Consider the following 52,313-nt stretch of genomic DNA (forward strand, 5'->3'; position numbering starts at 1 on the left):
TTCAGCACTCCTCGGGCCTGGATGAACAAGCTGCGATAGATCGTCTCGTGGGACACGCGCATGCTCTCGTTGTTGGGATATCGCCTCTTCAACCAGCCGGAGATCTGCTCCGGCGACCAGTCTCGAATCAGTTTACCGGCCACGATCAAGCGCAGCTTCCTGTGCCTGGCAAGCCGACAGGCCTTAGGCCGCAGCGCCGATCTCCAGGCCCGCTGATCCGCCTCACTCGCTCTATAGACTGAGCGGCCACCGTTTCGGACCACCTCCCGGCTCACCGTAGACGCCGGCCGTTCGAGACCCTTGGCTATCTCGCGGATCGACGAACCGGAGGCAATGCCTCGCGAGATCTCTTCTCGTTCGCCTAGCGTGAGCGTTCGCTGCGACCGCTGACGAACTGCAGGAGCGATCCCACCGTTCTTCGAGAGCATGAACTGAATCGAGCCATGATTCTTGTCGAAGGCACGACCAATCTCTTGGAGAGACTCGCCCAACTTCCAACGCCTCCAGATGTCAGCCTTCTGCTCAGCAGAAAGCCCATGCTGCCTTCCTTGTCCCATACACACCACCTCTGAGAATGATCTAAATCAGATGATGTTGCATCGACCGGTTGAGACCGCCGCATTAGAGTGGCAGAAGTCGTCCATTCAGGCACTGGGATTCAATCAGACGATTGAATACAACCAGATCCTCTTCCATGTGAGTCAACGCTCCGTCATTGCTGACCTCGCGCCGCTTGCTTACCTCGACCTTGTTGAGGAGATTGAGGATGGCATGGTCCAGATCGCCGTCGCCAGTTTGTACGAGCGGTTGCGTCCTTTGCTCCAATGCAAGCACCGTTGGTCCCCCTTGAGCGCCGGCGGGCAGAGCGAGATTACTTGCCTAGGCTTCTCACTGTCGCCCCACAGCTGTATCCATGTGTGTGCTGAGTGCACCGGCTATTGCATAAAGTCCTCCCTATTCCCGCTTCCTCAGTGTGGGAAGGGGTGACCGCAGAGCAGATCGCTGATTTGGCCAAGAAGAAGGCCCGAAAGAAGATCCCGCAATTTGTGGCTTCCGTTGCCGATCATCGCTTGACCGACCATCAACGGTTCCTCATCCGGCATGCTCTTCGTCATCTTGAGTCCTGGACCAAGAGGTCGAGGCTCTCAACAAAGAGATCCGACGGCGCCTGCAAGACCCCGCACTTGACGAAGCGTTCCATCTGCCGCAGAGCATTCCGGGTATCAAGGAAGAATCTGCCGCCAGCATCCTGGCCGAGATAGGCGCGGATATATAACAGTTTCCGACAGCAGCGCAACTCAGTTCCTGGGCTGGCCTGTGCCCAGCGAACCACGAAAGGGCTGGGGTCAGGAAGAGCGTTCGTACGAACCGGGGAAACGTCTGGCTCAAAACAACGCTGACGCAGAGAGCATGGGCAGCCACCAACCGAAAGGGATCAAGGCTGCAGTCGCGTTACCACGCACTGAGATCGCGCTGCGGAAACAAACGTGCCATCGTGGCGCTCGGACACACGCTGCTTAAGACAATCCACGCAGTTCTCTCAGCGAAGATGCCCTACCGAGAAGAACCTCTGATCACTTTGGACGACAGGAATGTCGAGCGCGTCCAGCACCACATACGCTGCTTGAAGAAGCTCGGATACAACACGTTTGCGGTCGAGTAGGAGCTGTCTATTCTCAGAACAATGTGCTTTAGCGTGCGCGATAAACATCAATGGATAGGCACGACTCTCGGTCGAGTGGAAGTGAGCTCGCGTTCCGGGATTTTGCCCATAACAGCGGCGTCGAAGTCAGTCCAAGTCATCTCTATCGTCACGAACATCGCGAGTTCCCAAGCTCCGTCGCGAAACAGACTACGCGCATAAGCCTCATCGTTGTGCATCTTGGGATACATGGCACCCAGAGCTTCCCAAAGGCTGATCTGAAGAGCATCGCGGGGTTGTGAATAAAGTAGTGGCCCAATGTCCAGCATCCGCCGGCCGGCCCTTGTCGTGGTTTGACTATATGGAGCGGTAAAGTATTCCAGAGTCTCCTCGATCAAGATCGACTGGAGCACCTCTACAGCCTTCTGCGTTGCTGCAATCCCATCCTCAAGAGTGTCCATAAGTCATCCTCCTGCTCAGAATTTGATGCCTGCATTCTTGAACAAAACCCTTCTTCTCGTCTCAATCAATCCAGTGGCTTTCATTCCAATCAGGTGCCGTTCCATTGGCTGTGCCGTCTTTGCGCTCAAAGGGAGATTTCGGTCTTTTAGGTTGCTTAGCCTTCGTCAAAGGAGCTTCGGGAGTAACCGGCGGAGGGTCTGGTGCGACTCCTTGCGGATCTGCCACCTCATGTGTTGACGCAGCATCTGGCTGTGGGGACTTGAGAGGTATTTCTGGGACCGGCGGTGGAACTGACCGTGGCTCCGGCACCGTCATCTTCCGCGCAATAAACTCCGCCTGCAGCTTCCTCAATGGCGTGAGCGCAAACCTCACCGGCATGACTCCATTGCCCAGCTTGATGTATCCATTCAGAGGCTCAAGGCCTGCGATCTCGGAAGCCATGACGAGTGGCTTGGTGGCGATCTCCACCGCAAAGGTCTTCTTCGACCGGAACAGTTGTGGTGTCCTAGACTCCTTCAACCGCTCGACTTCTATCTCGCCCAAAGTCTCCGAGATCCACTTGGCCGCGCGTGGTTCCGAAGTTTTGAAGAAGATCTTCGTCGCCGGCTGCGAGAGCATCGCCTCGGCGTCCTGACCGTACCGTTTTTCAAGCTGACTGCGTCCCTGGAAGCCAAGCACAATGGGGATTCCGTACTTACGGTTTTCGGTCACAGCGGTATGGAGCTGGGGTAATTTGTTGAGGCTGGCAAGCTCGTCTAGAACGAACCAGACGGGCTTGGAAGGGTTGGCGCACGGCTCCATCATGCGAAGGATCAGAAGATCGAGCCATGCAGAATGGAGCGGCAGGACCCTGTCACGCATGGTCGGTTTTGAGGTCAGAAAGACCCACTGGGTTCTCTTGAAACCCCACTGCGTTGTCTCGAAGAAGCCACGTTTTTCGTCCTGTTCGGGAAGCAGGGCGAGGCTGTCAGCGATCATGTTGAGGCTGGCCAGAACGCCGCCCCGCTGCGGTCCGGCATTGCGGTCAAGATAGGCCGCCTGGGGTGTGCCTTCCAGCCGGCGCTCGATCTCAGTGGGATCTGCCATCCACTCCAAAAGCTCCTGAACGGACGGACGGCTTTTGAGCAGACGTGACAGAACCCGGCGGGGCGCATCCGTAAAGAATGCCTTCTCATGCTCCTTCTCGGGAAGCATCGCGGCGGCGATCGCATCCGAAGTCCCGTAGTCATAGACCTCGTTCGGTAGGTTCCAGGAGGGGCAGCGTTCGTCGAGTGGGTTCAGCACAAAGTCCCCACGCTCGGGATTGTAAAACTCTTGAACGAACTCCCCAGCCGGATCATTTACGATGGCTGCCTCACCGCGCTTCTGGATCTCGCGAAGTATCTGACGGATGGCGTTCGACTTGCCGCTTCCGGTGTCCCCCATGAGCAGGATGTGACTCGATTCAAGCCTGCGCGGTATGGCGAAGCTCGATGGCAGGATGCCGAACGTTGGCTTCAACCGAAGCTTAATCCCGCCGTCTCTTTCTGCCTTGTTCGACCCCAAATCCGAGATCAACTCCGGCCCCTTGGTTCGCCGGCCGTGGCGATCTTCATGGCTCGACCTGGACCGAATACGGTTACGGATGAGGAGCACCGTCACGAACAGAGCCGCTCCGAAGAGGACCGGGGTAAGCAACAACCGACTAAGACTTTCGTCGCCGAAAAAGCCTTCTCGCAGGACCTTCTCCAGCCCGTCAGCCGATACGACCTGTCTGGCCAAAATCAGTCCCGTCCACCCCGCTGCCTGCGCTTTGGGAGAGGGGTTGAGTGGCAACGCCGGGTTCTTGGAAACCGGATCGGCAACGACATCGCTCTCGACCGCGATCTCAGGTTTACGCTTCGGAGCGGTCTTCGAAACCCACCAAACCTGAGCCTTGGCCCGCCGTCCTGCCCCTGTGCTATGGCCTCTCGGGATCATGAGATAGGAGTTGAAATATTGCTTCTGCAGTGGAGTCAGGGCGAACGAAAACCAAAGCGCGTATGGGACGAAGAAACAGATCAACCCAACCGCAATCCAGATGGGAAAAAACATCCTGGACCGGCTCCGGAACTGAAGCGGCCGGCCCACTATTTCTCTCCCGCGTCGGGCTTGGACTGGTCCTCGAGCCGACGCAGGATCTCCTCAGCCTTCCCCTGCTTCACCGAGTCTGCCTGGGTCACGATGCGCTGAATCGTCTCCTTTGGAAGGTCGACTGCGACCGCAGCGAGCAGGTTCACGACGATGCTTCTGAGTCCGACAATCTCGGCTAGCAGGGTCGGATCGGGAGTCGATTTCTTCGTCCGTACAGGCCGGTTCAGATGCGCGATCGCGGCATCACGAAGCCACTCGGAGCAGGTCTTGTTGGCGGCCGAGGCCGCGGCTTCGACCGCCTCCATCTCAGCTTTCGGGAGACGGGTTGCGAGGGTTTTCGCGCGGAAAGAAGGCTCTTCGATCTTCGCAGGCGGCTCGGAAAATAGCGGGGGAGGAACGCGATGATTGCTCATGAATAAGGGGAACGGCTCTATAGTTTCCACCCTACGGGCGAAGCTCAATGAGGTCAAATTTAACACGTTTCCGGGCGTAAACAATTGTCTACTTAGGTTTACCGACGTAAACGAAGGTGCGGAAATGGCTGATTTTGGCAAGGCGCAGATACTGGTCGAGCCTGCGAGTGGCCCGGATTCCTGTTTACGCAGGTTTACCGTTGGTTCCGCCTGGACTCCGAAGTGAGCTAAGCCATTGATTTAGCGAACGTAGACAGTTGTATACGCGCGTTCACAGGCAGCAACCCTTTGGGGATGACGTGTCAGCTTTACTTCCGATGCGAAGCAGCGTTCCTTTGCACTTTGCAGTGCGGGCCAACTACACCCCCGCCGCCGTGCCTGTGGGTTTGTGGGACGCGTGCAACGCGATCCACGCGCAGCAGCAAATCCATCAGGCAATGCACCGGACATCGCGACAATAGATCACCCTGGAGTCGATATCAAATGCGAACAGATCCTTGCGTGTGAGACGATGCCGGCTGAAGACTGCGCTACTGCCAGTTTTGCAGCGCCGGAAATTTGAGGTTGAGTGTTGAAGTTTCTGGGTCGATCGAGACTGCAATTTGATCGATGGAAGCGATGATCCAATCCGCTTCCTGCAGCTCACTCGGGCAATGCGAAGAAGCGACGGCGAGTACCTGACAACCTGCCGCCTTGCCCGCCCGAACTCCGGCTGGCGCATCTTCGATCACCAGACATTCCTGGGGCTGGCGAGTAAGAATTCCAGCGCCTCGAAGATAGCCTTCCGGATGCGGTTTCCCCATGCTCAGGGTGTCGCCGCCAACCGCGTGAGTGGGTGTCGGAATACCAGCCGCTGCCAGCCGACTACGCATCATCTTCTCAGAAGCTGAAGTGACGACAGCCCATCGGTAGGACTGAAGCGATGCCAGCAACCCCACGACACCGGGATAAGCAGTGACGTCGGATTGCTCCTCTTCCGCAAATGAATCCAGTTGTGCGAGATGATCGGCGATCGAGTCGACGGTGAGGTCGGGGAGATGTTCCCGGATGGTGTCGACGGCACGGCGGCCATGCGTTCGACGCAGGTCAAAGGTGTCGCTCAAACCGTGATGCGCTGCCCACCGTGTCCAACACCGCTCGTCACCATGAGTGGACCTTACGAGTACGCCATCCATGTCGAATAGCAGGCCGCCGACTGCGATCTCAACCGGGGTAGTCAAAACGCTCTCGATTGCAATCTCAATGGCGGGCATAGGGTGAGACTATCAGCCCTCAATCCCCTACTCCGGGTGATCGTCGGCCCAGAGTTTGGCCTGCCTCGCCTCGATGCCTTCGCGGTCAAGTTCTGCGAGTTTGAGCTTCCATTTTTCGAGCAGCTTCAGCGCCTGCCGGTGCCGTCGCCAAGCGCGGGCCAACATACGCTCTGCATGGGCGCGTCTGCGGTCTGAAGGAAGATCTGCCACGGGTGAATTGATTCTAAGGCCGCGGCTTGGCAGAGAGTTGGCGTCCAGTCTTCCTCCTCAAGCCGCTCTATACTACGGCGGAGGATACCCATGCCGTCCCAAACCGACCAATCGCTCGTCTGTCCCAAGTGCGGCGAAGCAATCAAACTCACCGAATCCCTGGCTGCACCACTGGTAGCAGCGACCCGCGCAGAGTACGAACGGCAGCTCGCGAACCAGGCGAAGACGTTCGAAGCTGAAAAGCTGACATTGAACGCGCAAAAGGAAGCGAATGACCGACGAGCAGCCGAGCTGGAGGCAGCTGCCTCCAAGCAGCACCAGGAAGTCGCTCAAGCTGTCCGGGATCAAGTCGCGAAGCAACTTGTCACCGAGCGGAAGACAATCGCCGATCAGGAATCGGCACGTGCTCGACAGCAAATGGAAGATGAGCTCAAGGCAGAGCGAGACGCGAGTACGCTCCAGAAGGAGCGTATCGAGATGCTCACCAAGAAACTGACCGACGCTCAAGCGGCAGAGGCGGAGCTTCTCAAAAAGAAACAGCAACTCGAGGATAAAGAGCGCGAACTAGCGTTAGATCTGCAGAAAGGAATTGCTGCAGGGCTGGCTGATGTGCGAGCCAAAGCGCTCGCCGAGGCACAATCTACACTCGATTTGAAAGTGCAGGATCGGGACAACAAGATAGCGGATCTCTTAACCCAAATTGACAGCCTAAAGCGTAAGGCAGAACAGAGTTCACAGCAATCTCAGGGTGAATCGCTGGAGCTTGCGCTGGAGCACCAACTGCGTGCCCAGTTCCCTTTCGACCTCATAGAAGCCGTCGCCAAGGGCGAGTTTGGGGGCGACGTGCTGCAGCATGTCCGTGATCAGAGTGGCCAGCTCTGCGGAAAGATCCTTTGGGAGTCCAAACGAACAAAAGCCTGGTCGGATTCATGGCTCACAAAACTCAAGGGCGATCAGCGGGCCGCACATGCGGACCTGGCAGTGATCGTGTCGCAGACGATGCCGAAGGACGTTACGCACTTCGACCACATAGAAGGCATCTGGGTATCGAGCCTCGGCTGCATCCTGCCGGTTGCCAATGCTCTTCGGGTGAGCGTAATTGAACTCGCGGGCGTCCGCCGGTCCAGCGAAGGACAGGAGACCAAAGCACAGCAGATCTACGCTTACCTGACCGGTCCGCGATTCAAGCACCGGATCGAATGCATCGCCGAGAAGTTCACCGAACTGCGCGGCGATCTCGATAAGGAACGCAAATGGATGAACAAGCAGTGGGCGAAGAGAGACAGTGAGCTTCTGGCAGTTCTCGAGGCCACGTCCGGCATGTACGGGGATCTCCAAGGGATCGCAGGACAGAACCTCAAGGAGATCGACGCCCTGGAAGGTCCCATGCGGCTCGAATTGAGCAGCTAGAGTCGATGGGTGCTCTTGGTTGCCGTCCTAGTTTGCGAAGAGCTCACACGGAAGAAGCACTTCGAAGGAAACTCTGCTTGATTTGTCCGGCCAATGGCCGTACATTGTCTTAGGAGGGCCAAACCATGCCAGCAGTCGCAGAACCAGTTACACGTCAGCGCGCCGAACGTTTGGAAGCTCGTACGACACGCGAGAATAAGGAACTTTGTGTCCGAGCTGCGGAGATCGAGGGACGGACTCTCAGCGACTTCGTCGTGAGCAGTGCTGTCGAAGCGGCCAAGCGGTCCATTCGCGAGACTGAATTCATGGCATTGACGGCGCGGGATAGAACCGCTTTTGTCACGTCCCTGTTGAACGCCGCTCCGTCACCAAATGCTCGTTTGCGGAAGGCGGCTGAACGCCACCAGCAAACAATCGGGTGAGTTCGTCAGCTACTAATTTCCGAATTGAGCCATTAGGCGATCACGATCGAAGCGGTTTCGCTTGCGAGGCGGCCCCACTGGAGCGCTACCTCAAGGAACAAGCAGGTCAGGAGGGCCGCAAAGGTGTCGCCGCTACCTTCCTGCTGCTGACTGACGATGACCTTATCGCCGGCTTCTATACCTTGTCGTCAACGAATATCCGGACCGATGATCTGTCGGCCGAGCTCGTAAAAAAGCTCAAGCTGCCGCGTTATCAGCATCTGCCGGCAACATTGCTTGGTCGCCTGGCGCGGGATACATCATTCCGGGGCCAGGGGATCGGCGAGCTTTTGCTCCTCGATGCTCTCAAACGAGCCCACAGACATAGCAAGGAGATCGCTTCGATCGCGGTTATCGTAGATGCAAAGGATCAGCGGGCGGTTCGCTTCTACAAGGATTTCGGGTTCGAGGAATTTGCCGATTCAAAGGACCGTCTGTTCATCCGCATGGATACGATCGGCAAGTTAGGTTTGCCCCTTCAAGGCGATGCTCGTTGAGTTGGCCTCCGAGGAGCAACGGAACAGTGAACCAACTCAAGGCCCCAGGAGACGGTTTTGATCATCGTTCATTTTGCTGGCTCCGAGTTCGGAAACGCTATCAGTGAAAACCACACCGTATAAAGAGCATCGGAGCAGTGATGACCCGATTTGACCTTGTCGAGAAACTTGTTTTGCTCAGTGATCTCACCCGGCGCGACTGTGAAGTGATCGTGGACACCATGTTCGAAGCGATGATTGCCAGCTTGCAGGCAGATGACAAGGTGGAGATTCGAGGATTTGGGAGCTTTCGCACGCGCAAACGGAATTCCCGGGTTGGTCGTAACCCGACGACGGGAGCGCGTGTCGATGTTCCAGCCAAGCGCATTGTTTTCTTCAAGCCAAGCCAAGACCTTCGCAACCTGGTGAACTCGAAGGAAAGCGGGAACGGCAGCGAGAAAGCTGATTGAGATCGGTCATCTTGGGGTGACCCAACAACACTGCCACCGGGGGCGCCCTTGTCTCTCTGAAGCATGTATCTTCAGCGGTACAAAACGGGCGCATCCTCAAGCATTCCGTCGTCATATTCCGTCAGGTTGGACAGGTGGTTTTTCACGACGAGATAGCACTCACAGGCGGCATCCCGCAGCCCCTCGAGGTCAAGCAGCTGAATCTTGCCGCGCGTGTACTGGATCAGCCTGCGCTGCTGAAACTGCCCGGCGATGACGGTCAGTGTTGTCCTGTTCACGCCGAGCATGTCGGCCATGTACTCCTGCGAGAGAGGCAGAATACGGCCGCCATTCCGGTCGGCGCACAACAGGAGCCATCGTGCCAGGCGTTGTTCTATGGAGTGACGAGCATTGCAGCCGGCCGTCTGCGCCGACTGAATGAACTGTGCTTGCAGGTAGCGAAGCGTCAGATCCTGGAAGAGGCCGCCGCGTTTGAACTCGCAAGTGGCCCGTGCTGTTAGGGTGGTGAAACCATGTCCGCCAACCTGCATGTAAACGCGATTAAGGCTGCGTTTCGTGCCCATCAGCACCGACGCGCCGAGGACGGCTTCTGTCCCCGCAAGCGCGATCTCGACCTGAAACCCGTCTTCAAATGTCGCCGTCATCGAGGAGATGCCTTCTTCGATGAAAAAGAGATGATCGATGGAATTGCCGGGAAATTCGATCTCGTGGTTTACCGGCAATTCGACGGGCCGAAGATCGAGGCGGCGGATGATCTCCCCGTCGAACCTGCGCAGTAACCCGTTTTTGAATGCACCGTCGTTCATGACTGTCCCGCCTTCTTAACGACCCGCGAGGTCATCCGGCAGACACCAGAGACGGCTGTAACTGGTAGCTTTCCGCGCAGTTGGCTTAGGCCCAATGCAATACTACGCTCTTATGTCGGATAAGCCACATAGATCAGCGACTGGCTGCGGCAGCCTGCGCAATGAGTTTTTCGGGAGTGATCAGGGTTTCGATCTGATAGACCGGAATAGCGGCGGTCGGCGCGGTGTGACAGACGATTAGGAGCCCATATCCCCTTCGCCTGCTGCTTTTGATGCCATACAACTTATTCGCCTCTGTGGGACTGCTAAAGCAACAGGGTTCCGGAGGTCAGAACAAGTTGTAGATGGGAAGACATTCGTTGGATAGCCACTCGCGCCCCCAATGGTCCATGCTTCGAATTACTTGCCTGGCGGTGAGGGAATCGACTCATCATGAAGCATTGGAGAAACAACCCGAGGCTTCAGAGCGTAACACTGACTCTCAGCGCCACACTATTCGGAATTAGTGTTGCTCTATGCTTTCCGCCGGAGATGGTTCGCCAACTTCACACCGGCCGTAGTGGTCTGATCCCAATGGCCAGCATCGTCTTCTTCCTTCTTATTGTTAGGATGGTTGTGCTCAGGTCCAAGCAGGACAGCCGACATCAGATAGATCACGACCTCCTCGAGGCCTTCCTCAGGCACATCCCCGACAATGTGTTTTTTAAAGATCGCGACAGCCGGTTCTTGCGTATCAGCCGAGCAATGGCCGAATACATTGGGCTCCCTGATCCGAAACTGGCAGTGGGGAAACTTGATTCCGATATATTCAGTCCGGAGCACGCCGGCCAGGCTCTCGCGGATGAACGTGAAATTATTCGGACGGGTCAGCCTCAGATTGGTGTCGAAGAGAGAGAGACTTGGCCGGATGGCCGAGAGAGTTGGGTGCTAACAAACAAATTACCCCTGACCGACCGCGGCGGTCAGATCATTGGCACAATGGGAATCGCCCGTAACATTACTGACTGGAAGCTTGCAGAACAACGCCTTAAGCACATGGCGCTTCATGACGCGCTGACCGGGCTTCCAAATCGGGTTCTTCTGCAGGATCGCCTCTCGCAGGCAATAGCTTTAGCTCGTCGCACTAGAAACTCGGTCGCAGTCCTCATGGTGGATTTGGACCGCTTTAAGAATGTCAACGATTTCTTCGGCCATAATGTGGGCGACCGTCTACTAGAAGGTGTTGCGGGCCGCTTAAGGATCAGTTTACGGGAGAGCGACATCGTGGCGCGAATGGGCGGAGATGAATTTGTGATCGTGGTTCCTCTCGTCATTGCAGACGGCGATGTTGAGACGGTGGCAAGTAAGGTGATCGCTGCGATAATTGAACCGTTCCACATCGAGGGGCATACTCTTCAGATAGGCGCCAGCGTAGGAATCTCCCTGTTCCCGACCGACGGAGTCGATCCGACGAGCCTGTTGCAGTTTGCAGATGCTGCAATGTACGAGGCTAAAAAGGAGGGGGGCGGAACCTATTGCTTCTTTACGCCGGAACTCGCAAAGACACTGCGACGGCGTCAGACCTTGGAAAAGAACCTGCACGGGGCATGTTCTCGAGGCGAATTTGCCGTCCATTACCAGCCGCTCATATCGACCGCCTCAGGGAGGGTAACAGGCGTTGAGGCGCTGTTACGGTGGAATCATCCAGAAGAAGGGATGATCTCGCCGATCGAGTTTATTCCCAGACTGGAAGAGTTGGGTTTGATGGTAGATGTGGGAGATTGGGTCCTACAAACTGCTTGTCTCCAAATCATGATGTGGAGAAAGCAAGGAATTCAGATCCCTCGTGTCGCGGTCAATGTGTCCGCGCAGCAGTTTTATAGAGGGGACCTTGCTCGGAGCGTCGAACGAATCTTATGCGAGACGGGATTGCGCCCCGAGTGCCTGGAACTGGAATTGACAGAGAGCCTTACACTCGATGATTCTGCGATCACTCTCGAAATCATGCGGAATCTTAAAGAAATCGGGGTGAGTCTCTCGCTTGATGATTTCGGCACTGGCTGGTCGTCTCTTTCGTATCTAAGACAATTTCCCATCGATCGGCTCAAGATCGATAAGTCATTCCTGCGGGATATTTCATCTGATCCGGCCGCAGCTAGGATCGCTCGGAGCATTCTTGATCTGGGAAATAACCTCGGACTTAGTTGTATAGGCGAAGGAGTCGAAACCCGGTTGCAACGGGAGTATCTCCACGAGCAAGGATGCGAAGAAATGCAGGGATTTCTATTTAGCCGCGCATTGCCCCCAGACGATTGCGGTGAGCTGCTGCGTGCGTGGAAGCCATGGAGAGCAAATAGTCCAAAACTTCAGGAGACTTGCGTCGCGGTCGAAGAGATTTGTTTGCCTACGTAAAGATTGCTTCCAGAGACCGCTTGGCACTATTGTCCGCGCAATCAGTTTAACTTCGGCGGCTTGAGTGAGGCTTTGACGGCTTCTTCGGTTTTGGCGTTCTGTCCGCAAGGCCCGACTTGCAGATGTGGTCATCCTCATGCTCGACGAGTTGAGACTCGAAATTAACCTTCAGGTTGGTCACGGCGTTCTGGAAGCAAGCCAGGCAGATTGAATCCCACGATCCATCCACGTTTCTGCGGTGAAGGAAGCGTCTCCAGAAGTGCATCTACAGTCTCTCTTGAAGGGCTTTTGATACAGCAGCTTCTCTTAGGATTTAGGCCTTCAGCTCCGCAAGATCGCCATACTCCGAGTTGCGCTAACGCATGCAGCGACAACTCTGCTGCAAGTGATCCCGTCCCGAAGAGCTTACTTGATAAGGAAGCCGGCGTTCGTGGCCATCGGAAACACTCTTAGCCTCTCAATTCAGGCATTTCAAAGAGATTGTCCATTGCATTTGTTAAATCCTCCAGGTAGAACGGTTTGTTCAACAAGGTGACTCCACCCGGAAGTCTGCCCGTTTGTATGAGCTCCCCTTTTGTATACCCCGATGCGTAGAGTATTTTGATATCCGGTCTGATGAGAACAGCTTCAGCAGCAACAACAGATCCGGCCATACCCCCCGGGAGAACTACATCTGTGAGCAGGAGGTCGATGCGACCCTCGGAACGCAAATACTTCATTGCCGAAGGACCATCCGTGGCAGTCAAGACGCCATAACCCAGGGACTCCAGAAAGTATTTCTGAAGGACTAGAAGATCCGGCTCATCTTCTACGACCAGGACAACCCTGCATTCGCCGACTTCAGGTGCTGATGCCGCATCAGTTGAGGATGGAGCCGATTGACCAACGCTCTCACTGGTGTCGCGAGGGAGGTAAAGGAGCGCAACAGTACCCTTTGACGGTTCGCTTTTAAGCTGTAAATGTCCGCCGCTTTGACGAAGAAAGCCATAGACCATGCTCAGACCGAGTCCGGTTGCCTCCAGCATCGGCTTTGTGGTGAAGAACGGCTCGGTCGCCCGCGCCAGATCCTCCGGTGTCATTCCCTTACCAGTGTCCGCTACTGTAATGACTACGTACTCGCCGGGACTGATCTCTCCGAGGAGACTGTGAGACGCCTTTGAAAGAGTCATATCTCCGCAATGAATGCTAAACAGCCCACCGTCGCTCATTGCGTCACGCGCGTTTTGCGCCAGGTTGAGCATGGCTGTCTCGAGCTGACCGACGTCCACGAGAACGGGCCAAATTGACCCCTCGGAGTACAGATCGAATTGGATGCCCTTGCCCACGCAGTTACTAATCAAGGGCGTTAGTTCTTGAAGCACTTTAGCCATCTCCACCCGACGTGGCGCTAGGGGCAGCTCGCGAGCGTACGCAAGGAGGCTCCTTGTTAACTTCGCGCCGCGATCGACAGCGGAGCATGCCTTTTGCAACATTTCAGCCGCGTCGAGATGCTCGGAAACCTTCCCTGAAAGGAGTTCAAGACTCGCGCTGACTATAGCTAAGATGTTGTTGAAGTCGTGGGCAACACCTCCTGTGAGTCGTCCAAGAGACTCAAACTTAGAGCTGTGGCGAAGCACTTCTTCTGCAGCGTTACGCTCTGTAACGTCGAGCGCAACCACGATTCGTGCGGCCTTACCTTCGAACACAACTCCACTGCTGAATATGTCAACATCCAACGTGCGACCGTCTTTCCGACGGTGCTTCCAGTTTGAAGAATGGTTTGGCGGTCGATCTGGGTGTTGGTAGATTTTCTTCAAGCGGGCAATGGACTCCACAGGACGAATGTCCTCGATGGTCATACTGCCGAACTCTTCACGTGAATATCCATATTGTTGGACCGCAGCTGCATTCACGCGAAGAAAGCGTAAAGTCTCAATATCAAAGATCCACATCGGGAGCGGATTTGACTCGAAGGCAAAGTGATCGCTTTCGCGGAGACTGAATCTAACAGAAAAGCTCTCTTCGTAAGTCATAGATGCGGTCACTCCTCGAATCCGCAGTTACCAAAATAATTCATGCCAGGCACAGCTATACCGTCTGATCAAAACGCTTAGGCAGTTCACCGACAAATAGGAAGATTCGTAGGGCCAGTTCAGACGTATGTCTCTTGATCAATTCCGAAATCACGCGAACCGCTACACCGTTACATCCAGAAATGCCCACGATCTGCATGCTCTGGAGTGCATAATTGCTAAAGCAAAGTGCGATTCCACATTCTCAGATGGGATCAGCCGGTGGGCGTGTTGTCCGGCAAATCTTTGTCTGTATGCTCATTAACTGGAATGGCGAATCGCTGCGACGCCTGCCTGGGCCATCGAAGGGTGATCCTCAGGCCACCAGATCAAGAAGCGCGTTCCTGACGGCGAGCTGCTGGCGAGATTGATGCTCCCCCCGTGTTTGGTGATGATCTGTTTGACGCTCCATAGGCCTAGCCCGTTCCCCTGTTCGCCTTTACTCGTTTTGCCGAATTCAAACAGGCTAGAGACGATAGCTTTGCTCATCCCAGTTCCCTCGTCGACAATTTCCAGTTCAACGCCGCCAGGCGCTGAACTCAAGGAGAGTGACACGCTGCGACCGCGCTCTGAGATGGCCTCGCAGGCATTTCTCGCAAGGTTAAGAATCACCTGGCGGGTCTCGCCCGGAAACGCCTTTACCCAAAATGGCCCTTCCCCAAGGATCTTGAACTCGATCCCTTTTTTGACGATGACTGATTGCAGCAAGAAACATACGGACTCACAGACAGACCGCAGGTCGATCATTTCTGGCTCTTTGGACTCACGGTGAAACGACAGCGTCGATCGTGAGATGGTGATCACGCGCTCGACTTCCTGCTGCGCCTGCTCGGCCATTTCCACCGTGGCCGAAGATGCGTCGGGATCGGTGGCTATGACGTACATCATGTTCTGAATTGTCTCCAGAGGATTTCCGATTTCGTGTGCGATGACAGCGGAGAGGCGACTCCAGTCTTCCAGCTTCCTGGCCGAGAGCAGCTTCTCCTCGATCGCTCGTTTTTCCTCCTCGGCATTTGCCAGCCGATCGGAATAATCGCTAATCGCAAAGCCAATAGCCGAGGCCCTTTTGATCAACATGACGGCGACATATGCGGAGAGGAGTGCCGTGACGACATTGGTACCAGCGTCGATCCAGAACAACGGAATCCAAGTAGTAATGACCTCCAGCAGGTGAGTGGAACCGCAGGCGACGATAAAGAGGGCGAATCCTACAACGAAGTAGGCCCAATCGCGCGCGATCACTCGGCGCGTGCGGCTGACCAAATAGAGCAGGGTGATGCAAATGCTTACGTAGCTCAGGAACGTGACAAAGTTCGTGATAACCATGGTCCAGATCAACTTTGGGGCGGCAGCCCAGCACACGGCGTGGGGCATAAGATCAACAGTTTGAAACATCAGCAGACTCCTCAAAGGGAAATCACTCCATCTGAGCGCTCATTCTAGCCTTACGTTGGAACCCGCGGCTATACGATGGGACTGCCCCAGCTTCGCGGTGACCGTCAAGATCGATACTGGTCGGCAGCAATATGTGGTCGATATCGGGTCAGTGCTGCCTGAGATTGGCTACATCATCGACTAGCCGGATGAAGGCAGGCGGCGAGAGGGAATGCCAGGGGATGTGCGTCATGCTAGAAGCGGTCTCATAAACGTTTGAGCAGCATATGGCCGCAAGCGAGTTGGACGAAGCCGAGGAAGTTTTCGATGTGGAACTCCCAACGCGTGACGAGCCTGCGGAAGTTGTGCATCCAGGCGAATAGGCGTTCTACCTTCCAGCGTTTCTTGTAACGGCGAAGCTTGCGCCGATCCTGAGTTTTGCCTCGGTTGCGCGGTTCGGGGCGATCATCTCGATGCCGTATTCGTCTTTGAGTTTCTGGTAGAGCTTGTCGGAGTCGTATGCCTCGTCGCCGATCAATCGGGCAGGCAGGTCGTCGAGGAAGCTTCCGGCAAGAACTTCCTCAACAAGCTTGCACTCGGCAGGCGAAGCGCTCGCGACAGATACGGCGAGAGGAAGACTTTTGCCAGCGGCGAGAGCGACGATCTTCGTGCCCTTGCCCCGGCGCGTGGGGCCGACCGCGAAGCCCCCTTTTTCGCGCTCGCGAAGGTGGCATCGACGAACGCTTCTTCCAGGTTGAGCTTGCCCTGTTCGTAGAGCAGCCGCGCCAGCAGGCGCAGCGCCTCTTCGAGCTTGCCGGTGCGGATCCACTGCTGAAAGCGGCGATGAAAGGTCTGGAACGGAGGATACTTCTCGGGCAGCTCGCGCCACTGTGCCCCGGTACCGAGCACCCAAAGAACGCCATTCAACACAGCACGGGTCTCGTGCCACGGACGTCCGCGGTTATCTCGCGACGAGCCGGACGAAGCACAGCTCAACCAACACCCACTGTTCTTCGGTCAACTCCCAACGTCAGTCATGGCCGAACACGGAGCCGCTCAGAGCATTTCCAGAATGCAACAGATCACAGCCCTTGGGTATTTATGAGACTGGTTCTAGTCCGCTTTTTGCCGAAAACCAGCGGTTTCCCTTTCCAGCGAGGGCTCACAAGCGTTTCTACTAATCCCACTTTGACGAGTTCAATTCAGCCTGCGCATCGTCTTGGCTCTGTGAGCGAATCCACAGAAGATCATCGAGCGTTACTTCCACCGTCGAGCCATCCGAAAGGTAGACGGAGAGGCTTGCCTCGGCTAGTTTATCCACTTGGACGATCCGCAATGTCATCACACTTCCGCCCCGCTTAAACTCTATGAACTTCAATGGGAACGTCACAGTCGTTAGGTCCGAATGTCCGGTTATTAGGCAGTGATTGGTAAGGCGTCGATCTTTGACTGAGCCACATAGCTTGTCATCGCTTGGGCCAGCTGAGAATCGACTTCGTCGGCTATCTCCATGACGCCAACCAAAACTAAACTGAAGTTCACCCGGTTCAGGTTGTTCTGTAGGGTCTGGAAGATGCTGACCTGCAACATCCGCGATTCTTCGACCATCATGGCAGCGGTGTATCCCTGGACCCTTCGCGCCAGTCCGTGTTCGGCAGCAGACGGCGAAATCAATGCACGACTGCCCAAAGGTTGAGGATGCCTGAGCCGGAACACAAGATCGCGAAAGAGTTGGGGCAGATGCGCAGCACGCACTGGATCGTCCAACCACACCGTAAGCACCTGATCATCGCGACGCACACGAGAGAGCCAATCATCTATCGTGCTTTTTGATCCCTCTTCAAGGATCGTAGCTACGCTGGCGAGAACTCTGGGCGCACTCTTCCCTTTCTGCAATTTTTCACGGATCAACCCCACCAAGTCTCCTATTGCACCGGGCTTCACAATGATATCGTCCGTCTGGGCCAAGATCGCTGCCACCGCTTCCTTCATCTCTGGGTAGGCGCTGAAGATGATCGTGACGGCCTTGGGATTGGAATGGCGCATGGCACTTACGACCGTCAAGCCATCTCCAGCCGAAGGCATGTGAAGATCGCTAACCAGGACATCGAAAGACTGACAGCCGATCAGTTGAAGAGCATCATTGACGTTCGACGCGGATTTGACATCAAAGCCTCCGCTTTCGAGAATCAGGGTCATCACTTCGCGGAGGTTGTCGTCGTCATCTACGACTAAGACTTTCGGTACAACTGTTTCGGTCATCGGATGCCCTCTTACTCAACTGGCGGTATGAGTATGTCATAGACACGACAGAACAGTATGATCCCTTTTGAACACTTAAGAGATTCGAATGGGCGCACGGCTAGGAGCGGTATGCCAGTCAAATTTGTAAATCTCGGCCTTATCGACGATGAGACTGTCATGGTTGAGTTTTCAGACGATAGCTATGCGGCGTTTACCGTCAAGGAGTTGCTCACTCTCCAACGTTCGAAGAAAACCCCGGGGTCTATAGTGCCAAAGGAGTTGCCCAATTAGGGTGGCTCAAACGTGACTGTTTTGGCTTGTGCAGGCCCGGCGCCCTAGATTGGCTTCTTTCGTTCTATCGCCCTGTCCTTCCTATGCAGTTGAAAGACTGCTGCGAGCTGTTCGGCTTGTTTCTTAGGTGAACCTGAATCTCGTCCAAGTTCCAGTTTCATCCCGCACGAACACTGGGCGTTTGTGATCCGCCCATCGATCCTGTCGGTAACTATTGGTTCATGGTGAATTTTCATGCATTAAAGGCTACGCGGCTCCTAAGCGTCTGGCAATGCAGACACTTCGGTCCACACCGAGACCTGCTTGCCGCTAAGCGCTCCGCTTCTAATTGATGAGCAGCAGAGGGGGGATCACATAGCATGAGAGGCAGGTTTGTGGGATGCCGGAGGAGCTGGCTTTTCTCCAGCCTCACGAACGGATTCTGTTAGTCGTGGTTCCTTCATTTCCTTTTGAATGCTGGCAACTAGCTTGTTTTCGGACTTTGTCATCTTTCTCTTGTTATTCATCCTGAGAGAATGACAAAAATCGCGCCCACATTCTGTCCTAAAAAGCTCAACCCATGTTCTCCCTGAAAATTAGGTTTCAGTAGCTGGGGAAATTCGGTCGACGGTGACACCTCGGATATCAGAGAGTTCCGCTCTAGTTCGTCATTCTTTAGATTTGTCAGCCAGCCGCTGTCGATGATCTTTATCAAGCAAATACCCGGAAGGCCATGATTTTGATGTAGCCGACTGTACACCGAACGAGGCATCTCCAGATTGTCAGGAGTGCCGATAATAGATGTATCAGGGGCGAAGACCTCGTAAATCTGCGACTGCCCTGCTTGCGCCACTCTTTTCGGGTGGCTTTTTTTAGGGGGCGAAGTCCATTAAATCCTCTAAAACAGGAATACTCAGGCTGGCTGTCCCTTGAAAATTGGGTCTTGAGTGACTTTCATGCCAAATCAGAATTCCAATTCCTTCCTTCATAAGGGCGCAGTGGCGCGAGCTGCCTGAGAAGTATCCTCCCTTCCAGACCTGTCATCGCCGCTTTCAACAGTGGATTCGCAGCCGCAAGCTCGAAGAAGCCTTGCATCTGCTGGCGCGATTGCTCTATGCGCAAGGCAAGCTCAACCTGGAAGAAGCGATCGTCGATGCCACCTTAGCGAGCGTGAAAAAAGGGAGCTTTGCGGTCGGTCCCACGCGACGGAGCAAGAGCACCAAGATCGTCGCTATCGCCGCTGACATCCTACATTTTGCCTCGGTTGCGGCGGTTCGGGGCGATCATCTCGATGCCGTATTCGTCCTTGAGTCGTTGGTCGAGCTTGTCGGGGTCGTAAGCCTTGTCGCCCGTCAGTCAGGCAGGGAGTTCCTCGAGAAAGCTTCCGGCAAGAACTTCCTCAACAAGCTTGCACTCGGCAGGCGAAGCGCTCTGGACAGATGCGGCGAGAGGAAGACTGTTGTGGGAGGAAGCTCCGCCGCTACAAGAAACGCTGGAAGGTCGAACGACTCTTCGCCTGGATGCACAACTTCCGAAGACTCGTCACGCGATGGGAGTTCCGCATCGAAAACTTCCTCGGTCTCGTCCAACTCGCATGCATCCATATGCTCCTGAGACGTTTATGAGACCCCTTCTAGGGGATATCTCAGTGGATGGCGATGGTTAGTTCGAAGAACACACTTGCTCGTGCGGCCACGTCTGGTTGGTACTCTACTGCGTCCCAACGGAGCAATCCGAAAACCTTGTCTGTCGCTGCGGCACCATCTTTGCAAAGAGCAGCAATGGCTCGACCACGGCAGTCCTACTCAGACCCAAAGAATGGTTTGCTGCGCTTCGGATCATTTGCTACTTCGTCGGAGTTGGGATCCTGCAAGCTGCGAATCTCGTGAATATCGAGCTTGGACCGACGTCTTGGTTGCGTCCGCATCGGATCATGGCTTACCGCCATCCCAACGCCCCGGTTCGGTCATATGCTCGAATAACCAGAGGACATTGAAACTGCTGGGAACACTTTCCCTGTAGCCGTTTCACCAATTATTTCGAAGCGAACCATGCACGAGCAAAAGTCGCATTCAGCTTCGTTCTCCCCACTAGCTACCTCCGCGACGGGAAACGTTCGCAGACACTCTGAACACGTAACCGCGACCGTGCCTTTATTGTTCATCACCCAGACCGCGGCTTGATTTGGCTTTCCCGTCTTCGGTCGGCTGGGAAGCTCATGCACAAGATCGCAGATCCGCTCGAATAACTCAGGAATCTTGTACGCGTCCTTCGAGAAGAAAGCGTCCGCAAGGACGCTTTCAGGAATGGATACTCCTGAAAACTCACCCGAGATCACAATCACCGGAATGACGGGAAACCGACGGCGTACAACGGACAGAAACTCGAATCCATTCATGTTGGGCATGCGCAGATCCGAGATAATGAGGTCCGGAAGGGACTGCTTCAAGGCTGCCAATCCTTCAAACCCGTCCTCGGCACAAAGCACCTCATTAACCTTGGGCTTCAAGCAATAGCTTCCCGATATCTCGCAAGGGCGCTTCATCGTCAACAATCAGGATTCTGTATCGGAAAGAACTAGCGGGCATGGGACACGGCTCCTGTTTTGAGTTCAGCAATACACCCAACCATAGCCGTTAGTGGAGTCCTCTACAACGCACGTCAGAACCCGCCAGGGATCTCAGACCTCACTTCCCTGCTCTGTCTGCTCGTTGACGAAGAGTTTTGCCCGATCATCGTAAACATGCCCGTGCGCGTCTCATGCGTGATGGGATGCTCCTGGTCAACACAGAACACCACATGAGCACTGACGGCGCGCTTTAGGCATTGGCTATGTTCTAACGGGCTGCTGGAGCAGGGGAAAACGCGGTGAGCGCTCCATTGATGGGCGGCGCGAAGAAGAAACCTGTGGCCAAGAAATCGCAACTTATGTGAGCAAAATTGGGCAGTAAGTTGGGCTTGGAAGGCGGAGACTCCATAGTAGGATAGCTGCAGTTTCGGTTGCCCTGGACGGGACGAAATGCTCATTGCGGATGTAATACAGCTTGTCGCTGAAGAGAAGGTGCCGGCAAAGCCGCGCGTGCTGCTGGTCGACGATAACGATGCCGTGCGGATGTCGGTGGCAGGAGTTTTGGAGCACAGCGGTTTCGAGGTGGTGACGGCTGCCAACGCACACGGGGCTCTGGGTTTGATTGCGTCCCAGAAGTTCGATGTGCTGGTGAGCGATCTGCATATGCCGAATGCTGGGGACGGCCTGACGGTAGTGAGTGCGATGCGGCACTCAAACCCCAAGGCGGTGACGATCATCTTCAGCGGATATCCGAGGATGAAGGAGGCGGCGGCGGCGATCGTGCTACAGGCGGATGAGATTCTGGTGAAGCCGATGGACCCGCTAGCGCTGGTGGACGCAATCAAGGGGCGGTTGAAGGCAGGGGCGCCGAAGCGGCGGATTTCAGAAAATGTCGCCAGCATCCTGGAACGCGAGACGAGCGCTACGATCGCCGATTGGCTGATACGCATAGACGGCGAGCCGGAGGTGATCACGGTGCATATGGATGACAAGGCGCGGAGTTCCCATCTGCCTCAGCTGTTTCGCGACCTAGTCTCGCGGCTAAGGAATCCGCTTCCGCTGGGAACGCGAGCGTTGGTGTCGGACTCCGCGGCTGACCATGGGCTGCTTCGGCGAAAGCAAGGCTACACGGCGGCGATGCTGGTGGAGGAGTCGCGGATGCTGCAGGTGAGCATCTTCCAGACTCTGCAGAACAATCTGCATGTAGTGGATTTTAGCGTCCTGCTGGTGGGAGTGATGGCGATTGCAGACGAAGTGGATTCCCAATTGGCGCAGGCGATGTCGAGCTATGTTCGGAATTGAGACGGATGAAGGCTGAGCAGCAACACGCTCCTGATCCACTTTTCAAGGTCGTCCTTGAAATCAAGATGATTGCTCTCGAGATAGCAATCTCCATCGTTTTCTTCGTGTGGCTGTACCGTGAGCTGATCCACCAGTTGCGCAAATTGAAGCTTCAGGCATTTGCGATCACCAAAGCGGCAAGCCTCGTGGTCTAGCGCGGCGACACATATTCTGCCTTCGCGCTCCATCGACGCTTGGTGCCCAACACCTGCGGTCGGGTCACATCATCCCCCGTCCGAAGCGGCCATTGCATCATGCCCATCAACTTTACTGAGCGGAAGTAATCAGGGACTACCCTTCTGTGACCGGCTCGGCGACGGATTTCTTGGCGGCAGCGGCTGGCTTCTTGGTGACCTTTGCAGCGATCTTCTTCGCTGCCGGCTTGGTTGCAGGAACTGCCTTCTTGGCAGGCTTCGCGATGATCTTCTTTGCCGCTACCTTAGCTGGCTTGCTGGTCTTCTTCTGAGCTGCCCAACGCGCTTTCTGTGCAGCAGCGATCCGCGCCTTGCCTTCGGCACTCAGTGGAGTGCGAGTCTTCTTGACCACAACGGGCGCGGCAACTTCGGCTTTCTTGTTAACGGAGCCTTTCGGCCGGCCGCGACGCTTCCCTGTTGCGGACTTCGCCGCCGCCGACTTCGATGCCTGGATGGCAGGAGTATCGGCGAGCAGAGCGCGGGCCTGCTGTAACTTCAAAATCTCTTGATCGATGGCTTCAAGTATCTCGGATGTATTCATGTTCCCTCCCCCTCAGCATACCTGCTGAAATTGCGCGCATTGAGCGAATTGATGTAGCCAGAGCTAATCAACTAAGTACTTATGCTGTTCAAGACTTCGCGAGCGTCTTTGAGGGTCACGACCATGAGCCGCGGATCTCCAACACACTCCGAGGAACCGAGCTTGAAATAGAAGGCGCGTGCATCGTCCGAGATGGGATGGACGACGATTCCGCGTATCCCGATGGTGTCCGCGGCGTGCGCGACGCGCTGGACGGCATCCTTGAAGAGGCCTCGACCGACGCCTTTGCGCGCAAGGCTGAGATCGACGGCCAGCCGCCCCAGCATCACGACCGGAATGGGGTCTGGCATGTTGCGACGGAACTTGCCCGGCAACCCAGCCAGGCTAACCGAACCCGAGGCAAGAGCGTAATAGCCGAGGACGCGGTTCCCTTCACAGACGACAAAGGTCCTGCTTGCGCCATCTGCCTGATTGGCGCGAGCCCGCTTGATGAGCCAATCGTCGAGCGAAGCCTCGCCCGATCGGAACTGAGTCAGATCATGATGTTCGACCAGCACGGCTGGTGCAGACAACGCCACCGGCTATTCCCAGGGCGCGAGCGTCTCGAGGCTCTTGCGCAAACGCTGGTTCGGCTGCGGCGGCGCATCGAGACGCTGGACGAATGCCTTGAAGGCTGTAGGGCTCAACTTGAGATGGACCTGATCGAGCAAGGTAGTCTGCGCGGCCTTGCGTGCGGCATCGAGCACGAAGTCGGTGCGATTCTGGCCGGCTACCTCCGCTGCGCGGTCGATCAGGATGCGGAGATCGGGCTGAATGCGCATGTTCAGCGTGGCGCGCGTCTTCCCTGCCGGCTTCGCCGCAGGACGGGCTTTGCGGACAGGAACGTTGTTCGGGCGTGATTCAGCGACTGCCATGACAGACCTCCAACGGCTCCAGTGTAGCAAGACGTAAATACAATGTCATTACGAAACAGCGGCCTGAGCGCAAGTTTCGCACAGAGATCATGATGGTGACGTGTAGACGCGTTTTCTTTGAGTTTTTGGTGCCTGCGGCTGTCTGAGGCCTCAACGGGACGTTCTGGTGCCTCTCTGCTCGATTGCCGACGCCTTCAATCGTTAGCCCAAACCTTCAAGAACACCCCACTTTCAAAGGGAGCTTTTGTTGTTGTTGTTGTATCTCTGCGGGGTTTGCAAGACCTCGGTTCATTGCTGTTGGACACGGGAAATTCGGTCGACCCTGATGTTAGAGGGAACGGTGATATTAAAAATGATTGATAAGAGATTCAAAGCGATTTAAAGCGATTAGCAGTTTCAAAAGTGCTGGCAAGTGATTTGTAAGCAATAACTTAAGTAAAGAAGGATTGCGTGAAATGCTCTGTTGGGTGTGTCAAATGCTCGCGAGGGTGCGTGAAATGCTCTGTTTAGTGCGTCGGATGCTCGCCTTGCAGCGTCAAATGCTCGCCGTCCACAGGCTGTGGAAAAGTAGTCAATCGATCCGGTCACGCGGTGTGCGAGGTCAGGTGCGTCAAATGCTCACTTTGTGAAGCTCTAAATGCTCGGTAAACACAGGCGAAATGAGCAAACAACCCCCTGGAAACTCGCTTGCGAACCGCTAATTTACTGTGTCCTCAATTGGGCTGTAAATTACGCCGAAACTTGTGCTGCTGGTTGCACCCTAACAATGCATTTTCACGATTGTTTGGTGCGTCGAATGCTCGTGTGCTGGTGCGTCAAATGCTCTACTTTAGTGCGTCAAATGCTCGTAAGCATGTCGATAAACCTCGTGTTTAGAACTATCTAAAGAGGAGCCCGCGTTGTTTATTTGCCTCTATCACTGCCCTGCGCTTCTCTGCCCTTCCAATGTGCCTCTTCTGAGACTCTGTAGTAGCGTGAGTGATCTTTAGGCGATCATCGTCGGTCCATTCGATCTGCCAGTCTAATTGCACTTGCAGGACCTCGATAGCCTTCCGCAGAGTACGTAGAAAATCGGCCCGGCGAGAGGCTCCATGCCCTGACTTGTCTTGTATCCAATCAACGCTGATTGGGAAGGGTTTCGCGTGTGTCGAAAAGAAGCTGTGCAGCCATTGAGCTAATGGAGCGCGAATGAGCTTCTTTCGATCAGGCCATTGCAGATAGGTGAAGGTCGAAGGCTCGAATAGCACCTTTATCTTCGGAAAGAGGCTAACTTTGTACAGCTTGCTTTCCGTGTCGCGTTCTACCTCGGCAAGCAAGCTGCCGGTATACGCCATCGGGCGACTGCTGGGTGAACGCCACGCAACATCAACTGTTCCTCGTTTGAGGCGGCGTAGGCTCATGTCCAAGTCTTGATAATTTAGGTTGTTCCGCACACGCCCAATCGATTCGAGAAACTCAGCCCCAGTGAAGCAGACAACCGTCCCTAGCGGGCTTCGACGGCTGCGATGGAGGATCTCAAAAAATACATCTGCGTCATACTGGTTTAGTTGGGTCCCTGTGTACTTGATCGCAACGCCGTCCTGGGCAGCAATGAGGATGCCTTCGGGTTCCTCAGCAGCAGTCGTCCGGTTCTCGAAGATCTTCCGGTGCTTGCTAGCGACGGCTGCAAAAAAAGCAGAACGCAAAAGCGGGTTGGGGCCACCACGCACGTCATCAGGCCAAATGGGAAGCATCTGCTGAAGCTGGTCTATCGGCATATCTTCCTCTAAGCGCTCATCCGCTCTTGTTCCTCTACCCAATTCGTTAGAAGTTCGCCCAGAAGATCGGACATATCCCGTTTGTCGCTGGTCTCCAGCAAGCGCATGGAAGCTTTCCGCAAAGCTTCCTTTGGCAGAAAACCAGACCATGTGCGGTAGGAGTTGTCCGATCGCTTCCCACGTGGGCGTCCCGGCCCACGGAGCGTGTGTAACTCTTGCGGCGGCTGCTGGGTGATGGCTTCCACGCTCTTGAAGGCGTTAGCGGGCTTTCTTGTAGCTGCTGGCATGGCTTCCTTTACTACTTCAACGTAAGAATCCATCAAGGGAAACGGCTGTCTCGAATGTATTGAGCATGCAAAGACGTGGGCAGCGGTTGTTGTCTTGGCTACTCAAACTATTGATTGATCGGCGAAAATGCATCGCGTCGCTGTCCATTTCGTTTATGGAAATATAGCATGACGAAGAGACGAAATTACGTAATGCCGTCATTGCAATCTATAGACCTAGCAGGTTCGGCAACAGATCCACAGCTAAGGCCGGATGCGCGCGACAGTCTGCATCCATGCGGCTAACGGCTCCATAGCTACATCAATTGATTTTCACGGCATTATGCTCCGGTTTCCATGTCCGCTGGTGCTTCCCTTCTTTCCATTAAGCGGGAGAGGGCAGCTTACCTAAAGTGCAGTAACGCAATGTATAGCGTTCGGTAGCGTGCGAACGCTATACATTGCGTTGTGTAGCGTGCGCGTGCTATCGTTGTACTCGACGTGAGGATCTAGATGCCGATCATCGTTGTTGCCAGTTCCAAAGGCGGCGCAGGAAAGAGCACGCTGACCCTCGTGCTCGCCCAAGCGTTAGAAGCTATCGGCGCGACGGTGACCATCGTCGATGCCGATCCCAACAGGCCTATTGTTCGCTGGAAGAACGGGAAGTCAAAGTCTGCGGTAGAGGTTGTCGGTGACGTTACTGAGGCAACCATTATTCGTACGATCCGAGAGCACAGCGCGCATAGGCAATTCGTTATCGTTGACCTGGAGGGTACGGCAAACCGCTTGGTGTCTCGCGCGATCACGCAAGCCGACCTGGTGCTGATTCCGCTTCAGGCAAGTGGGTTGGACTCGAACGAAGCAGGCCGCGCCGTTCAGCTCATCCGCGAGGAAGAGGAAGCGCTCGACGGGCGCACAATTCCTTTTCGGATCGTAATGACGCGCACCAGCCCGCTCATCATGACGAAGATCGAGAAAGGAATCATACAGGCAGTTGCAGACGCGGAGATCCCGCGCTTGGAAGTGCGGCTGAACGAGCGCCAGCCTTATAAGGCGATCTTCGTGAACCGGCTTACGCTTGCCGAACTGCCAGCCGAGGTTACCGGCATCGAGGGTGCCATCGAAAACGCGGATCGGCTGGCTGCAGAAGTCATCGACATCATTGCGGATACCTCAACAAAGAAAGGGAAACAGCCATGAGCGATCAGGAAGAGACGTCGTTTGGGTTTTCGAAGCCTTCAACAACTCGAGATAAGCTCCTCGCGATCAAGCCATCCGTGCTGCCCCCACTGCCCGGAAACATGCAGCAGTTGGATCAGATCGCCGATGAGGCAGGGTTTGTGAGCAGGGAAGTGGCTAGCTACGACCGAATTCCACCCCAACGCGTATCGCCGCTTCCGGCCGTTGAGCCGCGCGTGCCGCTGAACATGCGGATACCTGTGCCATTGGGCAAAGCGTTCAAGCGCTTCTGTGAGGAAAATCGCTACAGCTACCCCGAGGCGATTGAAGAAATCATGCAACGTGCGGGAATTCCGACCCGTTGAGCACGGAACGAAAATGCTTAGACCAGTTGCTATCTTTTTCGATATGTCGCCGGAGAACCGATCACTTGCGACCTGATCTCAACTTCGGTAAGCGCGTTCCTTCTTCAATTCTTCCAGTTCCGCATACAGAGCATCCATCTCAGCTGCCTCCTCCGACACCTCTGGCGGCTTCTCCGGCTCGTAGGCCTGGGCGAAGGCATCGACATCGGTCTCGAGCACCCTGGCGAGCGCAAACATCGCCTCGGCGAGCTGCTCGACGGTCTCAAAGCTGACCTCCATCCGGCCCCGGCTGAGTGCGATCGACTCGGGCAGGGAAGTGAGCGTGGCGGGCTCCGTGTCGCGCGGAACCAACGCCCGCACCTTCTTCCTGGAGACGCCGGCCTTCTCAGTACGGACCTTATCGAACAACGCGGCTACGTCGTCGGCCTCGCGCACCCGGTCGAGGAACACTACCAAAGCCTCGCGCTCTACGAGCAGGGAAGTGCCAATCTTGACGGTGGGTAGCATCTCGACGAGTTTCTGGGCGGCGCGAGGTTGAAGCTCGAAAATCTGCTCGAATTCCCGGCGACCGTAGTGTGATCGGACGGAGTTGGCGACGGAACGGCGGATTTCGTGGAGACGCGGTAGCCAAGAGATTGGGCGCGGCATGGCGGGCGAGTCCTCCTAAACCAGCAACAGCGCTAGTTTAGGAGTCTTCTGGAGGGAAGGGAATAGCTGCGCGATCGCGCAGTAACCGGATAAACAACAGAGGTGGTGGTGTGGCGATTACTACAACATAAAGGACGTTATGTTGTAGTACTTTGGGTCGGTAAATGTTAATCTCGCTTCGTGGAATATCCCCTCTCCATTACCAGCCTTATAGAGACCCAGCGGGACGGTAAGGATCTTCGCAGCCGTGTGACTCACGTCATGGCTGAGACCGATCTCGGTCCCTTCACCGACTTCGGCACGCCAACCTTCTTCTTCGGCAAGCTGGTGGACGTCACCGAGGAGCAGATCCTCTATTTCAGGTACGCCCCGGGGGTCGAGGTTCTCTTTCGAGGCGGCCGTTACCGCTTCGAGTCTATCTCGCCAACTGGCACCTTCAAACTTGTGCGGACGAACTGAAAGGGAAACCGGCGTGGAGCTCGTCTCTGTCAACAATGACCCCACAACCTCACTGCCGGCCCTTGTGGGCAGAGAAGGGAAGCGCGCCTCGTGGCGGTTCCTCGAGTTCTTCACCGTCCACATCCGCAATGCCAACACCCGAGCGGCGTACAGTCATGCGGCGGGATTGTTCCTGGGCTGGTGTGAGGCGCGAGAGATCTCTGAGCTTGGAGCGATTCAGCCCATGCACGTGGCCGGCTACATCGAGCAGCTCCAGAAGGAGCGATCGGCACCGACCGTCAAGCAGCACCTGGCCTGTATTCGGATGCTCTTCGACTGGCTGGTCACCGGCCAGGTCATTCCGTCGAACCCGGCTCACTCCGTTCGAGGACCGCGGCACTCGGTCACCAAAGGATCGACACCGGTCATCTCGTCCGCAGAGGCACGCGAGTTGCTCGACAGCATGGACGAGACCTCGGTCGTCCGCCTGCGCGATCGGGCCCTGGTCGCGGTTATGGCCTTCACCTTCGCTCGCGTCTCGGCCGTCGTCGATCTCAAGGTCGAAGACTACTACCCGCAGAAGAAGCGTTGGTGGCTTCGCCTCCATGAGAAGAACGGCAAGGTCCACCAGATGCCTTGCCATCACAAGCTCGAGGCTTATCTCGATGCGTACCTCGCCGCTGCTGGGATCCGCCAGGATGCGAGGGGCTGGCTCTTTCGTTCCGCGATCGGGCGGACAGGAAAGCTATCCAACCGGCCGGTCTCTCGTACCGATGTCTGGTACATGGTCCAGAGGCGGGCAGCTGATGCTCAACTTGAGACTGCCATCGGATGTCACACTTTCCGTGCCACGGGCATCACCGACTACCTCACCAACGGAGGCGCGCTCGAAGTCGCCCAGCGCATGGCAGGGCACTCGAATGCTAAGACAACTGGGCTCTATGACAGAAGGAGCGATGACATCAGTCTCAGTGAAGTGGAGAAGATTGGGATCTAGATTGCACGTTTCATACTTGCGCTCGAGCGTTCGTGGTGACTTAGAGCCACTTCCGACAGGAGCTATTTATCAAAAGTACTCCGAATAAACTCGCCATAGAGGCGATTTCCGTGACCCTGTCGATCTGCTGCCAAATACCAGCTTCCTTGCAGCGAACTGCCGGATGTTGTACTTGAGCGCCAACACTTCGCCATCGAGGGGCGATCTGTCGTCCAGACGCTCAACCGGACCGTGCGTCGGAAAAGGCTTCAGGTGTTACGCGGCACTCAATTCGCGGAATTCACTTCGGGAGCTCAGGAACTGCAGTCGAATCCCGGAATTAGAGACGTGTTTGGTACTCAGATCGCAGACAAAGTGTAGGGGACCCGAGACCGCATGAAAGCATGTGTTTCAGGCCGGGGGTGCCAGGGCCGGTGGGCCGTTTTGCATCTAAACCGCGGACGAAGTTTGTCGGGAACTCCGTCCGCGATTTGACTACAAAGGTCCGTGATTTCAGCGCAATCAAAGTGCAGCAAAAACGCGGACCATATTGAAAAATAAGGGGCTCGAGTCCGCGATTTGAGTGCCGCGTGACAGCCAGCCTGACCCGCGCGATCGCGGCCATCGGCCGCCAGCATCGCGAGGCTGACTTCGAAAGTCCGACTCAGAGCGCCGCCTGCTTCCGTCGCTGCGCGCCGGCCGCGCTATCTCGGCCGCCGAGGCTGGACAAAATGAACACGAGATCATGAACCAGATCCGGCACAAGTCCGAGAAGATGGTCCGGCGTTACATCCGGAAGGGGTCGTTCTTCCAAGGTAATGTTGTGGGGGAACTGGGATTTTGCCCGGCCCCCGTTCACCGCCAGCCTTGAGCTAACTGACACAACCTAACAAACGTTGTTGTAGTTTGCTTGCGGCTGGTACATTCATTTGTGAATATTCCCTAGCCAACACCAACTCATAAGAGGCTGCAACGCACGTGGGAACGACCTCGAAGTCCAGGAACTGACGTCATGGCTGACTGCAATCACTGTACGGTTTTCCGACTTGGCACTCATCCCCTCTTCATCGGCAAGCTTCTGGATGCGACGGGGGAAAGCTCTTGTACTTGAGAAACGCTTTTGACCGTAGAGGTTCCTTTCAAGGCGAACGTTCCCCTATTCCTCATTACATCTTCGATCCCACGCGGCGTCTGCAATCCTTCCGCCATGGACAGACGTAGCTCACCTCGTCACCGCTAAAGATGCTCACGAATCGGGCGCATTCAAGTAAAGAAAGAAGGAGATTGGCATTGATTGGCGACTTAATCTACGACATCGGGATGTACAACGCCGCGGATACGGAATTTTATCTGCAGAAAGGATTTCGCGTCATAGCGCTAGAAGCCAACCCAACCCTTTGTAGAGAGGCCGAAATAAACTATGCGCGCTATGTTGATAGTGGTCAACTCACCATCCTTAATCGGGGGGTCTTTAGTTGTTCGGGACCTCAACACTTCGTTGTCAATTTAGCTCGCAGCGATCGCAGCTCATTCGATTCGACCTGGTGTCCTGCAGACCCTCGGTCGATCATCGAAGTTGATTGTGTGACATTAGATGAAGTTCTAGATAGATTCGGCACTCCTTATTACATGAAAATTGACATCGAGCACCTCGATTATGTTTGCATTGAAGCACTTGAGCGCCAGACCGATCTTCCTCGCTTCGTATCGGTTGAAACTGGTCGTATTGACTTCATTCAGCGCATGTCAACCTTGGGCTACAAGCGGTTCAAGATTATCAGCCAGGTGTGGAACCAAACCATCGCCCTCCCATTCCCGGCTTTAGAAGGCCACTACGTCCATAAGAGGTTTACCAAATATCATTCTGGCCCATTTGGTGCTGAGACCTATGGGCCGTGGCTGTCCAAAGATGAAGTTCTCGAAGAGATGTTACATATCGAAGGCGGAAACTACGAGGGATCTCGGCACAAGCTACTCGGCTGTCCAGAAGAAGCTTTTCGCTTTAATTGGTATGACGCCCACGCTTCGCTCGAGTAACTACTGCAGCGGATTGTTACTTGTCGCGGTACGAAGCTGGAGAGAAGGCCGTCGGCGCCACGCGGCAGGCCATATTCCCGCATGGCTCAGGCTGCAGGTCTTACCAGAAGCTATCAACCGGATCTGATGTCTTACAGCTTTGCCATCGATGTATAGTGATGCGATCTAGAGTTACCACCACGCGATCAGGCTGGATGAAGTTCTGAGGATATACCTTTTTCGACTGATACGGGCTCATGTTAAAGCGACCCGGGCACCGGCAGTTTGCATTCAGCCTAGCCCACATTACTTTTGGTAGGCGTGACGCATGCATTGCTCTGACCCGGCCCGGAGAACCGACGCCACTTTCCGGAGGGCCGATGATAGTACACGCAGCTGTTAACGTAGATGAACTGGCAGGCAGGCAGCCTCAGCTGGCCGAAACGAAACAGCTGATTTCAGGCGACTTAGCTAACTTCAATCAGCCGAGTGGAAAACCCTCGCGCGTTGCTTCGTTATAGTGTTACGATACCCTCGGATTTTAAACTCAAGGGAGGGAACATGTCTACATCGACAAGAACAACTCACATTTGGAAGAATCCTGAAGCCCGAGCCTCATTGACTGATAGTGAGCTCATCGACTTTGCCCCTCACCCGTCAGGCAGCTATGAGCTGAGCGAACTGGAACTTGCCGAGATTGTTGGAGCCAGTACAAATAACAACACCACTGATGGCTGCTGCTCGCCGTCAAGCAAGAATTGCGGCACTTGCGGGAATGCATCTTCGGGATGCTGCGGCGGCGGCTCCTAACGTGAAGAGCGGTATTTCGATTCGCTTTCGCCAAGAAGCTCTGGATGCAATTGAAAAACCCCACCTCATTAGCAGTCGTTTCGAACTTCTCGCTCGCGATTGGTTCCTAAATATGTTATGGATCTGCCTGTCGGCGTTACTGCTACTTACTACTCTAGTGTGTATCAGGGTGGGAGTTTTCCATATTACCTGAGTATGCGGCGAGACGAACGGGGTGCATGTGAAGTTTACAAGCGGACGACTTCCCGGGAGGCTTAGGACCCCTCCTATTCATCAACTTAGCTCCTATGAGTGTGGGGCAGCGTGTCTGACGATGGTACTTCAACATCACGGGCACGCTGCTAACCTTTCCGAAATCAGGGACGAATGCGGAGTTGGGCGCGATGGTGTAAGCGCTTTGACCTTGGTAAAAGTTGCATCAGCACGAGGATTCACAGCGCGAGCATTCGGCTACACTCTGAAAGAGCTGGGGGAATGCCGGGTTCCAGTAATACTGCATTGGCGATTCCAGCATTTCGTTGTGTTTGAGGGGTATTTAGATGGCTTTGCAAGCATCGTAGATCCCGCCCGAGGTCGTCTCACGGTGACGCTTCAGGAGCTTAGTGACTGCTATACCGGCATTTCTCTTCTGGTTTACGGATTAAACGTCCCCAAGGCTATCATTCGTCCCAGAATTCCAGGTACTGATGATTTGCGAACGCTACTTTCTTTCTGCTTAAGGTCTGACTTTCAGCCATCAGTAGTCACCTCGGTTATCATTTCATCCATCACGGCACAGCTTGCTGCAGTCGCTCTTCCGTTGATTGCAAGATTTGCTATTAACAAGGCCACCGACTTAGGCTCCAGTGCCAGCATCGCTAAAGAGGCCCTGCCTTGTATCCTTCTGGCACTGGGTTGCCTAGGACTTTCAACACTTCTGCGCAATGCCGTTTTGGTGAAATTTCGAAGCCAAATCAATCTCTTCCTATCATCCCGTTTCTTTCTCCGGACAGTACAGCTCCCTGTAGCTTTTCTCCTCAATCGCGACACTGGCGATTTACTCCTTCGCCTGGAATCAAACGGCAGAATGAGAGACGCCCTCGCGAATCTTTTAGTGTCCGGAATAGTCGACCTGACGTTCATGCTGAGTTATTGCTGCGCGCTGCTAATAGTGGCTCCTACGTTATTTCTGCTAGCCGTCCCCCTAGCCGCGCTTCATATGGCGCTTTTCTCCTACCTTTCCTCAATTCAGCGCCCGATGCGCGTTACTGAAATGGCTGAACGTGGTAGGGAAAACGGTTTGGCGATTGAAATTATCCAGAATATCGTCACAGTCAAAGCACTGGGGGCTGGCGATCAGCTCCTAGAGCGTTGGGTGACACGGCTGACGTCAGCGCTCCAGGCTGAAAGCGCTCGTGCATATGTTGCAGGCTGTCAAGATGTGCTTCAGACCATATTCAGACAGGGGGTTCCTTGGATTTTGGTGTTAGTGGGATGTTCCTATGTTTCACGAGGCCAGATGAGTGTCGGTTCGCTTTTCGCGGCCTCTGCTCTCGCGTTGCAAGCTATAGGTCCCTACACGAGTTTGCTTGCTACGAGCCATCAATTATCACTCTTGCGGCTTGACTTGGACAGGATCACTGATATCACAAGCGCCGCCACGGAACAAAGTCAAGCAGGTCAAAAACGTGTCACACTTCGCGGCAACCTGGAAGTCGTAGGAGTTTCCTTCCGGTATAGCAAGGAGGGTCCGTACGTCCTACGTGGCGTTAGTTTCTCCGTGAAACCCGGCGGTACGATCGGAATAGTGGGGCGCAGTGGCAGTGGAAAGAGTACTCTTCTTCAACTCTTATTAGGCTTTTATGCTCCTACCGAAGGTACCATCAGCTACGATGGCCACCCTATAAACACGTATGCACCAGATCATTTGCGAAGCCAGCTTGGTGTGGTTCTACAAGACTCTCATATCTTCTCCAGCACGATTAAGGGCAATGTAGAACTTAGAACGGGGCCGGTATCTCGTGACAGACTCATGCAGGCTCTCTCACGTGCTCATCTCGATGAATTCGTGGAATCCCTACCGATGCGTGAGCATACGTTCATGGCTTACTCTTCTGCACTTTCAGGGGGAGAACGCCAACGACTTGCTATTGCCCGTGCATTAGTTAACAATCCGCAAATAGTTCTTTTTGATGAGGCGACTAGCCACCTAGACTCACAGACGGAACAGTTGATAATGCAGTCGCTAAGAGAACTAGAGGTAACCCAGATCCTGATCGCACATAGACTGAGCACGTTGAGTCATTGCGATTCGATTCTTGTACTTGAGCACGGCGTGGTGGTTGAACACGGCAGTCATGCGGAGTTACTCGGCAAACGAGGTGCGTTTTGGTCCATGCTGAATGTCCAGCGCGGCAATCTTAACGAAGTTGAGTCAGGCATTGCCCAGATGGCTGTGTAACCCGGCATGTGTAACGAACAATGAGACGCCCGGCCGGTGTCCGAGGCTGCAACTTATTAATATTCGTAGTGTGGCGCCCTTGATTAGGGCTTATTAGCTTTTGTCTGAACTTGACTAATGATTAGGTCGCATGGTATATTCCTCGTGCTTTATAAATCCAAAGTGGAGAATATCGACATGTCGGATCAAACAACGGTTCGCTCCTGGAAAGATAGGTCTTTTCGTGAAAGTTTAAGCGGCGCGGAGACGAGGTCAATAGAACCTCATCCCGCAGGTGCATACGAACTAGACGAGTTGGAACTTGCCGAGATTGTTGGTGCTTCAACCGAAAAGAACATGTCATACGGCTGCTGTTCGGGAAACAATACATCTAACTGCGGTACTTGCGGTGGCGGCACATCCGGCTGCTGCGGTTCATAGAAGAAGGCGACGCAAACAGATGCTCTGAAATGTCGGCTGCTATACCTAAGTCGAAAACTTAGGTCAGTCGAATGGGGAGGCCGGCGTACCTCCCCTCTTATCTTGTCTAGACCACGGAGTATAGGTGAGCACATTCGCTATTGCCTCATTGGAAGAGATTCAGGAGCTCCGCGGTCTATCGCTGTCAGAATTGCTTTGGAGTAACCGAGCAACTTCGTTAGACGCGGATGTAAGGATCGAGCAGGAGGGCGAGCAGGACGTTTTAGCTAATTGGGCGAAAAATACTACGTTTGCCGAACCGCTCGTGATGGAACAGTTTCTTGAAGTTCTTGGAGCTGACCGAGTTCAGCTCGCACATGCATTGACTCAGGCAGCAGGATTACGACGCCGGGCGTTGCGTGACATTTCCGCTACGCCTGACAGCGGTGTAGAACGGGTGGAAACGTTAGTTGTAGATCGCGAAGTTCATCCATTCCTCCTCATCCTGCAACCTCTACTCGCAGATTACGCCACTGCTGTGTCCGATGCTTTGACTGTTGGGACGAGTGGCGCATCTACAGTAGTGAACGATGCCAACGTACTTGTGTCGTCACTTATACGCTCAGTGGGGCAGAAGCTCGTGTGGATCGCTGGCAAGGCACTCGTTCTTGATTTGAATTGTGCGAGGGTTGAGGGCCGGCTTGCGGGGGATACTTCCGCGGGGCGATTCGAATCTTATGTTGAACAGATGCGAAAGCCGGAAAACTTAAGAATCTTTCTTTCAGAGTACCCTGTTCTGGCCCGCAAGCTTCGCGCCGTCGTCAGGAATTCAGCCGAACGGACGGTTGAAATGCTCAATCGCTTGCATGATGATTGGTCCGAAATACAACAGACATTCGCGGTCGCAAGGGATGCCAAAGTTCTGCAAATTCGGACTGACCTTGGCGACAGTCATCGGCATGGCGCGACGGTGACCTCGATGGAGCTAAGTGACGGTCGACTTCTGGTGTACAAACCCCGCAGGTTAGACATCGATAGGGCGTTCACTGAAGTTGTGAGCTTTGTTAACTCGCGTATCCATCGCTTTCAACTCAAGGTTCCGGCGGTTCTCCCCAAAGGGGCCTATGGGTGGGCGGAAGGTATTAGACATAGCGCCTGCCGCGACAGTAATGAGCTGCGCTCTTTCTATGTCGCCCAAGGTGGACTGCTAGCGCTTTTATACGCTCTAGAGGCAACGGACTTTCATTCTGAAAATCTCGTGGCTTGTGGCAAATATCCCGTGCCCTTAGACCTAGAGGCGCTTTTCCATCCTCGGCTCCCATTTGACGATGATGCCAGTGAGGAGGAGAAGGTAATAGATCCTGGCTATGACGTGATGGAAAATTCTGTATTCCGAGTTGGTTTTCTTCCCCAACGGATATGGGCCACTGATGCTAGCAAGGGCATAGATCTGAGCGGCTTTGGCGGTGCCGCAGGACAATTAAGTCCACATAAGGTTCCTGTGTTTGAAGATGAAGGTTTGGATACGATGCGGATTGTCCATAAACAGCTAGCGATGTCGGGAGGCGCCAACCGACCTACGATAGATGGAGAGACGGTAGATGTTGGCGACTATAACGAGGAGGTCTCCAGTGGTTTCGCTGAGGTTTACCGGCTCATTATGTCAGAGAGGAACTTCCTCTTAGAGGAAAACGGTCTATTGGACAAGTTTTCCCCTCATGAAGTTCGTGTCGTGTTGAGAGCAACTCGAATTTACGGATTGATGCTAAATGCTTCATTACACCCCGATGCCTTACAAGAGGGTGTTAATCATGAGCGAGCCTTTCACTTGCTTTGGAAGAGGTGCGTCGAGAAGAAATCACGTTATCGTCGTGTCATTCTTAGTGAAATACAAGACTTGTGGGAGAATGACATCCCCATCTTCACAAGCACGATCGGCGGGACGTCACTGTTCGACTGCCGAGGCAAAGAGTTTCCACACTTTCTAACGCAGTCGGCTCTCCAACGGGTCCGCGAGAGAGTCTTGGGACTTTCCGAAAGTGACCTACAACGACAGTTATCCTACATCAACGGCTCCTTGGCGTGCTTGAGAATTGGCCACCATCTCGAATCCCGACCTCAAATCGAACCAGCAGACGCTGAAATTACTTTAGTTGAGAGGATAACTCGCCTGACGGACAAGCTGGACAAGCGTCTCATTGAGACGAGTGTCTCTATTGGACCTAACAGCAATTGGCTCGGTCTGCAGCTTGTCGACGAAAGTTACTGGGTGTTTCGTCCGTTGGGTCTTGACCTGTACTCTGGCTTGCCTGGAGTAGCTTTGTATTTGGCTTATTCCGACCACCTCAATCCGCGCCATCAGGTACGTGATCTCGCCGAAAGAGTTGTTGAAATGGTTGTTAGTCACGTTGATCGGCTGCTCGACAACCCCAGCGAGCTTTCCGTGGGGGGCGTATTCTCTGGGGTAGGCGGCGTTATCTACTTGCTTTCACAGGTTTGTGGTATCTGGCATAACGCGGACCTCTACACCAAAATGTCCTACTTTATCAGGCGTTTGCAACCGAGAGTCGGTCAATTTGAACATAGTGACATAATAGGTGGGACGGCGGGCTGGCTCCTTTGCTTGATTGCTGCAGCTACATGTTCCGGTTCGACGAACCATTTCTTGGAGGAGATCGAGGCTACTACGGATCAGCTTGTAAATGCTAAGGAGGGCAGTGATGTTGAACCTACATGGAGGGGAGGTGCTGAGGCCTACGCACCCCTTACGGGGTTCTCGCACGGAGCTGCGGGGATCGCATATGCTCTTCTAAAAGCCTCGCTCGCTCTAGGACGGGAGGATTTGTTGGAACTCGCTGTTCGTAGTCTCTCTTACGAAAGCAAACTAATGTCTGAGTCGGAAGAAAACTGGCCGGATTTCAGGACCGACATCGATGGGACCATTCCAGCAACTCCCAATTATCAAAATGACTGGTGCCATGGTGCTCCCGGTATCGGCTTGAGTCGACTCGCGTTTTTACAGTCTTCAAAGGCGCACTCTGAGCTCGAGCGGGAGTTGCGCCATGCAATGAACTCTACGATACGTCGTGGTTTTGGACGCAACCACAGTCTTTGCCACGGAGACTTGGGCAATCTCGAGCTATTGCTCGGGTATAGTAACTACGAGAACTCAGAGCTGGCCAATTTTGTATATAGGAGCAAACTGACTGAGGTAGTCGCATCCGTGGAACGTAGTGGTTTTCTTTGTGGCACACCCGAACATATCGAATCCCCTGGGCTAATGACTGGACTCGCGGGTATTGGATACGGATTACTTCGGATGCTGCGACCCGCCGAGGTTCCATCTGTCCTTTTGCTAGAGCCACCGACGAAGCAATGCTTCTAACCAGACGAGGCGCGCGATGCAGATCGGAGCACTTGAACTATGTCTGCGCGGGTACGACGAATCCATAGCAACTCAAGTCACGAAATTGACAGAGTTGGCCGTCCACCTGGAACAAATGGGATATGATCGCTTGTGGCTCACAGAGCATCATTCTGAAAACTTTGTGCATGCTAGTCCCCTTATTCTTCTTCCTATATTAGCTAGTTCAACAACTCAAATAAAGATTGGAGTTGGTGGCCTTCTGTTGAGGTACTACCTTGTTGGCCGACTCGCTAATGATGTCGCTTTTCTTAATCAGATCTATCCTGATCGCATAGAGATCGGCTTAGGCCGTGGGCGGCCTAATGTTGGTCGAGAAGTGGGCCTCATTACAGAAGCGACATCTGCCACCTATCCAGCGCTGGTATCCGAGTTCGACACCCAGCTCAGAACCCGCGCACTCCCAGTTCCAGTCGCAAAAACAAGTGACCGGTCGCAGATTTGGATGTTGGGCTCGCATCACGAGAGCTGTACCGTCGCGTCGGCTCTTGAGCTTCCGTATGTTCATGCGGGATTTCTAGACAAAGAGTTTCAGAATGTACCAGTTATCAAGCCATTGCATTTAGCGATTTCTGGAATTATCAATAATTCCAATTACTCCGCTTTGCGTGCGATATATGACAACGACAAGATCAAGGTCATCCCGCAAGTCTACGGAGGGCCGGAAAGTGCAACAAAACAACTAGCTGATATTGTCCATAGATTTGACCCGACGTCACTTCTGTATATGGATCTCAGTCAATCGTTTGAACAAAAACTGAGATCCTATGAACTCTTCTACCAATTGGCAAAGCTCGTCGCTAGAGAAACGAATCAAGAGTTTGCCGAGAGGTCCACATGCCACTAGCTGAGGAGCTGTGGTACATCCCGCATTTCAGGTCGACGACAGCCGGCGAGCGAATAGTGCTGGAGAACGCTCTTGGCGTGAGAGAGGTCAGTCCGAATCAAGCTCGTTTGTTGGGCTTGCTGCCAAGTCTTTCTTCCTGGCAGGAGCTCATGTCTGCCATCCGCGCGGCAACATATCCACCACTCTCGCAAACCTCATGCACGGCATTCCTGGAAATGATCAGGGATACAAGACTCCTGATATCACTTTCCACTATTGAGAAGATCTTGCCATCTCGAGACCGCCCTTCATCAGCTGATACGATCATCATTTTCACTCGTGATCGACCACATGCGCTGCGTAATGCCCTGGATTCTGCACAACGTTTGGTGAGGTCCGATGCTAACACGCGCCAAATAGTCATCTTCGACTCAAGTGGAACCAGCGCCGTTAGCTCCCACAATCGCGATATTGCATCGTCCAGCGGGAACAAAGCCATTTCCTATGTTGGACTAAAGGAACTCGCTGCTTATAGGGATCGGCTATGGGCCGCTGGCGCTAGTGCAACGGCAATCGAAGGTTTGTGGGCCTCGGTGAGAGTCAACTTTAGCGCTGGATCCGCGCGAAATCTCGCCCTCCTCCGACATCAGGGCCAGCGACTGCTACTGGTCGATGACGACGTCGACTGCCGATTTATGACTCACTCTTCGACTAGGCCTGAACGACTATCCTTTGTCAAAGACGGGTCGGATCACTATATTGAATTTCCTTGGCAGCCAGACGCTTGGGCGGCATCTGCCTTAACCCCGGACCGTGATGTTCTTCAGGACACATTTGACCTTCTCGGTAGGTCCATTGCCGAGTTAACACGGAACTGGAGGGGTGAGCGGGTATTAAATCAGCCAGCGCGAGACATGATCATGTCGGAGTCTGGTCGTGTTCGTCAAGTACGAGCAGTAACCTTTGGAATATGCGGGGATTCTGGCTGCTTCACTGGAGACTGGCTGGGACTACGTTCTCGGGAATATATCACGCCCACGGTCTGTAAGTCCCGGGACCCAAAGATTAACCTTTATCTCAGCAATCGGAATATCGTCGACATCGCTAGAAGTCTGGAGTTACCAGAACATTCGCCTTTCATGTGTTACTCTGTGGCGCTCGATAATAGGGATGGCGAGCTGCCGCCCTTTCCACCAACCCATCGAAACGAAGACGGGGTATTTGGACAGATGCTCCGCAATGCGTGGGGAAGCTGCGTAGCCGTTTCACCATTTGGCGTTTATCATTTCCCGAAGCCGAAAGACACCGAGTATGGATCTGGCGCGGATCTGCGTGTTTCTGATATTCTGCTTCACCTCGTAACGACGGCATGCTCGCCTTCTGGACGGGACGATCTTGACGGATTAATGGAGACAGTTGCAAGCGCCATCTCTGCATCTAATAACCGTCAGGGGGTGATATCTATCGCGAGGGAGATTTATCAATCCCGTATTGAGCGGTGCGACAGTCTACTTGCCATCGCAACACAGTGGCACGCTCCTAACGAAACTGTGGCCTACCTTACTCGACTTCGTCAAATACTCGTTCAGAACTTGTCGGAGGCTTCTTCGCCATTTTATAAGATTCACTTTCTGGATGCAGTCGAAGAAGATGCACACGCGTATCTAACCCGTTATCAAGACACTCTACTAACTTGGTCTGACGTTCGATCGGCCGCCCAAAACCTAATTTCCTAATACTGGTATTCGCGAACCAATGCCTCAATTCCTTTCTCGATATAGCTCAATTGCCAAGAAGTGGGATATTGGACGCCCCCTGCTCCTGGCGACGAGTGCGTTGTTCCTGAGCTTTGTCGCCCTCACCACCGTGTTCAGTGTGTATAGCACCGTCCGTGATCATGCGTTTCCATACCCTCGGTGGCAGAAAATACTCCAGCTGCAGTTTCTTCGAAACGGAATTCCTTCGGGGGTGGTGTGGGTCCGCCAAGACGACCTGGCCACCATAAAGGGTTTGGGGTGTGTTGATAACGCAGCAATCAGTATGAGTTCCCAGGACCTGCTGTCGACGTCACAGGGCACTTTTAAAGTGATACATATATCTTCGAGCAACGAGCTTGCGTCTTTGCTTTCAGTCTCTCCTCTCATGGGCCTGGAAACCCCACGGGATGGAGCTTTGTTGGCCTATGACGCATGGGAAAGGCTATTTGACAAGGATGCGACAATCTTGGGCACCCGGGTAAAGGTCGGAGCGCGGGTTGTCACTATCACAGGCATCATGCCAAGAACATTTCGCTGGTCAAACGGAGACATCTTTACTGATCTGCAATCTGACGATGCACATGCCGCTCACCCGCTATACCTAGCCATAAAGCAATCAGCCTCAGCTTCTGCCTGTGCCGGTCAAGCAATGAGAATTGTGAATGATCTAGTTTCTCGCGACGAAGGGCAAGGACTAGATCCGTCTCTGCACCTAGCACCGCTCTTCCTAGGGCAACCCGCGCTCGGAGAGTTTACGCGGCATCTTTACGCCATCATGATAGGTACCCTAATATTGGCTATCGTATCGGGTGCAAATGCTGCAGTCTTGTCTCTAACACGAGCCGTAAGAGATCGACCTACCCGAGCAGTTGAGATCGCCTTAGGGTCTTCGCTGCCACGGCTTATCTGGACAAGCAGCAAGGATTATCTGGCCTGCTCTTTTACTGCAGCACTTGCTGCACTTGTGACAAGCTATGAGCTTCTAAAGCACCCCACATTATGGTTGCCGCTGCAAGCGTTGCCAGCCGGCTTAGAGTTTCATTTAAGCGGTCTAGCACTGCTCAGCCTCACAAGCGCAACATTGCTTGCGACATTGATAATGGCTATATTGCCGAATCGCGCTCTAATTTTAAGCCCGACAGCGGTTACCACGGCCCTCGCAGGAAGTAAATCTACAGCTAGCAAGCATCTGCGTTATGTGTATTTTCTTTCGGTTGTTGGCCAAGCGTTTCTCAGTATCTCCCTACTGGCGACGACGATAACCATAGTGAGACGCACACAAGGACAGCTTCATGTCGAGGAGGGCTTCTCCACTCAGGGCGTCATATCCGAAGCCTTTATTCTGCCCGCCACGCAGTACCCAACGTGGACTTCAAAACGTACGGCTTTAGAGACGTTGCGAGAAACTGTCGGGCGGTCGGCTGATGTAACCATTTCCGCTGCCGCGCCACCTTTGCCAGCCCTGGACGCCGAGGTTTCTGAAGGCATCGCCCCACCGCCAGCGGGCCGTTTTGATAGGGCACAACTTATTAGTGTGGATGACAATTTTCTGAACGTATTCCGGCTGACGTTGGAGGCTGGAAGACCATTCGCCGCTCATGACATGACAGGTTCCGTGCATGTTGCATTAGTATCGAAAGCGTTTGCACGCCTTGTCTTTGGCTCTAGGGATCCTCTTGGACGGTCCATTTACCTTCCGGCCCTCAAGTATGGTTATCCAAAGGTGGGACGCCCGTCGGAGCCGATCCCAGTGGTTACGGTGATCGGAGTAGTAGCTGACGTAGTATCGCCGCTAATCGCGGCGAGCGCTCGACCGGCTGTTTATGTCCCGCTGCCTCTTTTTATGCCCGAAGCTATGTGGGTGCATCTTAAAGCCAGTTCCGACGCGCGGCCCATTACCGAGGCGAACCTCCCTTGGCTCGGTAGGTCTACGCTTCCAGGTGCAGTTGGGGCCTCGCCGGTATTGTTACAGGGCTTCTACGAGTCACTACTGATGGGTAGTGAGATTTTGCTAGAGCGGCTCTTCGTAATCTTCGCTTTATTTTCGTTGGTCATTGCGACAATAGGTGGCTATAGCCTGACTGAATACACCGCCGCAACGCGGACTCGAGAGTTTGGTATCAAGTTAGCGTTAGGAGCACATCGACGCCAAATACTTATGTCTACACTGTCCTCGTCGATGGGCGGCGTGCTTCTGAGTGGTTTTATCGTCTGGGCGGCAACCTTTGCAGTCTCGCGGTCGGGCGAGCTGGCCGCCGTTCTTGGAGTGGCGTCTGGAGCCGTGGTTGCGTCTTCCACCCTAATGGTATTTGCCACTATCGTGTTTGCTTCGGCAGCACCGGCACGAAGGGCCACTCGTCTTGACATAGTAACCGCCCTTCGGGAGGAATGACGGTCGGCGGGTGCAAGACGCAGATGGCACACTCGAGGATTCGAGTCAGCTCGATAGGGTAAAACGCGTTAACAAGTCCTCCCCGTGGTACGGGTCCGATTGTCACCATCTGGTCGTACGTACAAAATGTTCCTCTTTGCTAAAGACGCCGCCTGCCAACATGGCGACCACGCCATCATTCGCGTCCATCTCGCCAAGGCAGCGCGTCATAACGTCGCGAAGGAGATCGGACTCGACGAGAAGGTCGGAAGTAAAGTCATATTCTGGGAACAGCTTGAGAGCAAGATAGAAGGCATTATGCATTGCCTTGATGACCGGCGATGTGTCCCATCTGGTGAACGTAGGATTGATGTAAACGGGAGAATATCCGCGATCATGGCCACATCCGATAACATCGCCTACCATCGGATGGGGCGCGAGGTTTGCCAACTCCAGCGTTGTCTTGCCTCTCCATTGGATGGCGTAGGGGACGCCGGAATAGGGCCACCCTTCTCGCTTGTAAGCCACTGCTAACCACAACAGTGGGCGTGGATCAAGGTGATTACAGAATGCCTTTAGTGAATAGCCGCTCCCGCATAAGTCAACTATCGCGCTTCGTCCTCGTAACAGGTCCTTCGTGTAAGCCAAAGTGTGCGGGGTCGAACGATAGCGCATCAGTCGGCTGCTGAAAAAGTATTGAGTGCCGTACGGCACACTGTCAAGTAGACCCTGGACTGCGTGCAACATTGTGATCCAGAGGTAGGAGTCCCGACTGCACATTAGGATGGTTTCAATCTGCTGCGCTATAGCCTTCCGATGAAGCAACAGAGACGCCGCGAATAAGAACGGCACATTGCCCTGAAGCTGCAACAACTTGATATCGCTATCCTCTGTGACTGCAGTGGTGAGACGTGCCTCACGCAACACGAGAGCAAGGCCCCTACAGCCGGCGTCATAAAGATAAGACTCCATATTGGTAAGGTCAGCGCGGCGCACCAGATTTCCCTTAATGCCGAATCTTCTGGCACTCGCGATCTCTCTTGGAGAATCGCCGGTGTGCTCATCAACGCTAAGGAAGCGCCAGATTCTTCCAGAAGCTTTTATATGTCTTCCTACCACGAGGCGATTTTTTAGCCCAGTCACTGCGCGAAGTATCCGATCTGCTTTCGCGAAGTCATAGTAGTCACTGATGATTAGATCGTCCTGCCCAACGCATGACACTGCGTCCATAATGGGAAAATGGAAGCCTTCGGGCTGGTCTCCTGATGGTATGTTGATATCCCTGGCCGCCACGAGGGTGTCAAATAGATCCCAGCTTTTCATACCACCCTCATTTAGTCTTTAGTGCACAACCTTCAAAGGATGCATCGTTGAATTGTTGACCGGACTTTCAGAACGGTAATCGCCCCTCGGCAAGCTATTTCATACGTAGCTATTAACTTAATACTGGAGACGTATCACTTTGTTCTCGCTTGTCAATGATTGGAGACGAAGGATGTATGGTGAAAAGCCATTCGAACGACGGGAATAGACGCTTCATCAGAAAAGGCGGAATCATATATTGGGGGAAACAACCTGACAGATTGCTGGCGTGGATAAGGTGAATGCATGCTCCAACTTCATCGTGGCAGAAAACGACCGGGCGCGATGCTTTCACGACCGTCGCCATAAAGTAAAGATCTTCTGCAAAATCTACGTCTGGAAACGGGAAGCGTGCCCACAGTGATTGTTTATAGGAATAGGAGAAACCATAGCCGAGCCGATGTCTAAGTGATTTCTGCAGAACAACTGCGTCCACTTTCCGGGTTCCAAACGGAACACCAGCCTTGCAGATAAATTGCGTGTCAGGAACCTCCGACTGGTCCCAAAAGAAACTTTGAGAGATGCGAGCGTCATGTATGAAAAACGCTTCAAGCTTTCGTAGATCTGCGTTGTGTTTTTGGAGGTCCTCGACGGAACCCGCAAGATAGCACGGTGCGTACAGATCGTCATCATCAAAATGAACGATAAAAGCGCCTCGTGCATAAGAATTAAGGACATTGCGTTTAGCGCCGACGGTATGGGGTTTATCCAGATGAAAGTAGCGCACACGATCGTCAGACAAGGATGTCATAAACGCGGAAGCGCGAGGACTGTCATCACAGACAAGCCACTCATAGTTCGGCCAAGTCTGAGAGATTACACATGCGTAAGCTTGCGGGAGATAAGATTCCCGATGCCTTGTTGGAGTAACAATGCTTACTAATGGGTAATCAGTCACGGAAACCTCGTAATCTCTCAGTGGCCTCTCTGTTCTTCGGATTGATAGAAGGCTAAAGCGCTCTATTGAAACTGTCAAGTGAACTAGCCAGGCGGAGCGGGATGATGTATCGTAAGCTTTTTCTAGAATGGTTGTCGACGCTATGACGGACAGATATGATGCGATTGTTGTAGGTTCAGGTGCCACAGGAGGGTGGGCCTCTAGGCTTTTAACCTCTGCAGGAATGTCTGTTCTCTTGATAGAGGGCGGCACTAGAACCAATTTGAAGGATTCGCTCTCTGAGCCATTCACCACTCCAGATCGCTACACGCCGATACCCAGTCACATGTCAGTCCAGAGACCGATACAGTCCTTATGCTACGCATGTCGTGGGCCAATGGCCGAACGGTTTGTGAATGACTTTGAACAGCCCTACGAACAAATAGAACCATTCGCATGGCTGCGGATGCAAGGGGTCGGCGGTCGATTGCTTGGGTGGGAAGGTCAGAGCTACCGCTTTAGTGAACTCGATTTCATGGCGAGAGCGCATGATGGCTATGGCACCAATTGGCCTATCAATTACAAGCGGTTGGTTCCATATTATGAGGAGGCTGAGCGATACCTCCGCATAGTCGGAACGACGGACAATATTCCGCAGTTACCAGATTCTATCTACTCAAAAGCTGCAGCACAAAGTTTGGCAGAGGGGTTAATACGAGAACCTGCGGCCAAGCATTTAGGGATCAAAGTGATCCCAGCAAGGCTATCTCAACGCAGTTTTGCGAAACGGGAGCAGCGTGAGAGCGATGAGCGTGGATATACGCCTCTGGGCGCGATAGAGCAGGGCCTGAGAACCGGGCGGCTAACATTGAGGACTGGCGCGATTGTTACCGAGCTGATAGTTGAAGGAAATCAGGTACGAGGTGTGCAAATCGTCGAGGGCGAGAGCAGCATCAGTGAAGCCTATGCTAATGTGGTGTTTCTATGCGCGTCCACCCTGGAGTCAACGCGGCTTCTGTTGCGTTGTGCTTGTTTGAAGTCTAATAAGACCCTTGGCCGCTACCTCATGGATCACGTGATGGGCGGAGGGGCGTTCGGTTACGTTGACATGCCGAAAGCTGCCCTTGCGGCTAGCAAACGGGAGCCTCAGCGCATTTACATCCCACGATTTCGGAATATTGATCATCGAATAACCAACGGCTTTATTAGGGGTTATGGTATTCAGGGCAAAGTTATAACCGACAGTCCTGAAGAGTGTTTGGCAGAGAAAAGCTCAAGAGTTACGAAAACCATTCGGTTGAGAGTCGTCTTGTCGGCCTTCGGCGAGTGCCTAGCGCGATATGAGAATTCCGTTGCACTCTCAGCCACTACAGATCGGTGGGGGCGTCCCAATTTAGCCATCGGGGCACGATGGTGTAAGAACGAAGAACGTTTAATGCAAGACGCAGCTACGCAGTGCACGCGGCTCCTCGAGGTGTGCGGCGTCAAAGATATTCAGACTACTTCCATGCTCTCGACCCCGGGGCTTGCGATTCACGAGGTTGGCACCGCAAGGATGGGGGAAAATCCCGAGGAGAGTGTCGTTGATCCAAACTGCGAGGCCCACGCAGTGCGTGGGCTCTTTGTGACGGATGGCGCGTGTTGGGTGTCAAGCGGCTGTCAGAATCCGACCCTGACTATGCTCGCAATTACAGGTATGGCCTGTGAAGTAGTAACCAGGCGCTTCAACTTAGAGAAGAGGCGCACTTGAATATTCTGAGTTCCAGAGAGATCGTGTTTAGGCGTCCACATGATGTGCATTTGCGGACTTGTAAACTCAAGCCGGAAATAGGCGAAGTTGTCATTGAGGTAACGCATTCGTTGGTGAGTAACGGTACCGAGCGTACCGCTTACACAGGAGGCTTTGCGCCAGATTCACATTGGGCTTCTTGGGTACAGTATCCATTTCGTCCGGGATATGCCGCAGTGGGCGAGGTTATTTGCAAAGGTTCAGCAGTCAACCGGTTGGAGCTTGGACAGCTCGTGGCGGTCAGAGGCCACCATGCTTCGAGACTCATAGTAAGCGATAAACAATGCATACCCCTTACACCAGGCACAAACCCGCGTGACGCCGTCTGGTTTGCCCTAGCTCGAATCGCAATGTTGGGAATGATGGCCGCAGGGCCCCTTGAAGGGCGCCAGATCCTGATAATAGGGGGTGGACCAATTGCTCAGCTCTGCTTGAGGTGGTGTATACACCAACGAGGGACGGTGTCGCTTATGACGCGGTCCTCAATATCGAGAAGTGCGGCCTTGCGTGGCGGGGCCTCTTGTGTGCTCGATTGTAAAACATCGAGCCCTGAAATTCGCGAACACATGTCTACGTTAGGTGTCATGCCAGATGTAATTATTGATTGTACAAGTGATGCTTCAGTACTTTCGTGGGCTCTTGGTTCTGTGGCGGACTATGGTCGGATAGTTTTGGTTGGCGACCCCGGCGAGCCGAGGGATCGAAAGTTTACATCTGACCTTCTGCTGCGAGGGTTATCCGTATGTGGGGTGCATGACAGGTGTACGTTTAATAAGTGGACAGACGAAGCGGCTGCAAGTGTTTTCTTTTCCGCTCTAAATTCTCGGTCTTTCCGAACTGATGATCTGGTCTCTCGAACTTACCCGAGTTCCTCTATCTGCGAGCTTTATGAGACTCTCGCTAGTAGGGGTGAAATGTTGGGTCTGCTCATTGATTGGCAGAACCAGACTGAGTCCGTTTAGGCTGACACTTAGTCCCCAAAGGGTTTGTAAGAGCCCCGATCGGCAACAGTCATCGTCCCATTCGATGACCATGGCCAGTGCTTCGGTCGATCTCGGGCATTTCAGGTCTTTGGTTTAGCTCCAAAGAATGCGAATGCCTTTCTCCTCCCGGCATGGCATGATCTAAGGCCTGCTTGGCCGTAATTGGATTTCCGTCCTGCCGGTAGAACTGTCCGTTGGTTCCGTCGATGTGCAGCACCCGTTGCGTCACTAGATGTTGATAGGTCTGAATGGTGCCGGTCTCAATCCTCCATGCAAACTGCCTTGCTTCGTCAGGACTGAGCGCCTTGTTCAGTGTAGCCCAATGCCTCTCGTGCTCCTCCCTGCTGATCCCCTTCTCGACTTGCTTCACTTCTTGCGTAACGTGCGCGCTCTGCTGTGACACGTCGCGGCCTAGAGCCTGCGGCAGCTTCTCGCGGTCGTTGGTAAAGATCTGAGCATCACGCGCTCCACGCGAGACGGCAACATAGGCCATGCGGTTGTTGAGCAGATCCTTCGCGCCAAGTTCGGTGTCTACGTGGATGAGCACGCGGTCGGCGGTCTGCCCCTGGCTCGAGTGGCTGGTGACGGCATAGCCATGGTCGACATGCGGATGGTCTCGCGGATCGAAGCTGACACGATGGCCGCCCCGGTCCATCTTCAACTGCATCCGTCCATCGTCTGTGATGCTCTCGATGGTGGCCAGCTCACGGTTTGCGACTTTGAGGTCAACTGACTTTGCGGGAGCGGTGAACTGCAACCGATCTCCGACTGAGAACGCTTTCTCCTGATCGCGATAGACGGACACACCCTGCTGTCGACGCGGATCATACGTCCGTTCCGATCCATCAAACCGCACGACGGTGAGCAGGTTCTTCTCCGCGTCGACATGCTTCACTCGGGCATACTCACCCTTTTTGATTCCAGTGTCCTTCGAGCTGCGCGAGTAGAGGAGGACATTGTCGGGCTCGTAGCGCTGCGCCCATGTCCGGTCGGCTCCAGTAAGGTCCTGCCGGGGAACAAGAGTGCCGACCTTATACTCTTCCTTGCCGACGATGCCCCTGGTCTGCAGTTCAGTGTGGATCTTGGCGTTGATCTCGGCACGGGAGCGATTGTCGGGTGAGACGACCAAGGTACTCTCGGGCGACCGGGCATACTCCTTCGCGATCGCCTCGATACGCTGGGATGGGTCTTTGACCTCATGCACCCGCCCCTGCCGCCCCAATCCCTCCACCGCCTCTCGAACTTCGCCTCGGGCAAGTTGCTCGACCACATTTCTTAGCTCGGGATCTCGCTGGCGAACGATCTCGCTCAGCTTGACGGTAAACATCCCTGCTTCCTGAAGCTGGGCAAAGGGCCGACCGGCTTCGACGGCCTCATGCTGCCGTGTGTCCCCAACCAGGAGAACGCGGTCGTTGGGATGAAGCCGCGTCACGAAGTCATGCATCTGCTTCGACGATGCTAGGGAGCTCTCGTCGACGACATAGAGTGTCTTCTCTCCGTTGTCGGCGCGTTGTCCTTTGGCGAGATGCATCTGCAAAGTTGAAGTCTCAATGCCCGCTTCCGCCAACCGGGCAGCGGCTCCGCTGGTTGGCGCGAACCCCTCGATGCGGTAACCGTTCGCCTCGACACCTTCTCGGATGACGGCAAGGGTCGTTGTCTTACCCACGCCAGCCATACCGTCCAGGCCGACGATCTTCTCGCGACTCGCGAAGATCTGCTCTGCTGCCAGCTGCTGGGAGGGATTCAGCATCGGGTTCTGCTCGATCGTCCTGGCACTGGTCCTGGCTTCTACCAGTGCAGGCTGATTGGCGTCGAACTTGTTGCCAGCCTGCATTTGCGCGATGGTCTCCCGCTCCATGCGCAGCATAGCGGCGGTCGTGTATTGCTGTCCGGCCGAGGCTGGTGCATTCTCGACGGTGCGGAACTCTCCTTGCGCGACTCGGCGATCGAACTCCTCCCGTACCCGGCTGGAAGAGGCCTGGCCCATGCTCCTGTTCATCGCGGCAGTCATGATCGAGCGCTCATCCTGCACAGAGCTCTTCTCGAAGACATGATCTCGGGCGTAGGTGACAGCTTGTTGAGCGACCTTCGGTGAATCGATCTCTTGCCGCTGATGATTCGAAAGCGCTCGCGTCACGACCCAATCGGCCTGATGACCATGCTGAGCAGCCAGCTCACGGTGGCGGTGCAGCACCTCTGCCGGCGACTGCAGCTCCTTCGAATCCCTGGTTCGGTGCGCGGCAACCTGGGCAGCTCCTGCTCCCTCCCGCCCAATCGCCTGCAGGTGCTTCTCAATCTGGCCACGACGTGGGCTCGAGGCCTCCAGATACTCCTGGGTATAGCCCTTGATCTCCGGCTGCCCATGTTTGCCGCGCTCGATCTCGTAGCCAAGATCCTGGAGCCGCGCAGCAAGCTCGGTCCGGTAGACCGTAGTCGCGAACTGTTGCGACTGGAAAAGGCCCCGTTCCTGGAGAGCGCCTGTCTTCAGCTCACCGGTCTGGCTGTTCTCGCGCTCGGTGACATTGAAGATCACGGCGTGCGTGTGAAGCTGGGGAGCGGCATAGCCGTCTACGGGACGCGCGGTGTCGTGTTCAAAAGTTGCGGCGGCGAATTTGCCCGTCAGCTCCGGTGCCTGAATGTTGCCGATCCGCGCCTGGGTATAACGCTCCAACTCACCAAGCGCGATACGAACGCTTTCGCGGTGAGCCTCGCGTACGCGGTCGTCTCCGCCAACCAATGTCGTCAATGAAACCGACTTCGGTGCTGAGAACGTCGCATCCCATCCCGCCCGGTGCTCGACCGAGGTCACTTCTCTTCCAAACTGGTTCTCGTAGGTCTTCGCTGGTTGATGGCGGACGAGCTGCTCTTCGGTCGTTGGGTGCTGGCCTTCGGTCAGCCGGGCGAAGTGTTCAGCCCCGACCGACCCCTCAAGTCCCCACTGCTGGGCCAACTTGCCCTGCCACTCACTATGGCCCTGCTGGTCTTTACTCCAGTAGTTCGCCTGCTCGGATTTGAACTCCCGAGCGTGATACATCCGAGCCTGACCGCCGGAGAGAGACTTCGAGATCGTTAGCACTCGGATAGTTTATGTCGAGTGGGCACCTCACTCCCGTTACAGACCCGGTGGCTGGATTGAAATCGAGGCACGATCATTTTTGCAAAAAGGAGTTTAGGCTCCTTGCTAGACGGGCGATCGTCAGCAGCGATGGCTACGACCAGCCGCGCATTCGCGCTGCGCGGGTGACAGTTGTACCCGCTTCACCCAATCGGTCGGGGCGGATGACCATCTCGAAGGATCTATTAGCTGAAAGAGTGATTGCGACCGCCAGACGCTGGGAGCACGATCTCTCCATGCGATTCAACCTCATCACCCAACCTCTGATGTCCAGTAACGGTGCAGCTACATCGATTCCCCTATCTCTCACCCTCCGCCCGTCACGTGGCGCGCCCGGCGAGTACACGTATTCGACGGATAGCTCTTCACTGCTCAGACTGCTTGAAGCCCGAACCGATCTTTCGTCTGAAGTGATTCGCCGCTTCATGCGAGATGTCTTCACCTCCGCTAAAGCGCGGCTGCTCGGCGTTGAACTAAACGACGAGGTTCTCCAGGTCATCGGCTTCTTTGTGGATTAGGCGGCAGCAACAAACGATGAAAGGAGATGTAAAGGGTGAGACAGCCGCTGTCGAGACCAGTGCGTCGGAGCAACGCGACAGCCAGACGTTAGTTCCCCAGAAACGGGGGCGGTCTCAACCGGTCGATGCAACACTGGCATGAAGTTTACTAGCTGGAGTTTCAAAATCCAACGTCTTGCGGGGGCGTTGATTAAGTCGGAGAGCGACCTTGTTGAGATCTGCTTGGGAGTAGCCGGATAGGTCAGTCTTCCTGGGGAAGTACTGTCTTAGAAGTCCGTTGGTGTTCTCGTTAGTGCCTCGCTGCCATGGGCTCTGCGGATCACAGAAGTAGACGTTCACCTTTGTGGCCACCGTGAAGCTCTTGTGTTTCGCCATCTCCAGGCCTCTGTCCCA

46 protein-coding genes and 2 pseudogenes are annotated in these 52,313 nt (G+C 54.4%); 25 read left to right on the top strand and 23 right to left on the bottom strand.

The genetic code is table 11. The features are described 5' to 3' along the window. Both HDF16_RS26000 and HDF16_RS26005 read right to left on the bottom strand, forming a co-directional pair. Nucleotides 1-557 (bottom strand): helix-turn-helix domain-containing protein (locus tag HDF16_RS26000; protein ID WP_184223155.1); only part of this gene is annotated, 557 nt, incomplete at its 3' end. A gap of 64 nt (nt 558-621) precedes the next feature. Beyond that, a complete protein-coding gene (locus HDF16_RS26005) occupies nt 622-834 on the bottom strand; it encodes a hypothetical protein (protein WP_184223157.1) in 213 nt (70 codons plus the stop codon). 454 nt (nt 835-1,288) lie between these two features. On the opposite strand from HDF16_RS26005, the pseudogene HDF16_RS32185 reads away from it, so the two are divergent. Beyond that, nucleotides 1,289-1,663: pseudogene (locus HDF16_RS32185) on the top strand (transposase); the annotation flags it as partial. Between the two features lie 47 nt (nt 1,664-1,710). On the opposite strand, the gene HDF16_RS26015 reads toward HDF16_RS32185, so the two are convergent. From HDF16_RS26015 to HDF16_RS26030, 4 genes are all read right to left on the bottom strand, one after another. After that, the gene (locus tag HDF16_RS26015) at nt 1,711-2,103 is read right to left on the bottom strand and encodes a hypothetical protein (protein WP_184223159.1); all 393 of its coding nucleotides are present in this window, start codon (nt 2,101-2,103) and stop codon (nt 1,711-1,713) included. Nucleotides 2,104-2,164: 61 nt separating this feature from the next. Then, on the bottom strand, nt 2,165-4,177 hold the full coding sequence (locus HDF16_RS26020; RefSeq protein ID WP_184223161.1) for a type IV secretion system DNA-binding domain-containing protein: 2,013 nt from the start codon (nt 4,175-4,177) through the stop codon (nt 2,165-2,167). Nucleotides 4,178-4,212: 35 nt separating this feature from the next. Next, on the bottom strand, nt 4,213-4,629 hold the full coding sequence (locus tag HDF16_RS26025) for a hypothetical protein (RefSeq protein WP_184223163.1): 417 nt from the start codon (nt 4,627-4,629) through the stop codon (nt 4,213-4,215). 530 nt (nt 4,630-5,159) lie between these two features. Further along, on the bottom strand, nt 5,160-5,882 hold the full coding sequence (locus HDF16_RS26030) for an HAD-IA family hydrolase (RefSeq protein WP_184223165.1): 723 nt from the start codon (nt 5,880-5,882) through the stop codon (nt 5,160-5,162). 3 nt (nt 5,883-5,885) lie between these two features. On the opposite strand from HDF16_RS26030, the gene HDF16_RS30380 reads away from it, so the two are divergent. From HDF16_RS30380 to HDF16_RS26055, 5 genes are all read left to right on the top strand, one after another. Beyond that, entirely contained in the window at nt 5,886-6,077 is a 192-nt protein-coding gene (locus tag HDF16_RS30380; protein WP_221313205.1) for a hypothetical protein, read from the top strand. 105 nt (nt 6,078-6,182) lie between these two features. Then, nucleotides 6,183-7,502: a DUF2130 domain-containing protein gene (locus tag HDF16_RS26040; RefSeq protein ID WP_184223169.1), complete on the top strand. Its 1,320-nt coding sequence runs from the start codon at nt 6,183-6,185 to the stop codon at nt 7,500-7,502. Nucleotides 7,503-7,627: 125 nt separating this feature from the next. After that, nucleotides 7,628-7,924 (top strand): DUF1778 domain-containing protein, encoded by a 297-nt coding sequence (locus tag HDF16_RS32190; protein ID WP_184223171.1) that lies wholly within the window; start codon nt 7,628-7,630, stop codon nt 7,922-7,924. Further along, the gene (locus HDF16_RS26050; RefSeq protein ID WP_184223173.1) at nt 7,921-8,460 is read left to right on the top strand and encodes a GNAT family N-acetyltransferase; all 540 of its coding nucleotides are present in this window, start codon (nt 7,921-7,923) and stop codon (nt 8,458-8,460) included. The genes HDF16_RS32190 and HDF16_RS26050 overlap by 4 nt, the downstream gene beginning before the upstream one ends. 140 nt (nt 8,461-8,600) lie before the next feature. Then, the gene (locus HDF16_RS26055; protein WP_184223175.1) at nt 8,601-8,909 is read left to right on the top strand and encodes an HU family DNA-binding protein; all 309 of its coding nucleotides are present in this window, start codon (nt 8,601-8,603) and stop codon (nt 8,907-8,909) included. Between the two features lie 71 nt (nt 8,910-8,980). Here HDF16_RS26055 and HDF16_RS26060 read toward each other — a convergent pair whose 3' ends face one another. Then, the gene (locus HDF16_RS26060) at nt 8,981-9,715 is read right to left on the bottom strand and encodes a Crp/Fnr family transcriptional regulator (protein ID WP_184223177.1); all 735 of its coding nucleotides are present in this window, start codon (nt 9,713-9,715) and stop codon (nt 8,981-8,983) included. 573 nt (nt 9,716-10,288) lie between these two features. Here HDF16_RS26060 and HDF16_RS26065 point away from each other — a divergent pair. Further along, a complete protein-coding gene (locus HDF16_RS26065; protein WP_184223179.1) occupies nt 10,289-12,106 on the top strand; it encodes a putative bifunctional diguanylate cyclase/phosphodiesterase in 1,818 nt (605 codons plus the stop codon). A 449-nt stretch (nt 12,107-12,555) separates the two neighbouring features. Here the strand turns inward: HDF16_RS26065 and HDF16_RS26070 are convergent, their stop codons facing one another. The 5 genes and pseudogenes from HDF16_RS26070 to HDF16_RS26095 form a co-directional block, all read right to left on the bottom strand. Next, nucleotides 12,556-14,118 carry an ATP-binding protein gene (locus tag HDF16_RS26070; RefSeq protein ID WP_184223181.1) on the bottom strand — a complete coding sequence of 521 codons (1,563 nt, stop codon included), beginning with the start codon at nt 14,116-14,118 and terminating at the stop codon, nt 12,556-12,558. Between the two features lie 300 nt (nt 14,119-14,418). Then, nucleotides 14,419-15,552 carry a sensor histidine kinase gene (locus tag HDF16_RS26075; RefSeq protein ID WP_184223183.1) on the bottom strand — a complete coding sequence of 378 codons (1,134 nt, stop codon included), beginning with the start codon at nt 15,550-15,552 and terminating at the stop codon, nt 14,419-14,421. A 245-nt stretch (nt 15,553-15,797) separates the two neighbouring features. Continuing rightward, nucleotides 15,798-16,552: pseudogene (locus HDF16_RS32195) on the bottom strand (IS5 family transposase). 156 nt (nt 16,553-16,708) lie between these two features. Further along, entirely contained in the window at nt 16,709-16,873 is a 165-nt protein-coding gene (locus HDF16_RS26090) for a hypothetical protein (RefSeq protein ID WP_184223187.1), read from the bottom strand. Nucleotides 16,874-16,947: 74 nt separating this feature from the next. Then, entirely contained in the window at nt 16,948-17,793 is an 846-nt protein-coding gene (locus HDF16_RS26095; RefSeq protein ID WP_184223189.1) for a response regulator, read from the bottom strand. A 111-nt stretch (nt 17,794-17,904) separates the two neighbouring features. Between HDF16_RS26095 and HDF16_RS26100 the strand changes: the two genes are divergently transcribed. Together HDF16_RS26100 and HDF16_RS32200 are read left to right on the top strand one after the other, a co-directional pair. Beyond that, nucleotides 17,905-18,066 carry a hypothetical protein gene (locus HDF16_RS26100; RefSeq protein ID WP_184223191.1) on the top strand — a complete coding sequence of 54 codons (162 nt, stop codon included), beginning with the start codon at nt 17,905-17,907 and terminating at the stop codon, nt 18,064-18,066. A 1,499-nt stretch (nt 18,067-19,565) separates the two neighbouring features. Next, nucleotides 19,566-19,670: a hypothetical protein gene (locus tag HDF16_RS32200; protein WP_432432288.1), complete on the top strand. Its 105-nt coding sequence runs from the start codon at nt 19,566-19,568 to the stop codon at nt 19,668-19,670. A gap of 341 nt (nt 19,671-20,011) precedes the next feature. Here HDF16_RS32200 and HDF16_RS26110 read toward each other — a convergent pair whose 3' ends face one another. Beyond that, entirely contained in the window at nt 20,012-20,554 is a 543-nt protein-coding gene (locus HDF16_RS26110; RefSeq protein ID WP_184223195.1) for a response regulator, read from the bottom strand. 510 nt (nt 20,555-21,064) lie between these two features. Between HDF16_RS26110 and HDF16_RS26115 the strand changes: the two genes are divergently transcribed. Both HDF16_RS26115 and HDF16_RS26120 read left to right on the top strand, forming a co-directional pair. Further along, nucleotides 21,065-21,916, top strand: coding sequence for a response regulator (locus HDF16_RS26115; protein ID WP_184223197.1), 852 nt, complete (start codon nt 21,065-21,067; stop codon nt 21,914-21,916). Nucleotides 21,917-21,921: 5 nt separating this feature from the next. Then, nucleotides 21,922-22,110: a hypothetical protein gene (locus HDF16_RS26120; RefSeq protein WP_184223199.1), complete on the top strand. Its 189-nt coding sequence runs from the start codon at nt 21,922-21,924 to the stop codon at nt 22,108-22,110. A 136-nt stretch (nt 22,111-22,246) separates the two neighbouring features. Here the strand turns inward: HDF16_RS26120 and HDF16_RS26125 are convergent, their stop codons facing one another. From HDF16_RS26125 to HDF16_RS26145, 5 genes are all read right to left on the bottom strand, one after another. After that, nucleotides 22,247-22,690 carry a hypothetical protein gene (locus HDF16_RS26125; protein WP_184223201.1) on the bottom strand — a complete coding sequence of 148 codons (444 nt, stop codon included), beginning with the start codon at nt 22,688-22,690 and terminating at the stop codon, nt 22,247-22,249. A gap of 71 nt (nt 22,691-22,761) precedes the next feature. Then, nucleotides 22,762-23,268: a GNAT family N-acetyltransferase gene (locus HDF16_RS26130; protein WP_184223203.1), complete on the bottom strand. Its 507-nt coding sequence runs from the start codon at nt 23,266-23,268 to the stop codon at nt 22,762-22,764. Nucleotides 23,269-23,271: 3 nt separating this feature from the next. Continuing rightward, nucleotides 23,272-23,604 carry a DUF1778 domain-containing protein gene (locus HDF16_RS26135; protein ID WP_184223205.1) on the bottom strand — a complete coding sequence of 111 codons (333 nt, stop codon included), beginning with the start codon at nt 23,602-23,604 and terminating at the stop codon, nt 23,272-23,274. A gap of 878 nt (nt 23,605-24,482) precedes the next feature. Beyond that, entirely contained in the window at nt 24,483-25,361 is an 879-nt protein-coding gene (gene trfA / locus HDF16_RS26140; protein ID WP_184223207.1) for a plasmid replication initiator TrfA, read from the bottom strand. Nucleotides 25,362-25,369: 8 nt separating this feature from the next. Continuing rightward, complete coding sequence (locus HDF16_RS26145) at nt 25,370-25,648, bottom strand: hypothetical protein (RefSeq protein WP_184223209.1); 279 nt, start codon at nt 25,646-25,648, stop codon at nt 25,370-25,372. A gap of 492 nt (nt 25,649-26,140) precedes the next feature. Here HDF16_RS26145 and HDF16_RS26150 point away from each other — a divergent pair, with 492 nt between their 5' ends. Further along, the gene (locus tag HDF16_RS26150; protein WP_184223211.1) at nt 26,141-26,827 is read left to right on the top strand and encodes a ParA family protein; all 687 of its coding nucleotides are present in this window, start codon (nt 26,141-26,143) and stop codon (nt 26,825-26,827) included. Continuing rightward, a complete protein-coding gene (locus HDF16_RS26155) occupies nt 26,824-27,171 on the top strand; it encodes a hypothetical protein (RefSeq protein ID WP_184223213.1) in 348 nt (115 codons plus the stop codon). Before HDF16_RS26150 ends, HDF16_RS26155 begins: the two co-directional genes overlap by 4 nt. A gap of 78 nt (nt 27,172-27,249) precedes the next feature. Here HDF16_RS26155 and HDF16_RS26160 read toward each other — a convergent pair whose 3' ends face one another. After that, complete coding sequence (locus HDF16_RS26160; RefSeq protein WP_184223215.1) at nt 27,250-27,819, bottom strand: hypothetical protein; 570 nt, start codon at nt 27,817-27,819, stop codon at nt 27,250-27,252. 180 nt (nt 27,820-27,999) lie between these two features. On the opposite strand from HDF16_RS26160, the gene HDF16_RS26165 reads away from it, so the two are divergent. The 9 genes from HDF16_RS26165 to HDF16_RS26205 all read left to right on the top strand — a co-directional run bounded on the left by HDF16_RS26165 (nt 28,000) and on the right by HDF16_RS26205 (nt 43,297). Continuing rightward, on the top strand, nt 28,000-28,278 hold the full coding sequence (locus HDF16_RS26165; RefSeq protein ID WP_184223217.1) for a hypothetical protein: 279 nt from the start codon (nt 28,000-28,002) through the stop codon (nt 28,276-28,278). Nucleotides 28,279-28,291: 13 nt separating this feature from the next. Next, nucleotides 28,292-29,254 (top strand): tyrosine-type recombinase/integrase, encoded by a 963-nt coding sequence (locus HDF16_RS26170; protein WP_184223219.1) that lies wholly within the window; start codon nt 28,292-28,294, stop codon nt 29,252-29,254. 1,263 nt (nt 29,255-30,517) lie between these two features. Further along, a complete protein-coding gene (locus HDF16_RS26175) occupies nt 30,518-31,270 on the top strand; it encodes an FkbM family methyltransferase (RefSeq protein ID WP_184223221.1) in 753 nt (250 codons plus the stop codon). 540 nt (nt 31,271-31,810) lie between these two features. Then, nucleotides 31,811-32,059, top strand: a complete 249-nt coding sequence (locus HDF16_RS32205; RefSeq protein WP_184223223.1) for a mersacidin/lichenicidin family type 2 lantibiotic — start codon at nt 31,811-31,813, stop codon at nt 32,057-32,059. Nucleotides 32,060-32,279: 220 nt separating this feature from the next. Next, nucleotides 32,280-34,499, top strand: a complete 2,220-nt coding sequence (locus HDF16_RS31700; RefSeq protein ID WP_184223225.1) for an ATP-binding cassette domain-containing protein — start codon at nt 32,280-32,282, stop codon at nt 34,497-34,499. Between the two features lie 177 nt (nt 34,500-34,676). Beyond that, nucleotides 34,677-34,919, top strand: a complete 243-nt coding sequence (locus HDF16_RS32210) for a mersacidin/lichenicidin family type 2 lantibiotic (RefSeq protein ID WP_432432289.1) — start codon at nt 34,677-34,679, stop codon at nt 34,917-34,919. A 124-nt stretch (nt 34,920-35,043) separates the two neighbouring features. After that, nucleotides 35,044-38,283 carry a type 2 lanthipeptide synthetase LanM family protein gene (locus HDF16_RS26195; RefSeq protein WP_184223229.1) on the top strand — a complete coding sequence of 1,080 codons (3,240 nt, stop codon included), beginning with the start codon at nt 35,044-35,046 and terminating at the stop codon, nt 38,281-38,283. A 16-nt stretch (nt 38,284-38,299) separates the two neighbouring features. Continuing rightward, nucleotides 38,300-39,169, top strand: a complete 870-nt coding sequence (locus HDF16_RS26200; protein WP_184223231.1) for an LLM class flavin-dependent oxidoreductase — start codon at nt 38,300-38,302, stop codon at nt 39,167-39,169. A gap of 1,734 nt (nt 39,170-40,903) precedes the next feature. Then, nucleotides 40,904-43,297, top strand: coding sequence for an ABC transporter permease (locus HDF16_RS26205; protein WP_184223233.1), 2,394 nt, complete (start codon nt 40,904-40,906; stop codon nt 43,295-43,297). A 102-nt stretch (nt 43,298-43,399) separates the two neighbouring features. Here the strand turns inward: HDF16_RS26205 and HDF16_RS26210 are convergent, their stop codons facing one another. Then, nucleotides 43,400-44,599: a hypothetical protein gene (locus HDF16_RS26210; RefSeq protein WP_184223235.1), complete on the bottom strand. Its 1,200-nt coding sequence runs from the start codon at nt 44,597-44,599 to the stop codon at nt 43,400-43,402. Nucleotides 44,600-44,711: 112 nt separating this feature from the next. Further along, the gene (locus tag HDF16_RS26215) at nt 44,712-45,830 is read right to left on the bottom strand and encodes a glycosyltransferase family 2 protein (RefSeq protein WP_348641442.1); all 1,119 of its coding nucleotides are present in this window, start codon (nt 45,828-45,830) and stop codon (nt 44,712-44,714) included. Nucleotides 45,831-45,912: 82 nt separating this feature from the next. Between HDF16_RS26215 and HDF16_RS26220 the strand changes: the two genes are divergently transcribed. Both HDF16_RS26220 and HDF16_RS32215 read left to right on the top strand, forming a co-directional pair. Beyond that, a complete protein-coding gene (locus HDF16_RS26220; protein ID WP_184223239.1) occupies nt 45,913-47,265 on the top strand; it encodes a GMC oxidoreductase in 1,353 nt (450 codons plus the stop codon). Between the two features lie 401 nt (nt 47,266-47,666). Beyond that, nucleotides 47,667-48,266, top strand: a complete 600-nt coding sequence (locus HDF16_RS32215; RefSeq protein WP_432432290.1) for a zinc-binding dehydrogenase — start codon at nt 47,667-47,669, stop codon at nt 48,264-48,266. 49 nt (nt 48,267-48,315) lie between these two features. Here HDF16_RS32215 and mobF read toward each other — a convergent pair whose 3' ends face one another. Further along, nucleotides 48,316-51,363, bottom strand: coding sequence for a MobF family relaxase (mobF, locus tag HDF16_RS31705; protein ID WP_184223241.1), 3,048 nt, complete (start codon nt 51,361-51,363; stop codon nt 48,316-48,318). Between the two features lie 11 nt (nt 51,364-51,374). On the opposite strand from mobF, the gene HDF16_RS31000 reads away from it, so the two are divergent. After that, on the top strand, nt 51,375-51,920 hold the full coding sequence (locus tag HDF16_RS31000; RefSeq protein ID WP_246410175.1) for a hypothetical protein: 546 nt from the start codon (nt 51,375-51,377) through the stop codon (nt 51,918-51,920). Nucleotides 51,921-52,034: 114 nt separating this feature from the next. Here HDF16_RS31000 and HDF16_RS26235 read toward each other — a convergent pair. Next, nucleotides 52,035-52,313 (bottom strand): IS30 family transposase (locus HDF16_RS26235; protein WP_184223243.1); only part of this gene is annotated, 279 nt, incomplete at its 5' end.

The sequence above is a fragment of the Granulicella aggregans genome (genome assembly GCF_014203275.1).
GTDB lineage: Bacteria > Acidobacteriota > Terriglobia > Terriglobales > Acidobacteriaceae > Edaphobacter.

Coding starts and splice junctions, on each gene's coding strand:
- trfA (WP_184223207.1), bottom strand. CDS start 25,361: ATGCCGATAGACCAGCTTCAGCAGATGCTTCCCATTTGGCCTGATGAC.
- HDF16_RS26100 (WP_184223191.1), top strand. CDS start 17,905: ATGCCAGTCAAATTTGTAAATCTCGGCCTTATCGACGATGAGACTGTC.
- HDF16_RS31000 (WP_246410175.1), top strand. CDS start 51,375: ATGTCGAGTGGGCACCTCACTCCCGTTACAGACCCGGTGGCTGGATTG.
- HDF16_RS26030 (WP_184223165.1), bottom strand. CDS start 5,882: ATGCCCGCCATTGAGATTGCAATCGAGAGCGTTTTGACTACCCCGGTT.
- HDF16_RS26055 (WP_184223175.1), top strand. CDS start 8,601: ATGACCCGATTTGACCTTGTCGAGAAACTTGTTTTGCTCAGTGATCTC.
- HDF16_RS26150 (WP_184223211.1), top strand. CDS start 26,141: ATGCCGATCATCGTTGTTGCCAGTTCCAAAGGCGGCGCAGGAAAGAGC.
- HDF16_RS32215 (WP_432432290.1), top strand. CDS start 47,667: ATGGCCGCAGGGCCCCTTGAAGGGCGCCAGATCCTGATAATAGGGGGT.
- HDF16_RS26025 (WP_184223163.1), bottom strand. CDS start 4,629: ATGAGCAATCATCGCGTTCCTCCCCCGCTATTTTCCGAGCCGCCTGCG.
- HDF16_RS26070 (WP_184223181.1), bottom strand. CDS start 14,118: ATGACTTACGAAGAGAGCTTTTCTGTTAGATTCAGTCTCCGCGAAAGC.
- HDF16_RS26060 (WP_184223177.1), bottom strand. CDS start 9,715: ATGAACGACGGTGCATTCAAAAACGGGTTACTGCGCAGGTTCGACGGG.
- HDF16_RS26160 (WP_184223215.1), bottom strand. CDS start 27,819: ATGCCGCGCCCAATCTCTTGGCTACCGCGTCTCCACGAAATCCGCCGT.
- HDF16_RS26155 (WP_184223213.1), top strand. CDS start 26,824: ATGAGCGATCAGGAAGAGACGTCGTTTGGGTTTTCGAAGCCTTCAACA.
- HDF16_RS26040 (WP_184223169.1), top strand. CDS start 6,183: ATGCCGTCCCAAACCGACCAATCGCTCGTCTGTCCCAAGTGCGGCGAA.
- HDF16_RS32210 (WP_432432289.1), top strand. CDS start 34,677: ATGTCGGATCAAACAACGGTTCGCTCCTGGAAAGATAGGTCTTTTCGT.
- HDF16_RS26125 (WP_184223201.1), bottom strand. CDS start 22,690: ATGAATACATCCGAGATACTTGAAGCCATCGATCAAGAGATTTTGAAG.
- HDF16_RS26210 (WP_184223235.1), bottom strand. CDS start 44,599: ATGAAAAGCTGGGATCTATTTGACACCCTCGTGGCGGCCAGGGATATC.
- HDF16_RS32190 (WP_184223171.1), top strand. CDS start 7,628: ATGCCAGCAGTCGCAGAACCAGTTACACGTCAGCGCGCCGAACGTTTG.
- HDF16_RS26015 (WP_184223159.1), bottom strand. CDS start 2,103: ATGGACACTCTTGAGGATGGGATTGCAGCAACGCAGAAGGCTGTAGAG.
- HDF16_RS26090 (WP_184223187.1), bottom strand. CDS start 16,873: ATGACATTGCGGATCGTCCAAGTGGATAAACTAGCCGAGGCAAGCCTC.
- HDF16_RS26065 (WP_184223179.1), top strand. CDS start 10,289: ATGGCCAGCATCGTCTTCTTCCTTCTTATTGTTAGGATGGTTGTGCTC.
- HDF16_RS26075 (WP_184223183.1), bottom strand. CDS start 15,552: ATGTTTCAAACTGTTGATCTTATGCCCCACGCCGTGTGCTGGGCTGCC.
- HDF16_RS26120 (WP_184223199.1), top strand. CDS start 21,922: ATGAAGGCTGAGCAGCAACACGCTCCTGATCCACTTTTCAAGGTCGTC.
- HDF16_RS32205 (WP_184223223.1), top strand. CDS start 31,811: ATGTCTACATCGACAAGAACAACTCACATTTGGAAGAATCCTGAAGCC.
- HDF16_RS26095 (WP_184223189.1), bottom strand. CDS start 17,793: ATGACCGAAACAGTTGTACCGAAAGTCTTAGTCGTAGATGACGACGAC.
- HDF16_RS26205 (WP_184223233.1), top strand. CDS start 40,904: ATGCCTCAATTCCTTTCTCGATATAGCTCAATTGCCAAGAAGTGGGAT.
- HDF16_RS26115 (WP_184223197.1), top strand. CDS start 21,065: ATGCTCATTGCGGATGTAATACAGCTTGTCGCTGAAGAGAAGGTGCCG.
- HDF16_RS26220 (WP_184223239.1), top strand. CDS start 45,913: ATGGCCGAACGGTTTGTGAATGACTTTGAACAGCCCTACGAACAAATA.
- HDF16_RS26135 (WP_184223205.1), bottom strand. CDS start 23,604: ATGGCAGTCGCTGAATCACGCCCGAACAACGTTCCTGTCCGCAAAGCC.
- HDF16_RS26200 (WP_184223231.1), top strand. CDS start 38,300: ATGCAGATCGGAGCACTTGAACTATGTCTGCGCGGGTACGACGAATCC.
- HDF16_RS26020 (WP_184223161.1), bottom strand. CDS start 4,177: ATGTTTTTTCCCATCTGGATTGCGGTTGGGTTGATCTGTTTCTTCGTC.
- HDF16_RS26145 (WP_184223209.1), bottom strand. CDS start 25,648: ATGCCAGCAGCTACAAGAAAGCCCGCTAACGCCTTCAAGAGCGTGGAA.
- HDF16_RS32200 (WP_432432288.1), top strand. CDS start 19,566: ATGCACAACTTCCGAAGACTCGTCACGCGATGGGAGTTCCGCATCGAA.